Below are 47,835 nucleotides of genomic sequence, written 5' to 3'. Positions count from 1 at the left end.
TAATGGAGGGAATTAACAATCGAATTAAGCTGATTAAACGGCAAGCTTATGGTTTTACGAATTTCACTAACTTTCGTGAACGGCTACTAGCTTGCTTCTCAAATTAGAAAAAATTATCACCGTCTTAACGGAAGAACCTAAATTATTGTCATTTCGATCGCTTCTTTAGGTCGAGGTAGGGTCGTTATTAACGCACCCTACATATGGTAAAAAACTGGTAATTTAAAGAACAACTGATTTATGCGATCGCTACCTTGAAAACTCGTTCTTATTCTCGTTCTTCTTACTCGCAGCTACTATCATACATCCGTCCCCAATGGCAAAATCTAGCTAAGGGTGGCGTGGGAATTTTGGGCTTTGTCATTGCTACCTTAGCCTTAATTCATCTAGCAGGAAGGTTAACCACACCGTTTGCTGAAGGTAACGTCGTTGCGATCGCGCAACTTTCTAGTTTATGTGCTGTTGTCTTTTTGATTAGAGGAATTGCTCAAGCGATCCAAGATATTTATATGGCAAAAGCAGCTTTAAAAGTTGCTTTTCATCTCAGAAAACAAGTTTACAGCCATCTACAAAAACTCAATCTTAGCTATTTTGAAACTGCGAAAGCAGGCGATTTATCTTATCGACTGACTGAAGATATCGATCGCATTGGAGAAGTCGTCAATAAAATTTTTCACGATTTTATTCCTTGTCTTTTGCAGTTGGTGGTAATTCCGATTTACATGTTATATCTCAATTGGCAACTGACAATCGCAATTATTTTAGTCGTGCCATTAATTGGTATTTTAATTACTTGGTTTGGGGAACGAGTTAGAAAGTTTTCGCTCAAAAGTCAAAATCGTATTTCAGATTTATCGGCAATTTTAACTGAAGTTTTTAGTGGCATTCGGATTATTCAAGCCTTTGCAGCGGAAGATAGAGAAATTGCTCGATTCAGTCATGAAGCCGAACGAACTTTACAAGCAAAATATTCTACAGAACGACTCAAAGCTATTCAAATTCCAGTAGTGGGATTTTTACAAGCTTTGAGTTTTCTATTTGTTTTCTTATTTGCAGCGTGGCAAATTTCTCAAAATAACTTGACTGTAGCCGGATTTTTTAGCTATTTAGCAGCAGCAGTATCGATTATCGATCCGATTAGTCATACAACTAATAATTATAACGAGTTTAAACAAGCAGAGGCTTCTGTCGATCGCGTGTTTGAATTATTGGCAATTCAACCGACAGTAGAAGAAAAGCCTCAGGCGATCGCTCTGCCTTTAGTCAGCGGTAAAGTAGAATATCGTCAGATCGGTTTTGCCTATAAACTAGGACAACCAATACTAGAAAACTTAAATTTAATTGCTCAACCAGGAGAAAGAATTGCTTTAGTTGGTGCTTCTGGGGCGGGCAAAACAACCTTAGTTAACTTACTCCCCCGCTTTTACGATCCGCAGTCAGGAAAAGTTTTAATTGATGAAATTGATGTGCGCGACGTGCAATTGAAAAGTCTGCGACGACAAATAGGGATTGTTCCCCAAGAAACAGTTTTATTTTCGGGTGCGATCGCAGAAAATATTGCTTTTGGACAGGCTAGCTACAATTTAGTAGATGTAGAATCAGCAGCCAAAATTGCCAACGCTCATCAATTTATTATGCAATTACCTGATGGTTATTACACTCAAGTAGGAGAAAGAGGCGTAAATTTATCGGGAGGACAAAGACAAAGAATTGCGATCGCTCGTGCGGTTTTACTCGATCCGCGTATTCTGATCTTAGATGAAGCTACCTCTGCCTTAGATTCAGAATCGGAAGCTTTAGTACAAGAAGCTTTGGAACGATTGATGCAAAATCGCACCGTATTTATTATCGCCCATCGCTTAACTACAGTACGCCGTGCCGATCGTATTTTGGTAATGGAAAAAGGACAAATTTTTGAATCAGGTACGCATGAAGAGTTGTTGGCATTAGAAGGACGGTATGCGCGGTTTTATGCTCAGCAGTTTAGTTAAACTACAAATATATTAAGATACTTCATTGACTTTCAGAACTGGATGTTTTTTTATTACTCATACGCTCTTGCCAGCGGCTAATAACTTCAGAAGTTAAACTCTCTTCTGGCTCAACAAATTCTCGTTCAGCCATTACTACTTCAATTTCAGCAGCTGAAGCTTGTCCTAAACTCTGTAATAGAGTATTAAAAAATTCTTTTTGGCGATCGCGAGTTGTTTCAGAAAGAGCCTCAACCGTGTAAGCTGATGTTACCTGACGAGTCAGGGCATAAACAATGTACTGATTTAAAGAAACACCTTCGCTTTGGGCTAAACGCACTAATTGGTGATGCAACATTTCTGGTAGACGTATTGTTAACCTACTCATTTCTAACTCCTGACAAAATCAAAACATATCTAGCTTGCTAGAGCAATAACAACCTCTAAAGGTGTCATCACTTGCAATCCCAGTAATTCTTTTGCAGTTTTAAAATCTCGTATATTTGATGTAATAACAATGGCACTTGCATTCATAGCACAATCGATGATGTGTTCGTCTCCTGGATCGGGTGAAGTAGGTCGCCACGAGTAATAAATGGTTGTAAAATCTGCTTGAGATAGCAAGGTTCCTAAAACGGGTTTAATGCTTTGCCAACGAGTTTCTGAAAGCATACGAGATAGGACATCTGCATATTCATAAGCTAGAGCATTTGAGACATAGACTCGAAATAAATCAGCTAACCAAGCATCAATAATTAAACTAGCAGCATTACCCCTTTGAGTTAATCCTGCAAAGACAACATTTGTATCACTAACTACTCGTAACATGAAATATCTAAAATACAGCACTACTATAGCACCATACTTAGTGTCATTATTTTTAGAGATTCAAGGTTCTGGTGAAATCAAACTTTGACAATCTGAGTACGGCTGAACGTTGCTACTCAGAGTGTTTCCAAAAAACTGAGCAAGTCTGCCATTTCCTTCTCGCTAGGCTGAAATTTTGGCATTGGTGGCGTATCCCCACTAATCACCTGATGAATCAGACTGTAGCCGGATTTTCGTTTGGAAACTCCTTGCAGGCTAGGACCAACATTACCTTCTGCTTGAAAGCCATGACAACCAGCACAGTTCATCTGGAAGATCGCGTTACCTTGAACGGAGTCGCCAGGTAAAGATAAAACGCCCTTAATATAAGGATCGGCGGGACTGAGTAGGTAAGCGCCCACAATCGCCATTGCGATCGCCAATAACAGCGCTAGAGCGATCGTCGCGAACCGCTGGAGCGAATTTTGACTGAGGACGTGCTGGTTATCCAAAAGGTTTCACTAAAAGTCAAATTGACAAATCTTTTCTATATCCTACACATAGCTTAAAAGTTCTTGACCTTATCGGCAAGCAAATAGCGCTAATTTATACCCATTAAATTTTTGTTAAAATCGACTGGCATTCAGTCAGCTAAAGAGTTTTAAGTCAGCCCCCTACATACAACTAAACAGAGGTATGATTAAAGACGTGCAGAAAAACTTAATCTAAGCAAACATATTACTACATCTGACATTCAGGAGATTTGACGTGGTTGAACCCTTACTCGATGGCATGGTACTAGGTCTAATTTTTGTTACCCTGGCAGGGCTGTTTTTCAAAGCTTACGAGCAATTCAAGCGCGGTAAAAAGCTGGGAATTGACTAAGAATATGTAGAGGCGTTAAATATAACGTCTCTACATCTGTTTTGTATAGAAAGTTAAAGTTGTGTTGCCATAGATTTTTTGGCGACAAATTTCTAAACCAGGTAAAGCTTGGGGTTGCCAAAGAGCCGGATCGTATTCTACAGCGAGTTCTCCCTCTGGATGCAAGAGATGATAGCGAGCGATCGCCTCTAAGATTGGCTGATACAATCCACTGGCATAGGGTGGATCGAAGTAGATGCGATCGAATTGCTGTCCGGCTAAAGTTTTCAACCGCTTCAATACGTCACCGCGCAATACTTGAAACTGTTGTTCTGGTTTGGCTATTTTCTGCCAGTTCTGTTGAATAATGGTGCAAGCACGGCTGGATTGTTCGATCCCGATTACATAATTAGCGCCTCTGCATAACGCTTCCGCACCCATCGATCCAGTTCCAGCACATAGATCTAACCAGCGACAATCGGTAATTTTTCCCTGCCAAATATTAAATACAGCCTCCCGCACTCTACCACTAGTAGGGCGAGTATCTCTACCTGAGAGGGATTTTAATTGGCGATTACCAGAGATTCTCATATTCATCGTCAGGTACGAAAACTTGTAGGGGCGGGTTTTATCGAACATCTGTGCGAACAAACCAAAGATTTCTTGGTTAAACCCGCCCCTACTAACACGCAACACCAACCTTTACCTGCGCCACGAAGTTAGATAAAATTTGTAAACCTGCTGTAGAAGACTTTTCGGGGTGAAATTGGACGGCTACGAGGTTATCTTGGGCGATCGCAGCTGTGACAACTTGTCTACCATGAGTGACTGTAGCGGCGCGGACTTCAGAATTGACGGGATCGACGTAGTAGGAATGAACGAAATAAACCCAGGGATTTAGTTGCAACTTTTGCCATAACGTGCATTCTGGTTGGGTAAATTGCAATTGGTTCCAACCCATGTGGGGAATTGTAATTCCTGGTTCGGAGGTGAAGCGGCGGACAGTACCAGCAATAATTCCCAACCCTGGCTCTTTACCTTCTTCGCTGCTTTCAAATAAAATTTGCAAACCAAGGCAGATTCCTAAAAATGGTATCCCACTGGCGATCGCCTGTTTGATCGGTGCTTCCAAACCCCGCGATCGCAAATGTCGCACGGCTGGATCGAATGAGCCAACTCCTGGCAGGACGATCGCATCTGCTTGTAGTATTTCTCTGGCGGAATCCGTAATTTTTGGGGTTGCGCCTGCATTTTCTAGTCCTTTACAGGCAGAGTGCAAGTTTCCCATGTCATAATCTACAACTGCGATCGTTGCCATATTTCATCCTCATTCCGGCACTCTCTTATTCTATTTCAAAGTGAGTAGTAGGTAGCGAGTGGGAAAGCAAGTCATGTATAATGCGGCGATCGCGGTGCTGAGGCTGTTGGTCAATGAGTGTACAATTTTTCCTAGCTTTACCAAGACTAAATTCACCTTTAGAGTTAGACATTCTTTGATGGCAAAAAAAATTCTACTAACTTCCTTTACAACTTGGCTACCTCACCAACAAACGAATTCTTCTGACGACCTATTAGAAAAAATATCTCAACTTAACTATACATTTGCTGTGCTCAACTTTTTGCGTCAGTTACCCGTCAACATTCAATTTGCCAGCAATATAGTGATGAAAAAAGCTCAGGTGTTAAAACCTAATTTCATTGTTTGTTGCGGTATGGCAGAACGCCGACAGTATTTGAGTATTGAGTCTAATGCAACTTGTAATGATAGAACTTTACAGACAAACATTGTTCTCGAAAAGTTAGTCGGGGAGAACAGCAGAGTCAAAATTAGTCACGATGCCGGAAAGTTTGTTTGCGAAGGACTGTATTATTCAATTTTAGAGTGGATTCAACGTCACCAGTTGCCAGTAAATTGTGTTTTTGTTCACGTCCCGATATTGACTGAACAAAATTTAAATTTAGTTTTAAATGATTTTGAATTCATTTTGCAACGACTGGGTAATTATTTAGATGAAACCAGCCTTTAAATATGTCTTGTGGAGCTTCGGATTAATTAGTGCCACTATTATTGGCTATATTAGCTTTACCCTGTGGCAGATCCTGAGTATCGGCACGGCTTATCAAGCAAAACAATTTTGTTCGGGCGTGTTTGTCTCTCAACGCACTCCAGAATCTATTTTCGAGCGAGATGTTTTGGCTGAGATTGCAGGTTTATCAACCTTAGAACAGTCAATTGTCAAGTCAATTCAAGTGAAGATCGATCGCCCGCAGCAATCTGTCACCGCAAGTATTTTTGGTTGGGCAAAAAATCAAGCAATCTTTCGTCCTGGACTTGGTTGTACTTTGGTTATCGATCGCTCTGAAACAGAATTGCGATCGCAGACTCAGCAACTCAACTTAACTCCACGACAAGATCGACGTTGGTTGCAAGGAAAGACAAACCAAATTCCGGCTGAAATTAACCAAAAACGACTTACAGCAGCTATGAACTGGATTTTCAGTTCCCAGCATAACTCTAGGGCTGTCGTCATTGTCTACAAAGGCGAGATTGTGGCAGAACGTTACGCCCCAGGTTTTTCGGCGCAAATGCCGTTGTTGGGATGGTCGATGACTAAGAGTGTGATGAATGCACTTGTAGGCATTTTAGTTAAGGAAGGCAAGCTATCGCTAACAGATAAAAATCTCATGCCAGAGTGGAACAATCCAGGCGATCGCCGCAGTCAAATTACACTCGATCGAATGCTTCGCATGAGTAGCGGTTTGAAGTTTGACGAGAACGAAGGCAACCCTCTGGGTAATCTAATTCAAATGCTATTCGCTCAGAGTAACGTAGCTGCTTACGCTGCAAGTCAACCTTTAGAAGCCGATCCAGGTAGTAAATGGCAGTATGCCAGCGGCACGACCAACATTATCTCTCGGATTGTGCGCCGCGCAATCGGTAACGATGCCGATTATCTGACTTTTCCCCGTCGCGCCTTATTCAATCCCCTGGGAATGTCTAGTGCTGTCATCGAACCAGATGCATCGGGAACGTTTATCGGTTCGGCTTTCATGTATGCTACAGCAAGGGATTGGGCGCGGTTTGGTTTGCTTTATTTACAAGATGGCATGTGGGAAGGGCAACGCATTCTACCCGCAGGCTGGGTGAAGTACAGTCGTACGCCAGCTCCAGCAGCACCCAAGAAAGATTATGCCGCTCATTTTCGGTTGATGAATGTTTCTACACCATCTGGACGTAGCGAAATTATGACCGCTCAAGGATTTCAAGATCAGTACACTGCGATTATTCCTTCACACCAACTCGTTATCGTTCATCTTGGCAGGAATAAAAACAGAACGCGCCAAGAATTTATTCCTCGCGTCTTAGCGGCTTTTACCCGTTAGTCTGGTTGGTTTTGCAGGAAATATTTGTTGGAGTCAGAGATACTTTGTGAACCCGCCTCTACAACTTTTGACTTTGAACTTTTGACTTTTGACTTGCTTATGCTGCCTTTGTTGCCAATTTTCCCCATTGCTCAAACCACTCCCCCACCACAAGAAATCGTACAACCGCGAATTGTACGTCCTTTAACTGGTAGTTTGAATACAGTGCCAGTATTTAATAGTAATAGTCCCGAAAAAGTACAGGCAGAAGGAATCTTACTTTCCACTTTTCCGCCTGGTGGGAAACAAACTAAATCCGCTCATCTGAATTTTCCTTTTAGGGGTAGATTCGATCTGTTTGCTCATCACGTTTTTCAACCGACTACACCGGACGATCTGCGATCGCTCTATTTAGGAATCATCTTACACAATCCTGGCAAGCAAGCGGTACGGGTAGATATTTTGCAAGCAGCCAGTTATCTCAGCCAACCGGATGCACCGTTTGCAGAATTACCACCTGTAGCTGAAAATAATTTGGGTACGATATTTGCGGGACCAGGCGATCGCGTCATGAATGAGATTTTGCGCGGACAGCGACAGTCGAGTTTTCCGCCGCAACTGATTATTCCCCCCGGACAAAGCCAGATGTTATTCAATTTGCCGATTCCGGTACAGGGTTTAGAACCGCCAATCAACGGACGGTCTACATTCATGCGCTTGCGGAGTAGTGGAACGGTTTATGCTGCAAGTTTGGCAATGTACGCGCCGACCGATGCTAACGGACAAGAGCGATCGCCTACTCTAGAAGAATGGCAGCAAATGTTAGAGCGTGGGAATTTAGCTGGACCCCGCGATAAAACTCCTACACCACCAGAACAAACGAGCGGTAAAGTGGTTTACGGTCGCGTTGCTGGGGTGGCGCAGGGTTCCCAATGGCGATCGCAATTGATAGATAGTTCGGGTGCTTCTACTTTAAGTATCCCGTCGCCAGGTGAAGCTTTTTCCTATGGTTTGAGTATGTTGAACCAAGGGACGTTGGGAACGAGTCAAATTCAAAGTGCGCCAATGCTGATTCGTTACCCAGATACAGCTTATCGCGCCCACGGTAACTATGGAATTCAATATAGTTTGAGTTTGCCGCTACAAAACAATAGCGATCGCGACCGAACTGTCACCGTATCTCTAGAAACACCGCTGAAGGAAGATAAACTCAGTCAAGGCGGGTTGCGTTTTTTTAGTTCGCCAGCAAAACAAGTCTTCTTTCGCGGTACGGTAAGGCTGCGTTACAACGACGACCAAAACTTACCTCGGACGAAGTACGTGCATTTAGTCCAGACGAGGGGACAGCAGGGAGAACCATTAGTCACTTTACAGATGAAACCAGGCGATCGCCGTTTGATACAATTAGACTTTCTTTACCCGCCAGATGCAACCCCTCCGCAGGTTTTAACGATTGGGACACAATAGAAATATGTATTGTAGAGACGTTCCATGTAATGTCTCTACACATGTCATAGACGCAAACGAGATTTGTAATCTTATTTTTTTAAACCAAAACCCGTTTTCTTCTTACTACCACCCTTGTTTTTAGTACTAGATTTGTTCACTTCTACAAAAGCTTCTTCAAACAGATTGTGTAAGTGAATGGGAACACTAGCAATTTCAGGCAATTCGGGTTCTATCGGTTTATTATATTCTTGCAATAGCGGTTCTAAATCCCTATCAATTTTGAACTGGGGACGTTCTAAGAACGTTTGCAAGATTTTTTCTAATTGCTTGGGATATTGTTGTGCTAATTTCTTCCATATAAAAGTATTGATAGATGCATTTTCTAAATAGTATTTGATTAACTTGTCTGCACCTTCTTGCGATCGCCAATCCTCAGCTTCTAATAACTCTACGAACTTAGTATATGTAGGTAGAAACATTTGTCCCCAGCGAGGATGAGAAATCGCCGTCACCTGTTCGGCTTTTTTCAGATCTGCTGGTAATTCTACTTTTGGTGCTACCATTTTAGTCTTGCTTTTATCAGCAAGAAGCTGAGAAATTGCTTGCGAGTCTGCGCCTGCTTCCTTGGCGGCTGCTGCGATTTCCTCATCTCCCACTCCCGCTTCTTCAGCCAGTTCCGATAAGCTTTTAGATTCGTCAACTCCGGCTGCTTTGAGGCGTTGTTGAGTTAGTATTTCTTGAAATTCAGCGACTTTTTTATTGAGCTGATAACCAGGCATCGTCACTTCTTCATTTCCAAAGAAATCTATGAATTCTTCGTGATAGTTAGCCACAGATTGCCAAGCTTCAGCTAATAAATCTGGAGCATCGCTGTAAAGATATTTTCTATAGTTATCTTTAAAATTACCAATTGCTACGGCTAGTTTGGGTTTTCCCAATTTACCCATCAGCGTGTAAGCACAAGAAAATGTCCAATAGTCATCGGTAACGGGTGCGATGCGAGTCAGTAAGATTTCTCCCTCTTTCCATCGAGACATTTCTTGTAATGTTTTCTCGTTGTTTGGCTTCACAGTGTAGGGTTTTGCTGTCAGCCAGTTCATAAATTCCAAACCATCAGGAAGAATTTTAGTAATAGTAAATAAGCCGATAAAACTACGCTTCCAACTATTTAGCAATTGGCGATCGCTCTTAGTCAACTCAGGTTGGTTTTCGATAAATAAGTCTATAGGTGTTTTGTCACCAACCTGTCCTTCAGTAATAAATGTATCGATGACTATTTCTTGTTGAACCGCATCATAGCGATCTTTACGCGCATTGGCAGCAGCATAAGCCTCTAAAGCCTCAGCGAGTTCTCCTTCTGCATCGAGGACGAAATCAGTTAAGTCTTGTTTGAGTTGGCGCGATCGCTCTAGAATTGCTTCTACCATGAGGTTTGTTGTGGGGTGTAGGGTGTAGGGTGTGGGGTGTAGGGTGTGGGGTGTAGTGGATTGTTAACTGGTCACTGGTTACTGGTTACTGGTCACTGACAACTGCTCCCTACTCTTGTTCTTCTAGTCTTTTGATCATCCAATGGGACTGAATTTGATAGCCTAGTTTGTGGTATAGATCTAAGGCTGGGGTATTAGATTGAAAGACTTGTAGACCAATTTGTCGATCGCCTTTTGTCCGCGCCCAATCTTCAAGATATCTCATCAATGCTTTACCGATACCCCGTCGTCTGTATTCGGGTTTGACGTAGAGTAAGAATATATATGTATGGCGATCGCCCTTGACTTGATCTACGGCATTTCCTACCCACAAGCAAGCGACTTTGAGGAGTGAGGAGTGAGGAGTGAGGAGTGAGGGAATTGTCGATTTTGAATGTGCGGATTTTAGATCGTGGAATTGTGATTCTTCCTCAGCCCCCTCAGCTTCCTCAGCTTTCTTCTCCCTCGCTCCTTCAACTTCTACCCACCACAATGGCGTATCCCTGGAAAAGTATCGCTCGACGGTGCGGCGGAGATGAGCAAAGTTTTGTTTGGGAAAAATTTCTTGGTAACTCTGCTGCATGAATTGGATCAGCAGAGATCGATCCTGGTTAGTGCCAGAATGGATTGAGTAGCCTGGTAGTAGCTGTTGAGTCACTTCAAACTAGGCAAGGGGCGATAACTTCGTTCAGCTTCGCTAACGCATCCGATCCGCTGGCGATCGCGTTTGTAAAATTAACTTGGGCATTATCTAGTTGGGGACTGACTTCTTCGGTAGGTGCGGGTGCAGCCATATCAGCCGGAATGAATATACGGGCGCTGACTGCAACTAAAGCAATTAAAAATACGAGTACGACTAATACCGGGGCGATGTATTGACGAAAGATAGCCATTTTGGTAGTTGGTAGTTGGTAGTTGGTAATTGGTAGTTAGTGGTTAGTGGTTGCCAGTTACCCATTACCCATTACCATTCCATCCTACAACTGTTGCCAGTCTTCTTCATCGAGTCCTGGTCTGGGTAATATATACTTCGAGTTCCAAGGGGCAACGATAGGTAAAAGTAACAGTCCTGGTATGGCAGCAACTATTGTCAGTAAAAAGAAGGTTGCCCAACCCGTTGCCTTGGCAATTTCACCAGCAGGTCCAGCTAAAATATCTCTACTCATTGCCATTAAACTCGAAAATAAGGCAAATTGAGTTGTGGTAAAGCGGCGATCGCACAGGCTCATTAAGTAGGCAACAGTTACGACTGTGACTAAGCCAGCACAGAAATTTTCGATGTTAATTGCTATGACAAGTAACGAGCTATTTTTTCCCGCGATCGCTAGGGCGTAATACCCTAAATTACTCATCAGTTGCAGAATTCCAAATCCCCACAAGGCACGATTTATGCCAATTTTGGTTAAAATTACGCCACCGATTAATACTCCTACAGTTGTGGCTAAAAACCCCATTCCCCCTTGAATTGCGCCAATTGCGCTTTTACTAAAACCTAAATCTACTAAAAATGGATTTGCCATATTTCCCACTAAGGCATCTCCTAACTTATAAAGCAAGATAAATAATAGAATTAGAATTCCTGCCCCAATTCCTTGACGCTGAAAAAATTCTTGGAAGGGTAAATAAACTGCCTCTTGTAATGTTTGTGGCGATCGCTCTGTGGCTATTTCCCTAGCTTTTGTTGGTAGTAAAAATGATGTAGCTAACCAGGCAACAATGAGGGCTGCAACTATCCAATAGAATATCGGTAAAGGTAGATAACCCATCCCTACTGCTAAGAGGAGTCCTGAAATTAATAAGCCACCTCCAATTAAAAATACTAAATCTTTAACCGTAGGAGGCGATCGCTCCTCTAAAATATCGCCTTCTGGTTGGGGCGACCAAAAAGTTGTAAATAGTCCAAGACCCATCAAAGCAGCCATTAACAAATAAACGACTTGCCAAGGTAAATAATCAGCTAAAACTAAAGCTAAAAAACTCGTGACTAACAAAGCCATGCGATAGCCAAGTACCCAAACAGATGCACCAGTTTCTAATTCTTGTGGCTTCAGTACATCAGTTCGATAAGCATCGCCGACGATATCTTGAGTCGCGCTGAAAAAAGAAACAATTAAAGCAGTAACTGCTAATAAGTTTAATACTCGTACATCTTGGGCAGGTTGTTGTAACGATAAAGCTGCGATCGCCACAATTAACCCAATTTGAGTTATCGCCAACCACCCCCGCCTACGCCCCAAAAAAGGGGGTACAAACCGATCCAACACAGGCGACCACAAAAATTTTAAAGAATAGGGTAAAGCCACCAAGCTGAACCAGCCAATAACCCCTAAATCGATATTTGCCTCCTTCATCCAGATTTGCAAAGTTCGACTCGTTAAAAACAATGGCAAACCCGAAGCAAAACCCAGCAGTAGCAAAGCCGCCATCTTGCGACTTTGAAAAACTTGTAGCAGCGATCGCATTGCTGTCACTTTCAAAGACTCCCATCAGATACAACAGCATTAAATCAGCGATCGCTTTTCCACCAATTCCTTAATTAAATCTTTAGAATCTTCCACAAAAACCTTTAGCGCTCTTCTTTGCGCCTACTCTGCGAGAAGCCGCTTTGCGTCTAACGCTTCGCTTCGCCTAGCCTGCGGCAACTCTTCGAGTACGGTTGGTGCGACTTTGCGCGACATTATTTTTAGCAAACCCACTCCTACATCGCAATCGTCTCCTTCGTCTGAGCCGATCGCCGTGCTGCGTCTGCAACTTTCAGAGCATACAAACTTTCATTTGGAGACACGTACAAAGGCGCACCCATATGTAAATGGTCTAATACCATACCTGTATCTTTAGCAAATAATCCACGTCGAGAACCAATGTCAATTTTTGTTGTTTCCTCTGCTTGAATTAAAACGCCATCATCCTTATCAAAAATTAAACCACCTCGGTCAGCGTGAACCTCAAATTTGCGCTCGTTTTGCCACAAAGTTTCCCCTTTACCATAACTAACTTCGGCAATCGCTCCGCTAGTAAATCGAATTTGTGCCGTACACAAACACGCTTGAAAAAATGACTCGGGATCTGTACCCCAATAACGATTTTGACAACTAATAGTCTCAACCGTACCGAATAAATCTGTAAGGCGATGGATTCTCGATAGCGCTCCACATAGAGGAAAGCCAAACATCTCTTGATTGTAAGTCCAACGTCGAGGCGCGGGGCGTTGGGGATTCATCGTGCTGTAACGGGCGTAGAACGGGCTACCAACTTGTGGTAAATACTGTTTTAAGACTTGGTGTAAGCCACCGATTAACTCAATATGTTCGACGTGCAATAACCGATTTTGAGTTTTAGCTAGAGCAATAATTTCCTCTGCTTCCGCTACATCCAAAGCCAAAGGATATTCTACAACGACGTGCTTGTGGTTTTGTAAAGCAGCTTTGGCGATCGCTCCATGATCTGAGTTAATCGTACAGATAACAACGAGATCGATATCTTCCCGTGCTACCAACTGTTGCCAAGAATCAACCGCTTGGGCTTGATACGTCTGACTAAAGGTTGCTGTCTTTTCAGGAGTATGCCCAGTAATTGCAACGACACGCGATCGCTCGTCTCGTCCAAAAGATTCTGCTCTTAACTTCGCTGCATAGCCAGTACCTACTATTCCGATCTGAATTTGGTCATCGAGCATTGTGAAGATTGGTGTGTGGTAAGGGATAAGAAGAAAAGTTTTGATTTTTAACTTTTGACTTTTGACTTTTAACTTGTTTATGATGTTCCGAAACGGCTAGTAGGCGCTGAAGTTATGCTCTGCTGCCTCAATCCCAACTGCCAAAATCCAGTTAACCCTGACGATCGGGAATATTGCTTCAGTTGTGGCACAAAGCTCGTTCCGAGTTTGGGCGATCGCTTCCGTCCAGTTTACCCCCTAGCGGGTGGTGGCTTGAGTCAAATATTTCTCGCTCAAGATCGAGATGCACGAGAATCTTACGTGGTACAACAATTGACGTTGCCTAGAGCTAATAACTACCATCTCGTCTCGAATATTTTTCACTCTCTAGCGAAAAAATTAGCACAAATCGGTGAAAACGATCGGATTCCTACTCTGTCGGCTTCTTTTACCCAAGGAAATTATTTTTATTTAGTTCAACCAGCAATTTCGGGGCAAACCTTAAGACAAGAATTAGTTCAGCAAGGGACATTTAGCGAGCAACAAATTTGGGATGTCTTGGGTCAAATATTGCCCTTACTCTATTTCATCCACAAGCGCCGGATCGTTCACGGAAATATAAACTTAGAAAGTATTATCCGCCGTAATAGTGATGACAGGTTGATGTTAATTAACTTCGATCTGACCAAACAGCTATTTCATCCAAACAATTTACATCCAAACAACTCATTTGATGATGACTCCGCATTACAAACAAATCTCGATTTCTACGATTTAAGTGTAGCTTGTCTGCATTTATTATCTGGAGTTCATCCCTATTTTTCTTGGCTTCAAGGCGATCGCGACTGGAGCGCGAATTGGCAACGCCACCCGTTATTACAAGCAGTTAGTCAGGAACTCGCGCAGGCGATCGATAGGTTACTACAAAAAAAACCTCAGCAAAACTATCTTGCAGTAGCGCGATCGCCTCAGCCGATTGCACCTGCACTGATAACTCCGTTAACCGCAGTAGAAACCGCAGCTTTAGTATCCCTGCAGGCAAACACCTCAGCCACATCGCCTCAACCCACAGTCATAACTCCATCAGCAAAACCATCTAAACGGAGTCGGCTTTTAGGTGGCTGCTTTCTGCTGTTACTGGCACTAGTAGCATATTTGTATTACTGGCAACAACAGCAAGTCAATACAATAACAGGGCATACAGATGAAGTGAATAGTGTTGCTTTTACTCCTGACGGTAAAAAGTTTGCTACTGGTAGCGACGATCGCACTGTCAAAATCTGGGATGCAAATAGCTGGCGAGAAATTCGCTCGCTTGAGGAACATTTAGACTGGGTTTATTCTGTGGCGATCGGTAATGACAATCAAACCCTTGTCAGTGGCAGTAAAGACAATACCGTAAAAGTCTGGAATCTCAACACTGGGCGAGAAATCAAAACTCTACGCGGGCATAAAAGCTATGTCAATTACGTTGCCATTAGCCCAGACGGACAAAAGATTGCCAGTGCAAGTTATGACAAGACGGCTAAAATTTGGGATCTGAAGACAGGGAAAAATATCACCCTTACAGGGCATACTGCGGAAGTTCTCACCGTTGCCATCAGCCCCAACGGACAGAAGCTAGTCACTGGGAGTGGCGATAAGACTATGAAAATTTGGGATTTAAACAATAATCCAGTCAAAGAATTGCGCACCCTCAGAGGACACAAAGGTGCGGTTTGGTCTGTTGCCATTAGTCCAGATAGCCAGCAACTTTACAGCGTCAGCGACGGCACGACGATCGCAGTTTGGAATCTTAACACTGGTAGAGCAATTCGGACGATCGCAGGTCATACTGCCGATATCAATCTCGTTGCTGTGAGTCCAGATGGGCAAACAATTGCTACGTGTAGTGACGATCGGACAATAAAGTTGTGGAACATCATTTCAGGCGCAGAACTCGCCACGTTTAAAGGGCATACAGCAGCAGTTTGGGCTGTGGCATTCAGCCCTGATGGGCGCAAGTTGGTAAGTACGAGTGAGGACAAAACAGTTAAGGTGTGGCGCGTACCGCTATGACTTGTGACTTGTGACTTGTCCCCGTCCTTGACAGCTCGTCATTTGACAAGGAGTCCATTTTTTTTAGTATATTTTCAGTATATTTTGGGTATTTCTACCCTAGAAATAACTAGCCAGGGAAGATAAACCAAAGGAGAAGAAACTTTCCTCAATTTTCTGGATACAAGTGATAAAGATTCTCAATTATCTTGCAGCAAACTTTGAATGACTTTATACTCTCTTGTAAGGTAATTCTCGTTCTTCTGAACTCCACTCAGGTACAAATCCACCTACTTACATTCTGAAAATAGATATTAAAATCGCCAATAATGCCGTCTACCATACCTAAACTTTGAAATTTACACTTGGAACTGCTTATGTCATCCCCCTTGCCCACAATTACCATAGCTGAGAATTTATCTCAGCAGACTTTCAAGCGCCATGACTCAATTCCCCTAAAATCGGAAATGCTGTTGCATATCGAGCGGGGAGCTGTTCGCACTGTCACTTGGAATGAGGAGGGAACAGTAATGACACTGGGGTATTGGGGTACAGGTGATGTTGTCGGTCAGCCTTTGTCGAATATCCAACCTTATCAAGTTGAGTGCATTACAAGTGTAGAAGTCAGCTACGTCCCCTCGTACCAAAGAGAACGGGTGTTGACAGCAATTTGCCAGCACGTACAACAAGCGGAGGAACTACTAAGTATTATTCGCCAAACCAACGCTCGCGATCGCCTGCTACAAATGCTACTGTGGTTAGCGCGTAAGTTTGCCCGTCCTGTGGAACGCGGACGGTTAATTGACTTGCGCCTGACTCATCAAGAGATCGCAGAATTTATTGGTATGACTCGCGTATCCGTGACGCGCCTGCTATCTCAGCTCGAACAAGAAGGTATTATCGATCGCCCCCGCCGCCATTTCATTGTCTTATTAGATCGTCAAAGTAAGTTTGCTTGATATAAGTAGGGTGGGCATTGCCCACCTCACAAACTCCTACTTTTCAACAACAGTTCTGATAAAATTAAGGCAATATTCCAAGCATCGTCTCCACCGCGATGATGCGTGCCTTCGAGGGGAAAATTGAGCTTTTCTAATGCTTCTTATCTTGGCATTGTCTAGAGATGAAACCTATGGTTTGAAACACGCGCTGTTCTGGTTCTGGAGGTAAGCTAGCGGCTGCTTTTCGATCTTCATCTGCACCTTTTTTGTCACCAATGCGATCGCGTGCTACGGCTCTTTTAGAATAAGTTGTAGCAGCCGATTTTGGATCGAGTTGAATAGCTGTTGTATAATCGGCGATCGCACCTCGATAATCTTTCACAGCAAAACGAGCCTCAGCTCTACCGTAATAATTAAAAGCAGAGAAAATTGTCTCGTTGCCAAACTTAATTGCTTGCGTATAATCTGCGATCGCTCCTTCATAGTCTCCCTGCTTAGCCTTTACCAAACCTCGTTGGTATAAAGTTTCAGCGTCCGTAGAAACGGGTTTTTTAGAGTTTTTAAAAATCGATCGAGCAATATTGAGATAAGTTTTAGCAGCAGTCTTCTCTTGAGTAGAAGGTAATGGAGCGCTATTCAAGGGTAATCTTTGCCCAAAAGCGATCGCGGCTATTGCCACAGAGGCGATCGCGTGAAATACTAGAGTCATTACTGAATTTAAAAGTATAAATTATTACTATTATGACATCGTGTGTTAGAAAGGATGATGGGAGATATTCATGACAGTTGATACCGACAGCAGAGAAGCGTCTTTATACATTGCTGTGATTCTATTTGAATCATCGTCAAGTGCGCCAAACGATCGACCTTTATACGAAGAGTGTTTTATACTCATCCAAGCTAATTCTTTAGAGGAAGCTAGGGAAAAAGCTTTGCTTTACAGCCGCCAACAAGAATGCAGCTATCAAAATCAGGACAATGACACTATTACTTGGACTTGCAAGCAGATAATTGATGTAAATTCGGTTTTATATGATGATTTTGACGACATTACAGAAATCTATGCCCGACATTTTCGTAATTACGAAGCCTATTGTCAATTCGAGCCATTTTTATCGAGTGAAGAACTTTAACCATTGACTTTTTAGCTGAGATCTCGATCCCCCCCAACCCCCTTAAAAAAGGGGGAACTTTTACCTCTATTCAAATTGGATAGCCAAGCGCGACAATTTACGGAAGCATCTCTAAAAAAAGAGAAACTAGTAGCCCCCTTTTTAAGGGGGTTGGGGGATCGAGATCTCAGATTTCAGGTGCAAAACTCCTGTCGAAATTGTTCTACCACCCGATCCAAACCTACGGAATGAGCGGCTTTAAATAAAATGCGATCGCCTGCTTTCACTCCTCCTTTCAACCGTTCGACTAATTCCGCATGGGTAGCACAACGCTCTACAGGTATACCCACTGCACTCTGCGCGATCGCTTCTGCATCCGTACTGTCTACCAAAACCAGCAGTAAATCTAAATTCAACTGCCGTGCCATTGCCCCGACTTTTTGATGTAATTCTCGCGATCGCTCTCCCAATTCTTTCATTGCACCCAACACCGCGATGTGTCGCTTTCCTGGTGTCTGCGCTAATAGTTGTAACGCTGCTAGCATAGCTTCTGGTGCAGCATTGTAACTTTCATCTAAGATTACCACATCATTTGCTAATTCATAACGTTGCGATCGCCCTGATGGCATATCGACAGTTAAACCTGCTTTCAGCGCCGACCGATCGATTTGTAACACTTGAGCTACTGCCAGAGCTGCCAAGAAATTGAGGGCGTTGTGTCGTCCTTGTAAGGGTAAAGGCAACTCTAATTCTCCTACTCGTAGGGTTTGAGAATCGAGTAATTCTCCTTGAATGTCTCCCCCTTCTAAACCGTAAGTAATAGTTTTTCCCTGCCATACGGTGTTGGCAGTAGAAATTAAGCGAGAATTATCGTAGTTGAGAATTGCCACGCTATCTTGAGGCATTTCAGCTAATAATTCGCATTTTGCCCGGGCGATCGCCTCTTCAGAACCCAAGCGTTCGATATGTGCCGTGCCGACATTAGTAATGACACCAATAGTAGGACGAGCAATTTGAGTTAATAAGGCAATTTCACCTTTTCCTCGCATCGCCATTTCAATGACGGCAAAATCATGCTCGGCATCTAGTCCCAATAATGTTTTGGGTACGCCGATTTCGTTGTTGAAATTTGCATGGGTTTTGAGGACGTTGCCCTGAGTTCCCAAGACAGCTGCAATTAACTCCTTAGTGGTGGTTTTACCGACAGAACCAGTCACACCAATAACGGGCATATGAAACTGACTGCGCCACCAAGAGGCAATTTGTTGATACGCCTGGAGGGTATCTCGTACCTGCAATATAGGTAAATCCCCTTGATAGTGTCCGTCAACAATTGCTGCGATCGCACCTTTTTCAACTGCCGTTGCGACAAATCCATGTCCGTCGAACTTTTCCCCTCGCAAAGCCACAAATATATCTCCAGGCTTGAGGCTGCGCGTATCGGTGTTAATTCTCGTACAAGTTGAAGCTAAAGCATTGTCAGAAAGATGCTGTGGCTTAGCAGCCAATAGAGCAATGAGTCGATCGAGAGTGACTTGAAAAGACATGTTGGAGAAGTCAGAAGTTGGAAACCGGAAGTCGTCAGTCGGTAAAGGTTATAGAGGGTGTAGGCAAATTTTGACTTTTAGCTTTTGGCTTTTGACTTCTTTCCTAACCCTTACCCCTTACTCTTCACTAAAGCTGCTTTTGCATTGTGATTTAATAACAGTTTGCCATCGGCATCAATGCTAAAGTCTACACCAGGAATAAATTTTTGGTTAATTAACTGCTTGTAAAACGCTAAATTGGTAATTTTTCTAATTTCCTGCATGAGATCGGCAGGAATCATCTGTTCTATAGTCCAGAAAACTGCATCGACATCAAACCAGAGGATACGCTCAATACCGACAAGCAACAAACCAGCTAATTCTTCGTTGGTCAGCTTAGTTCTCAAATCGCTAATGATATCGCTACCAATCTCTGAATTACGAGTCATCATGACTCTAGCGATTCTGGCAATTTCTGTTTCCAATTGTAAAGGGTTGCGATCGAGCATTTGACTTCCTGGGATATAGAGCTGAAGCTAAACCGAGCAAAAACGTGCTGATGGTTTTGCTAAGTATATCCAAATTAGGAGACAAATAGACCCTAAGATAGATGATTAATTTGTGTAGCTGCGAAATTTAGTTGTCCAAGCTTCAACGAACATTGATGCGGTACATTTTAGGAGTGACTCCTGTTTGTTGCCGAAACCATTTGCCTAAATGACTGTGACTGCTGAAACCACACTGCAAAGCAATGTCCATAATGGATAGTTTGGTTTGTATGAGTAACTGCTTTGCCTGTTCCACCCGCTGCTGAAGCACGTATTGGTGAGGGGTAACTTGTATCGATCGCTTGAAGAGGCGGCTGAAGTGAAATGGACTCATACCGAGTAATTGAGCTAAATCGGATAAGGTAATGTCGTCAGCCAGATGAGCATTAATGTAGTCCGCGACTTTTAGCAGTTGGCGATCGCTCAATCCCCCGTCATATACGGCTATACTACGTTCGACAGCCACGTAGTTTCTAAGCAAATGCACGGCTAATACATTTGTCAGCGACTCAACATAAAGTTTTCCTGCCAGTCCTCCAGTCTTGAGTTCGGCAAGCAGCATCATGCTAGTTTGTTCGACCTGAGGATTTCGAGCGCGGAACTCAGGCAACAGTTCAACGCGATCTGGATCGAGTTCGAGCGTATCTCGGGCAACCTGTTGGAAAAACTGAGACGCTAGCTGAATTCTTAAAATTCTGTCTTCGTCATTTCCCTGACAGATTAGCACGGCTTCAGCAGGCGTAATAGAAATATCGCCTTGGCTGAAAAGACCGCTATGACGACGATCTCCAAGTGTTAGTGACAGACGGGACGGACGACGATTTAAAGATACACAAAGGGTATGACTAGTTAAATTTTGATAGGTTTCTTGCCCTGGAGGATATCGAAATTCCTCAACCAAAATATTCTGCCAACCATACGCTTGACTGGAATAAATCGGTGGATAAAGATCGGTGTTAAGCTGAACCGTCTGCGCCAGTGGTATCTCTAAACCTTGCATCTAGTTACCCAATCTCTTACACCTTCAATTATCGGTCACTGGTCACAACTGATAACTGATAACTGATTCAAAGTCGCCGCAAGATTGTGATAGTCGCGCAAGGTTTGAGTAGTCCAGAATTTTCGACTTGGCTAAATTGTAGGGTACGAGCAACTACTACAGCAATAAAGCATTGGGAGATAACCTGATGGCACGTATTCTACACGTCGATTCCAGTCCGAGGGGAGAGCGGTCGCATTCTCGCAGATTCACAAGAGAATTCGTTGAGGCTTGGAAGCAACATCATCCAGACGATATTGTTACCTATCGCGATGTCGGGCGCAATCCCGTTCCCCATGTTGACGAACCGTGGATTGCAGCTGCTTTTACACCACCAGAGCAACGAACTCCTGAATTACAGGAAGCGATTCATATTAGCGATCGCCTAGTGGACGAATTCTTAGCCGCCGATCTCTATATCATTGGTATTCCCATGTATAATTTCAGCGTTCCCAGCACGCTCAAGGCTTACATTGACCAAATTGTGAGGATTGGACGAACATTTGCGTTTGAACCAGAGGATGCTGCAAATCCCTACAAACCACTAGTACTAGGTAAGAAAATGTTTATCGTCACGGCGCGAGGTGATTCTGGCTTTGGAATTGGCGATCGCAACGAAAAGCTGAATTATCAAGACCCTTATTTAAGAACGATCTTTGGGTTTATTGGCATTACCGACATCAGCTTTATTTCTATCGAGAATGATGAGTTTGGTGGCACGAGTTTGGCTCAATCGATCGCCAACGCTCAAGCAAAAATCGCCGAGTTAGTTGCAGCATAGAAGCGTGTAGGAACTTATAAAAGCTTTTGGGTAAAAAAGACTGTTAATTCTGGCGATCGAGTCTAAGCCTTTTTGTAAGTGTCTGAGCCGATCCCAACTCGATCGCATCAGACGAATACCATACACCCATTACACCCCTGCTGGGAAGAGATTATCTTGACTTGAGGAATGGATGATGCTCTTTTTCAATTGATTCGATAACTGCTAATCCAATGACAGAAGCCGATAAAAGCAGTACTACAGAAACCAGATAAGCGTTGACAAAAATGCGTAAGGCTGTATCGAACAAAATGTACGTAGTCATTTTTACTTGCTTTGGCTCAACTTAGGAGTTGATGCGATTGACTTTTCTATTTACCCATCTGTCTGGGTGAGAGTTCCACCGAGAGATTACTGTAATTAATTTTCTTTTTAGATACCACTTCTGTGATTGTACGGAGGGAAGCTGACAGTGACTAGTTAATTCCGACTCCCGACTCCCTAAAAAACACACCGTTCGATTGTAGCTACCACAGATTGAGACAGGGCAGGGAGATCGTATCCTCCTTCTAGACCAAAAACAATTCGATGGGTAATCTTAAGACAAAATTCCGTAAATAATCCGTAATCTTGCGGTTGCAGGTACATTTCAGCTAAGGGATCGGCGGCATTAGCATCATATCCAGCACTGACGATCAGTAGATCGGGTTGAAACTGAGTTAAAAATGGCATCACTTGAGTTTCAAACACTGGTTGGTAATCGGCGATCGTGCTACCTGGAGGAAGAGGTAGATTCAGGACGTTGTTATATGCACCCGTTTCTGCGGCTGCACCAGTGCCAGGATAGCAGGGAGACTGATGTAGGGAGCAAAAAGCGATTTGGGGGTGGTTCTCAACGATCGCCTGAGTCCCGTTACCGTGGTGTACGTCCCAATCCAAAATTGCCACGCGGTTGATGTTGGGCTGTTCTAAGGCATAATGGGCAGCGATCGCCGCATTGGAAAATAAACAAAAGCCCATGCCGCGATCGCTTTCGGCGTGGTGTCCAGGCGGACGAGAGAGAACAAAAGCAGGATTATTTGTTGCTAGCGTGTAATCGATCCCATCTAACCAGGCGTTGACTGCTAATAGTGCCACATCGTAGCTGCGGGGAGATACAGGAGTATCGAGATCCAAATAACCACCACCTTGTGTAGCGAGTTCTCGAACAGATTGGATGTGATGGGGTGAATGGACTTTTTTCAACCACGCGATCGCCCTTTGAGAGTCTGTCACAGGCGATCGCCATTCTAGTTGGTGAGCAAAGCTAGTATGTTGTAAAGCAGACGCGATCGCGCTGATGCGTTCTGGTTTTTCTGGATGAAATCGTCCCGTTTTGTGTTCGAGAAACTCGTCAGAATAGATGACAGCCAGCATATCTATAGCAATCCTTATTGATTCATCAGATTAGCGCGTTGTGGTTGTCATTTGTAAGTGGCTAGTAGCTAGTAGCTAGTGGCTAGTCTTTTTTCTAGTCGCTAACCACTAGTCACTTTCTTCCCTCGGCATAATGTCATCGCGCAAATCTTCGCCACTGTTCAACATTTCCGGCGACACGGCTTGATTTGCCCGCAGTTCTTCAGGACTGAGTTGCTTCATTTGGTCGTGTACGGAAGGTGGATGTTTAATCTTGTCCAGTACCTCTGGATCGAGTTGCGATGGATCTCCTGGGGGATTTTGCTTTTCTGCTTGATTTGGAGCCGTTTCACTGCTCATATCTAATTCTCACCTCTACACGCCCCAGCTTAAAAGCGATCGCCTTTAGGCACACACTATCTTGAGGCTTAAATTCAGTAGGAAGTGGTGCGTGGTGCGTGAAAATACAAATGACCAATGACCAATGACCAACCAACCAATCCCTAGCAAAATATGATAAAATTTTGATATAATTTACAGCTTTTTGGCAGCTAAACCGAAGATTTAGCAACATCTTGGGCATTATCTGCTGAAAATCGACAAATTTGGAGTTTTTTGCAAAGATATGACCATCATTCCAACCGATCTGCGGAACGAAATGTCGCGGTCTTACCTGGAATACGCCATGAGCGTAATTGTAGGTAGGGCGCTACCAGATGCCAGGGATGGTCTGAAACCCGTGCATCGCCGAATTCTTTACGCCATGCATGAGTTGGGATTAACGGCAGACCGTCCGTTCCGTAAATGCGCCCGTGTTGTGGGGGAGGTACTAGGTAAATATCATCCCCACGGCGATACGGCTGTGTATGATGCCTTGGTACGGATGGCGCAGGATTTCTCCATGCGATCGCCCCTGATTGCAGGGCATGGTAACTTTGGCTCGGTAGATAACGACCCCCCAGCGGCAATGCGTTACACCGAATGTCGCTTGCAGGCATTAACTGAAAATGCTTTGTTGCAGGACATTGAAGCCGAAACTGTAGACTTTATCGACAACTTCGACGGTTCCCAGCAGGAACCGATTGTTTTACCTGCGAGAATTCCTCAACTGTTGCTCAACGGGTCTTCGGGAATTGCCGTGGGGATGGCGACAAATATTCCGCCGCATAACTTGGGCGAGTTGATCGACGGTGTAGTGGCGCTGATCCACAATCCAGAAATTAGCGATCGCCAGTTGATGCAATATATCCCTGGTCCCGACTTCCCTACGGGTGGAAAAATCTTGGGAACGTCGGGGATTCACGAAGCGTTTACCACCGGTCGCGGTTCGATTACGATGCGCGGCGTAGCGGAGATCGAAACGGTCGAACAGCGAGGACGACCGGAACGGGAAGCAATTATTATTACTCAACTGCCTTACCAAACTAACAAGGCAGCCTTAATTGAAAAAATTGCCGAACTCGTTAACGACAAGCGGATTGAAGGCATTGCCGATATTCGGGATGAAAGCGATCGCGATGGGATGAGAATCGTGATCGAACTCAAGCGCGATGCCTATCCCCGCGTCGTCCTCAACAACCTTTACAAGCAAACTCCGCTTCAAGCTAACTTTGGTGCGAATATGCTGGCGTTGGTCAACAACGAACCCCAGCTATTGACTTTAAAACAGTTTCTTCACGTCTTCTTGGAGTTCCGCGTCGAGTCGATTACCCGTCGCACTCGCTACGAACTGAGGAAAGCTGAAGAACGGGATCATATCCTGCAAGGGTTACTGATTGCCTTACTCAACCTAGACGAGATCATTGCTGCAATCCGCAGTGCTGCCGATACAACTACGGCAAAACAGCAATTAATCGACACTCATGGACTGTCGGAACCTCAAGCCGATGCAATTTTACAAATGCAGTTGCGACGACTGACGGCACTAGAAGCAGAGAAAATTCGTCAAGAACACGAAGATTTACAAGTCCAGATTGCCGATTTAAAAGACATTTTGGCACGACGGGAACGGATTTTAGAAATCATCGAAACCGAAATCACCCAAATTAGGCAAGCCCACGCCACACCTCGCCGCACGGAAATCGAACCTGCTGAAGGGGAATTTGATGCGATTGACTTAATCGCCAACGAGAAAGCAGTCATTCTGTTGACGGAACAAGGCTACATCAAGCGGATGCCCTTAGATACCTTTGAAGCTCAAAGTCGGGCAACGCGGGGTAAATCGGGGACGCGAATGAAAGAGGATGATGGTGTCGATCACTTCCTCACCTGCTGCGACCACGACAGCGTTTTATTCTTCAGCGATCGCGGTGTGGTCTACTCCCTCAAAGCCTACCAAATTCCCGTAGGATCGCGTACCAGTCGGGGCGTGCCAATCGTGCAAATGCTGCCGATCCCCAAAGAAGAGAGAATCACTTCCATCGTCCCAGTCAGCGAATTTAGCAGCGATGAATATCTGGTGATGCTAACTAAAGGCGGTTACATCAAGAAAACCGAACTCGCAGCTTTCACCAATATTCGGGCAAACGGACTGATTGCAATCTCCTTAGAAGAGGGCGATCAATTGCGTTGGGTGCGTAGGGCGCGAGTCGAAGATAGTATTATCATTGGTTCTCGCTTCGGCATGGCAATTCATTTCAGAACCAGCCACGAACAATTGCGTCCTTTGGGTAGAGCTACCCGTGGCGTAAAAGCCATGAAACTGAGAGAGGGAGACGAACTGATTGGCATGGATATCATTGCCAGTGCCGTACTCGCTGCTTCGCACATGGAAGAAGCCGATCCCGCTGAAGCCGAAGTCGAAGAAACCGAAATCGTCGAAACCGAAACCGAGGAAAATGGCGAAATAGCGAATGCTGGCGAGGGTCCTTGGGTTTTAATTGTGACAATGGCAGGCTATGGCAAGCGCGTTCCCGTCTCCCAATTCAAGTTGTACAATCGCGCTACCAAAGGCAAAATTGCGACGAAATTCAAGCAAAATCGCAAATTTAAAGACAAACTAGCAGCCTTGATGGTGGTGAATGCAGGCGATGAATTGATGTTAATCACGACTCGCGGCATTATCATTCGTCAATCCACCGATGCCATCCCCCGCCAATCTCGCAGTGCGACAGGCGTAAGAGTACAACGCTTGGACGAAGACGATGCGATCGCGGCTGTAGCTCTAGTTCCATCTGATGTCAGCGATGAAGCGGCTGCGTGTTAAGAGGGGCGAGGAGCGAGGAGTGAGGAGTGAGGAGAATCTAACCTCTCGTTTTTCGCTCCTCATCGCTCTTACAAGCGGGATATTCATGGGGCTTACCGTTGCCCCCGTAGGAGCTTGGTATCTCGCTTGGGTTGCCCTAGCCCCCTTATGGGTGTTAGTGGTTACAACCTCTAAACACTCGCTCCTCGCTCCTCGCTCCTTACCCCTCCTTTGGGGCATTGGCTATCACGGTGTTGCTCTGTTCTGGATTACAGGCATTCATCCCATGACCTGGATGGGCGTACCGTGGCTGAGTAGTCTGGCGATCGCCCTTTTCTGCTGGATCTTCATCACCCTATGGGGAGCTGCTCTAGTGGTTGCCTGGGGTGTTGGCATGAAAGCGCTCCTAAACTGGAAAATACTCCCCTTAAAATCCTTATTCCCCAACGCAAAAACATCAAAAACACTTAGCGCCTTTGCGTCTTTGCGTGACAAAATTCCCCTTAACCTTGTCCGCCTCCTCCTCGGTGTTACCCTTTGGTGCGGCTTAGAAAGCTTGTGGAGTGCTGGACCCTTGTGGTGGTCTTCGCTTTCCTACACCCAAAGCCCCCACAACCTACCCATTCTTCATCTCGGACAACTGTCTGGCGCGAGTGCTGTTACGGCTGCGATCGTAGCTGTGAATGGATTATTTGCCGAAGCTTGGATGGTAGTATTCGGGAGTCGGGAGTCGGGAGTCGGGAGTCGGAAGATATTTGCCTTCTGCCTTCTGCCTCCTGTCTTCTGCTTTCTAGTTCACCTTTTGGGCTATAGCTTGTACAGCCTTCCCCTAGCTCAAACTCCAGATACAGCACTTCAAGTGGGGATCGTCCAGGGTAACGTCCCCAATACAATCAAACTTTATCCCGAAGGTTTTCGGAAGGCGATCGAAGGTTATACGACTGGCTACCAAACTTTAGCAGATCGGGGAGTCGATGCAGTTTTAACTCCAGAAGGAGCTTTACCTTTTCGCTGGCATGACGTTCAACGGACTTCTTTTTACTCAGCGGTTAAAGAAAGAGGCGTAGTTGCTTGGTTGGGATTGTTTGGCGACAAAGAAGGAGGCTACACGAACAGTATTTTCACTCTACTGAGTAACGGACAGATTTTCAGTCGCTACGACAAATCAAAATTAGTACCGATTGGCGAGTATGTCCCGTTTCAAGAAATTTTAGGTGGGATTGTTTCTCGACTTTCACCTCTTGACGAGCATCAACTAGCAGGTGCGCCAAATCAGTTATTCGATACTCCTTTCGGTCGAGCGATTGTCGGAATTTGTTACGAATCTGCTTTTCCCGAACGATTTCGCTATCAAGCCGCTGCTGGAGGGCAGTTTATCCTCAGTCCCTCTAACGATGCCCATTACAGTGCTGCAATGCCAGCTCAGCACCACGCTTTAGATATTATGCGGGCGATCGAAACTGACAGATGGGCTGTGCGTGCTGTCAATACCGGATATTCTGCTTTTGTCGATCCTCACGGTAAAACTGTTTGGATATCGGGACACAACACCTACGAAATTCATGCCGAAACTATTTATCGTCGCCAAACCAAGACTTTATACGTGCAATGGGGCGATTGGCTGACACCGATGTTGATGGTTGTAGCTGTTGTAGTTTGGATGATAGGGTTGCTCGGATGAATTATTTGAGAAATTTGAACGCGGATAGATCGTAGGTCAGAGTAAGGCTGCGATCGCCCTACTCCAGAGATAATTCAAATCCAAGTAAGAGGCGAGTGGAGAGCGATCGATTCTTACCCTAGCCCCTCATTTTCCTTCCCAAGGCTTAACCTGTACTTCTCCCTTGGGTGTAAAGGTAACTTGAAACTGCGCTAATGATTCAGGAGTAGGAGTAGCACCCGCAGTAGGCTGAGATAGTAGGCGAGGTAAGGGAGTTTGCTGGACTTGCCCGTTGGATACGTCGTTAGTCGCAACATAGCCTTTAATCGCTCCATTAGCAGCTACGCCAACGCGGTAAACTAAATCTTGACCGAGGGCTACGTTAGGCTTCCACGCCGGTCGGAGTTGGTCGGTGAGTTTTTGCTGTAATTGCACCAATTGCAACTGAGCGGTGATGGGTGGTGCGTTAGCAATGTTGGTAGATTGGGCGGATGGAGATGTGGGTTCTGTAGGACGGCGGACAGCTTCGGGAATGGGAATTAAGAAAAAGGCGATCGCGGCTAGGGCTAATCCCGATGCGCCTACGGTGGCGGGTACGGCTTGCTTGACTAGCTGCTGTCCCGATCGCACGTAGCGCCGCGAAACTGGAGCTAGTTGCAGCGTTAAATCTGGTAAGGTTTGAGTGTCGGCAAAAAACTGATCGATTGCCTCTACTAAGTCAAATAACTGTACTGTTGTCAGCTCGACTTCCTGCGTCGTACCTTCGATGTGGCTATTTGCCTCTGATTCTTTATGACTTTCTGGCTGGACGATCAAACGATGACGATCGCGATCGATTTTTTGCAGATGTACCAAGCTAGATTCTTTGTTGTGCGCTTCTGGGTGCGTGACGTGACTCAAACATTCTTGGGCGTAACCGCTAACAGCTGTAACCAAACTTTCAAAAAAATCTCTACCACCAGTCAAGGTTTGTTTTGCCTGGATCAGCTGACACTCAACATAGGTCAAAATTGTGAGTACGGGTCGCCCATCGAGAGATTGAGAATCGGTCGGGCGATCGCTCAATCCTTCTAAAACCAGAGTGCAATTGGGCAGGCTGTACTTGCGCTGAATCGTCGTCATTCTACTTCCCCATCAAACAAGCTAATCCATAATCGCTGCATTCCCGCCGTTCCCGTACAAAATAGCAATTGTTGCAGCAGTGTCAGTGCTAGTTCATCCAACTTTTCAGGGGAATTGTAAGCCAGTACCCCAGAACGACGAGGATTCATCCGACTGCGAAAATGCGATCGAAACCTTTCGAGATAATTAGATAGCCGGAGATTCCGATCGAGAGGAATTTGCTTGTCACGCATCTGTTGATATGTCAATAGCAACTGTCGAATCACAGCTGTCAACCTGCGGGCTAAATCGGCGGTGATAACGACGAGTGCTTTAGCTTCTAGCAAGCTGAGGTCGCGCCGAGCGTGCGATCGCCTCAACGGGTTCGTACAGCGCATTCGCCACAAGTTTACCCGATTTTTGACAATATCTTGTAGTTCTAGCTCCTGCGCTATTGCCAAGAATAATTCCGAACCACCAAGTTCTAGGGCTTCAATCGCCAGTAACATCAAATCAATTTGCAACCTCACCCTTTGAGGACACGCCCTTTCATCAACAGGTGGGTTAGGTAAACTTTCCAGCATCAGTGGGAGGGATGGGACGGTTGAACTATCTAACGGATTCGCGCTTGCGGAGACATTCATCTTAACCAAAAATATACGGGTAAATAACTAAAACCAGCCTTCACTAGATTGGCAAAATTGGCGACTGACTGTCTACTTTTAGCATAGAAGGGAGCAGGGAGCGCACGAGCAGGGAGCAGGGAAGAAGGGGACAAGGGGAAAATGACTGGTCATTGATAACTGATAACTGATAACTGACAACTGATAAGAGTTTTCCCTGATTCTCGCTCGAAATTAGCGATCGCACGTAACAATTTAAAACATCTGGAATTCTAGTGTACGATTTTTCAAAGTCTTCCTAAGTCTGCCAATATAGATAGTTGCCGTCTATACTCAGCCAGTCTCGCTGACAACATAATGGATCTCAAGTCCCTGATTCGCGATATTCCCGATTTTCCCAAGCCTGGTATTTTGTTTCGAGATATTACCACTTTGCTGCGCGATGCCGCAGGGCTGCGCCATGCCATAGATAGTCTGGCTGATAAGCTGGATGGTGCGGGGTTAAATGCTGAGTATATTGTAGGGATTGAGTCACGCGGCTTTATCATTGGTGCAGCTTTGGCTTATAAATTAGGCATTGGCTTCATTCCCGTGCGTAAACCTGGGAAGTTACCCTCTTTGGTTCACTCGGTTGAATACGAACTAGAGTATGGCATGGATAAGTTAGAAGTGCATCAAGATGCCTTACAGCCTGGTAGTCGAGTGTTGATTGTAGATGATTTAATTGCCACGGGGGGAACAGCCTGTGCGACGGCGAAGTTAGTACAGCAAATCGGCTGCGAGTTGGTGGGTTTTGGGTTTATTGTCGAGTTACAAGATTTAGCAGGACGGCAGAATTTACCCGACGTGCCAATTGTGACGCTGGTAGAGTATTAATGAGATTATCTTGTGACTTGTTACAAAGATCTTGACCAATCGATTATTTCCCTGTAAGAAATGATATCTCCCTACAGGTTATAGGCTGGCTAGGTAAAGAGCTTGAATTCCAAACTGGAAGAGTTGGGCAGCAGTTCTTTAATAAGCTGTGTGAATTAGCTAAAAATCTTTGGCAACCATTCATTTCAAGAGGCTTTCATGCGTGCGAACTTTGCCAGTTTCCGTTTTCTGAGCATCGCAGAAGAGGAATAAGTAATTTATTTATTCCTTTGAATGGCGTGATTTATGTAACACCTTCGTTATAAACTAGTACTGGAGTCATAATTATTTCTCAAAATCTGTCAATTAGTGATGCGATTGAATCTCTTATTCTAATTTGGGAAGCATCTGAAGTTGAAGAATGGATAAATCAGATTATGTCTATTCCTTTCTAATTGATTTGTGAATTGCTAATCAGATAGATGCAGGTCTTAGCTACCGAATATTAGCCCAAATTACTTGCTTCCGGTAAGTCAAATAATATCGTTGTCATGTAGTGTTCTGCCCACTCTACACCAAAGGCTTTTTCTAACACTCGACGAGTTTTGTCATTTTGCTGCTGTTTAGTACAGTAATATTGTTGTGCGGCAAAAATTTCGGCTTGTTGCGTACTAGAAACGGGTCGAGCAGCGATCGCCTGGGTACAATGTATTTCTAAAAATCCTCGCGCCATTGCCAAGAATTTCTCTTCTTCCTCTGGAGAACCAGGACGAATAAACGTGCAAAATGGTGAAAAGATATCTCCCCAAGCTGGAAGTTCGCGGGGTTGGGAAAAATTCGGATTTGGCAGGTTAGAAAGTGCAGCAGTATAGGCTGGGGATAGAGTTCGTTCTCGATTTAAAGGCGATAAATCTGCGATCGCAGCGCTAATTTGTCCCCTTCCTCCCACTAAGTCACAGCCAAACATGGGTAGAGCGTATTCTACGCGGGGAAACATGACGCAGTGCAGAATATCTAGACTCGTTCCCACTTTTGCTAATTCTAGGTGTAGTTTGCGAAATTGAGGTGTTTGGTAGCAACGATTTTCAATTGTCAGTTTCTCTCCCTCTAATCTGCCTTCAACATAGCCCAACTCTGCAGGAATGACGTAGGGTGAGAGTTCTAAATGGTTTTGCCAAACAGATTCGATCGCGTCGGCTAGTTGCCGAATTAGAGAGTGCTGTTGCGATCGCAGTGAAGGAGTAGAAGCAGGTGTCATGGAAAAATACTCAATACCGGACTGTGAATGCTGAATTTATCACTCACAACTCCTCATTCTATTACTCTATGTGGCTCGGAACTTAAAAGCCGATCGTATATCTGGCTGGAACAAACGTAAAGTTATCCAACGATAGATGCAGCTTCTCTCGAAGTTTCTGTAGCATAAACTACAGAAATGCAATTTTTTACAGATTGCCAATCGACTTTTCTGAGTAAAGAGGGCAAAGGCAGTGCAACTAAATTCTCACAAACAACACAAAACCGCCGATAGAACCCATTCGGACTGGTTGAACAAAATTTATGACAATTCATTAGAGCAATGTCAACGCAATGGTTGGGTCAAGTTGCGAGAACTTCCCAGTACTTACAGTCATGATGAAGCATTGCTCCTGTGCCAAGTGGGAAAAGACGAGTGGCTAGCTTGGGTTCCAGATCATGGGGAAGCGGTATTACGCACGCATCAATTTGAGGTGGATGGTAATTGGTGAGTTAAGCAAGAAATAAGAGGCAATAGGAAAATTTCCGACTTCCGACTCCCGTTCTTAACCCATTACCAAAAATCTGTCACCTCATAACCAAGTTGTGATAGCATTTGGCGCAGTAGGGGCAAGCTGAGACCAATTACATTTGAGTGACAGCCTTCAATTTTATCGACAAATAGACCTCCGCGCCCTTCTAAAGCAAAAGCACCAGCACACTTGAGGGGTTCTCCGGTAGCAACGTAGGTTCTAATAGCGCGATCGCTCATTTGAGCAAAATAAACTCGCGTGACTTGAGTGCGGACAAGTATTTGTTGTTGCGGCTGGTCGATAATAGCATGACCTGTATACAGTTCCCCTATTTGACCGCTCATTTGTTGCCAACGGGCGATCGCGACTTCTGTATTCTCCGGTTTACCATGTATTTCTCCATTTAACAGCAAGACAGAATCACAGCCCGCAATTAAAGCTGAATCAAATTGAGGTGCGATCGCTTCCGCTTTACAACGCGCTAGAGTTTCTACCAATTCAGTCGCATTCTCAGTTTGAATTTGAGACTCATCAAAATTGCTGACGCGAACAATTGGTTCGATGCCAACCATTTGTAACAAGCGCCGCCGCGCCGGAGAAGCGGAAGCCAAAACAAATTGTGGTAAACCCATGTCAGTTATCAGTTATCAGTTATCAGTTATCAGTTATCAGTTATCAGTCGACTTCTTAGATGATCCCATTCCACGGTAGGATTGACTGTGATTTAAGTATGAATGTGAATGGATTGTATATGAAGCACTATTGGTCACGTCTACTTGCCCTGGTTTTGGTAGTCGTTATTGGTTTAATGGGCTGCTCTAGTGGCGGTGGGCTTTCTGGAGATTATCGTCAAGATACCTTGGATGTGATAGGTGTATTGCGCAACGCAATCGAACTGCCGCAGGATGCACCGAACAAAGGCGAAGTCCAAGCAGAAGCCCGCAAAAAAATTAATGATTTCGCCGCTCGCTATCAGCGTAATGGTAGTTTGACAGGTTTAAGTTCTTTTACCACCATGCGCACCGCTTTAAATTCCCTGGCTGGTCACTACAGTTCTTATCCTAACCGTCCTCTACCAGCAAAACTTAAGCAACGCCTGGAATTAGAATTCAAACAAGTAGAGATGGCGGTTGCTCGGGGAAATTAAGCTTAGTTATTAGTGGCATATTTAAGAAATATGTATCTTTGCTGGTGGCAAGCAGGTTACTGCTTGCCAGTATTTTTTTACACAAACAAAGCAGGCGATCGCCTACCGGGAAACGGATAAAGGAAACATCAGTGGCAGGAATTCCGAATAATTACGAATTACACAGGACAAATTTCAAATTATTCTGAGTGATGGCAGCAACCAAAGGTCGAATACCAACGTCAAACTAAGTCGTAAGTTGTAAGTGGAAGAGTTATCTTCTGCACTCTAGAACATAAAGTCAGCAAGTTTAATCGTTTGTCAACTCTTTAAGGCTATTCATAATACTTTCTTAACTTCCGACTTCTGACTTCTGAATTCCTTTGTCCTATTTCTTGTTTTTAGGAATGTCCGATTGCAAATTAAGTCAATTAAAATTCTTGCAACTGCGCCTATTACAACGATACCTAGCGGCGATCGCCTTTACGAGTAGCTTATTGGTAATGAGCTTGGGGAACAATCCTGTAATAGCCCAAACAACTGCTTACTGTCAGGAATCAGAAGCAGTAAGGCAAGAGAAAGAAAGCTTACTTCAGAAAGCATTACAAGGTGACACAGAGGCGCAAAACCGCTATAAACAGCTAATAAACCAACAAGCACAGCAATTAGCAGAGTGCCGCGGTCGCACTCCGCCTCAACATCAAGCGATCTGGTTGCGCCTTTATCCCTGCGATACTCAGCCAGGGGTATTAGACAAGATTATGGATCGGATTGTCAGCCGAGGCTATAACTATGTTTACATCGAGACATTTGCGGATGGGCAAGTGCTATTACCCGCATCGGCTAACCCGACAGCATGGCCCGCGATGGTGCGTACCCCTGGCACGGAAAATACAGATTTACTCGCCGAAGCAATTCAAAAAGCCCACGAACGAGGCTTGAAAGTGTACGCTTGGATGTTTATGATGAACTTTGGCTATTCCTACGGGCAACGTAGCGATCGCCAATCGGTATTAGCTAGGAACTTTCAAGGCGATACGAGCTTAAATGTTGTAGATAACGCCAGTCAAGTATTTATCGATCCTTACAACGTCCAGGCAAAGCGCGACTTCTATCAGTTGGTGCAACAAGTGGTACGCCGCCGCCCTGACGGAGTCTTATTTGACTACGTGCGTTATCCACGCGGTTTGGGTGGTGCTTCTGTAGTCTCTAAAGTACAAGATTTATGGATTTATAGCGAAGCAGCCCGTCAAGCTTTAGAACAACGGGCTTTGAACAAAAAGGGGCGAGAACTGATTAAACGCTATGTTGCTAAGGGTGCATTGTCAGCCTCAGATGTTGATGAGGTCGATAAGCTTTATCCTGATGAAGGAGAACCACTTTGGCAAGGGCGCACTCCACCCACTCAAGAGGAGAAAAAAGTGTTACCGAGTGCTGCGGCGCGTCGTCCACTACTACAGTTGGAGTTGTGGCGGTTGAGTGTAGCCCATGCCCTACAAGGAATTCTCGATTTTGTCGCCTTGGCAGCTTCACCAGTACAACAACAGGGATTACAGACAGGGTTAGTGTTTTTTCCTGATGGCAACCAAGTTGTAGGTGAGGGGTATGATTCCCGCTTGCAGCCTTGGGATCGGTTTCCTACCAGTGCAGAATGGCATCCTATGTCTTATGCTGCTTGCGGTAATGCCGATTGCATTGCGGCTTTGGTGCAAAGAGTGTTTAAATACGCGCCACCTGAAGCTAAAATTATTCCGGCGATCGCTGGTACATGGGGACAGTCTATCAGCAATCGCCCCTCTCTCGAAGCTCAAATGAGCGCGATCGAGCGTGCTGCACCTCAAGTCAAAGGGATTAGCCATTTTGCTTTTTCTTGGCAAGAACCAGAAATTGAAAATTTGCGGAAGTCTTGTCGCTGGAAATAGCTATATCATCAGGTGGGCAATGCCCACCCTACACTTAAATTCATGCTATAAATTTAGTGCGAGTTGTTCGCAAATTGAATCAGAATAAGTGTAATTTTGAAATAATTGAAAAGCTTTTCGATCGAGTGCGGTTGAGAGTTTTGCACTTAGGTCTAGACGATTCATCCAGTGTAGGGTTTTCGATAAAGCTAAATGCTGTCGCATGGAGATATCAATTTCATCACTATTTAATTGAATAACGCAAATCTTTCCAGTAATACGATGATGAGCGATCGCATGGGTAAATTTTCCTGGTAGTTGAAGCGGTTGCCAACGATCGATTTTTGATAATTGATGAGCAATCGTCAAAGGAAAGCCAATCGTTTTGGCTAAAAAACCATCTGTTCTTTCTGCAATTGCAAAAGTATCGGTTTGTCGATGCCAAAAAATTAGCACGAATAATTCCGTATCTACTAAAACGCGGCGGGGTTTTTTAGGAGGACAAACTTCAATACAATTGTCAGCATGAGCCAAACATTGCATTTGTAAAGGACAAATATCGCAACGGGGTTTCGTTTTTCGGCAGATTGTTGCACCCAACTCCATCATCGCTTGATTGAAATCACCAGGACGATCGCTAGGAATGACTTGCGTGAGATAATCTTGGATACGAGATCGCCCTGCTGTACTCCACACATCTTGTAAGGCTAGCAAGCGACTCACCACCCGTGTGACGTTACCATCAATACAAGGAACTTTTTCGTTCAAGCAAATACTAGCGATCGCGGCAGCAGTATAATCGCCACAACCTGGAATTTGCAACCAGTCACGATAAGATTGGGGAAAACGACCGTTGAGGCGGTTGACGATAAAATCTGCACCTTTTCTCAAGTTTCTCGCTCGCGCGTAATATCCTAAGCCAGCCCAGAGTTGGTGTAGTGTCTCTTCATCGCAGTTGGCTAAATCGTCTACCGTAGGCAGTTGTTGAATAAATTGAGCAAATTTGGGTAAGACGACGGCTAGAGTTGTCTGTTGGCTCATCACCTCGCAGATCCAAGTGTGATAAATATTGACCTGCTGTCGCCACGGTAGCGGTCTACGATCGCGATCGTACCAAGCTAGGAGTTGTCTTACGCCTCGATCCATTAACACTTTTTTCACATAAGTTAGATAGATATTTACGTTGGCTTTACCTAAAACCTAAATTTAACGATTATTCTATGGTTATATACAGAAGATAACTAGTTGAAACTCTATAACTTAACCAGCATAGCGCCTGTAGAAGACAATTCTCCAGGCGCTATAGCCTCTATGCCCCTCTGCTCTCTTTTCCCTACTCCCTGCTCCCTGCTCCCTGATTAAAAGCCAGCAAAGTTGTATCCAACACCAATTTGAATACCTACTTCTGTATCATCTAAAAAGCCTACGTTCGCACCTACGTTAGCTGTAAATTGCTCGCCTATTGGTACATCTACACCAGCAGTTAACATTGGTCCTACATCGCTATCATCTCCCGTAGAAATACCCAAACCACCGCCGACATAGGGTGCAAAAATCGAACCAGCTTCCGAACCTGTATCGATTCCTGTAGGTTGTAAGTTAAAGTCGTAGGTCACGGGAATCAAGATGGTTGTATTGTCCCCAATGATGACTGACGGGCGTGCAGAGACAGCATTGGTTAATCCGATTTTACTGATAACGGTGAAGTTGGTGTCACCTAAAGCCGTACTACCGTCTATACCAATATTCGCCCCCACGCCTATGTAGCTAGAACCACCACGGGTAGACGATCCTGGTTCAATTGGATCTGGATTAGTTGCTGGTGGTTCTGTTGGGGTAGTTGGTTCTGTAGTAGGAGTCGTCGGATCTGTGGTAGGGGTAGTTGGTTCTGTAGTAGGAGTCGTCGGATCGGTAGTGGGGGTAGATGGTTGAGTGCTGGGATACGTTGGATCGGCTTGTGCGATCGTGTTAACTCTCGATCTATCCTTCAAAGCAGCAGCAGAAGTAGAAATTTTAGGGTTTGCAGTTTGCGCTGATGCTGGCAGTTCGCTTGCAACTGCTACAACAGTTGCAATACTAAACACAATGGCAGTCGAATGGAAAAATTTAACATTCATTTTTGTCATCCTCACATACAGTTTGCTTGTTTTGGAGTCTATTACACGAATTTCTGCACCAGATTTGGCACTCCCAGCAGAATTCTAATTGTCTTTTATTGGTAAACTTGCGCTTCGTATAGTTAGTCCTAAAGCTCGCATATCTACCTTAGGTTAGAAAAAATTAATTCTCAGAAGTTATGATTGATTTCTGCATTTTGTGGTTTTAGCTCAGAAAAATGATAAAAATTTATCGTTACGTCTATTTTTACCAAAAAACTTTCATTTTTGTTGGATTATGAGCAACTATATATCAAGAGTAGTAACAAGCAAAAATTAGAGTATCTCTAAAGATATACACAAAATAAAATCAACCTACTTAGGTTAGAAAATTTAATCTTGTAACTCTGATTATTTATCTAGCGTAAGATAGATAAATTTTTTTTTAGTTATATAGTTAAGAACAAGCGATCGCACTTTAAAAGTGCCTCTGAAATCGAAGATAGGCACAGGCGAACGCTAATAAATACTACAGGTGAAAATATAATTAAGTGACTAAGCTTTAAGCAGTCTATCTAGCAGAGAGTTAATCGAACGCTTGATTTGATGCCTGCGTTTCCAATTCTGGAAGGCTTTTTCATACTCCTCGCCTTGAATCTGTGACTTATTCCACACATCAAGACCCAAAAGAAAACTTAAAGATAATAAAATATAAAGTGACCAAGACAAACCCGCGCCACTGACTAGATCTAAAAGGATAAAAAAGATATTAACTAAACCATAGTTACCAAATCTTTTTTGTAACTTTTTCCGTCTATCCAGATTAAATTTCTGCCGTTCTTGACTATCAGATTGCTGAGTCAACCATTCTTGTTCTGCTAATTGCAGACATTCTGGGGAAATTTCTAATTCAGCGGCGATTTCTAATAATTGTTGGCGAGAAAATTCTCCTTCATAGGCTTGACGAGCGATCGCTATTTGGAGAATTTGTTGAATATCTTCTTGGTGATAAGTCCGCACTAACTTATTGTCAACCACTGTTTTCATCTCACCTACGCTTTCCCAGAAAATTTTGACTCAACCCAGATAGCTTCACTGTTTCTATGATAATTCGGAATTCAGTGAGTTGTGCGTTGGTTGATGAGTTGTTAGTGGCGTTTTAGCGAGGTGGCTGGTGACTGGTGTTTTTTCCTCTTTGCTAATCACCAGTCACCAACTACTATTTACTCTTGCGGTGGTTTTGGACGTTTTGTCGGTTTGGGAATGGGGGCTTTGGGTATGGGTTTTTGAGGCATGGGTGTAGAGCCATCAGTCTTACGGACGGGACGTGGGGTCTCGAATTTACCTCTACCTCCACCTTTGTTATATCCTCCTCCTCCCGATCGCGCGCCGAAGGGTTTTTTCATCGGTTTTCGGAAGGGTTTAGGCAAAGTAGCGATCGATGTACCTTCTTGTACGACGAGATTGTCAGCTTGTCTGAGGACGTGAAACTCCCAAAACTGACCTACAGCTTTTGTTTTCAGCACGCCCTGAAGATTGACTTTAAAAAACTTGGGTCGATCTGATTCTTTGCGTGGCGCTTGCTTGATTTTCACGACCAGCCGACTATCCCCTGCAGACTGAAAAACGACTTCACCGCGGACAGAAAAATAACCATCTTCGGCGTTGTCAATCGGTGCAGAATCCGCTTCTGATGGTGCTGCTTCGCTGGTGGGAGTTTCTTCTGGGGTTGGTTGCTTTGCTAGGGTTTCTGGTTCCCAAACTCCGACAATCTGAAGGTGCAATTGATTATCTTTTTGTCCCGTGCGCGGGTAAACCACCCACAGGTGTTCTGTCTCTAAATCTATGTGCTTTTTCACTAAGCTAATAATTCGTCCCAGCAGTACGGCTTGCAATTGAGTACCATCATGCGCCAGTAATGTTCCTTGCGTGAATTGTTCGGCGCTGGCTTGATAGCGACCGCGTACTAGACCAATGGCACGATACTGCATTGGTTCGCTTGGGGGTGGGATTGGCTGCTGGCGGCTTGCTTGGTTTTCCTCTGCTACAGTCTCGGTTGGAGGCTGTTGGGAATCGGAATCGGAAACTTGGGAAGACGGAATCAGGTCGGAATTCATAAAAACTCCTTAGCGGCGGAGACAAATCCCATTTGGGACTATTTTTATCCTGCTGCCCGCAAATTCGAGCGGCGGATAATTTAAGTTACGTTTTGTATGCTGTCGGCAAGCGTAGCTCATTGGCAAGAAGTAAACTAAGCGTGAGCGCAGCATAACATATCACTACAACCCCAATTGGTTGTGATGTTACCCTAGATCGGAAAATCGCTATTTTACAAAATCTGCACTCGTACAAGCAACTAGGTAAATTAACCCCTTTCGCTCGGCAATGAGCAATTAGCATTCTGATGTTAGCTTTTAAGATATGGAAGTAGAGTTCAAAGCGATATCGTGTCACAGCCATCCCGCAGTCGTTGGTTCATCAATCTCGTCTTGGCGCTAGGAGCCGTTTTCTTTATTGGGGCTTCGATGTTACCCCTGTTAGAGGGCATAGTTAAAGATAGTCAGCCAGCGCAGGAAGCTACGCCCACTGCTAGTCAGACAGCGCGATCGCAGTCTGACTCTCCACTGGTGAATCAGGCACAGGAGTACGAACTCGTTCTGAAACAGGAGCCAGATAACCAAGCAGCACTGAAGGGATTAGTAGAAGTTCGCGTCCGCCAGAGAGACTTTCAGGGTGCGATCGCACCTTTAGAAAAACTGATTGCTCTCAACCCTAATGAAGGTTTATATCACTTGGTATTGGGTCAAGTTTATGCTGCCCAGAAAAATAGCGATCGCGCCAATACTGCTTTTGACCGTGCGATGCAAATCGACCGGAAAGATTATCGTCCTGTTTTAGGCAAGGCACTGCTACTTAAAGAACAGGGTAAGTCAGAGCAAGCTAAGCCTTTGTTCGAGCAAGCTGCTGCCCTTGCACCTAGTTCCTCAGAAAAAGAGCAAATTAATAACTTGGCTAATCCTCAACCAACCCCTGCTCCCGCAGTTCCCCAGCAAGAACAAAAGTAAATTTTAATTATTCTTTACTTGCGATCGCAAAAATCAATTTATTTAGCTATGGTGGATTGACTTTCAATCCGCGATCGTGATATTTTTTATTTATATTAGAAATATTATTTCTTTTTTTTGAAACGTTTATATTTCGATTATTAAGAAAACCATCTTGGTTAAAGTAATAGTATCATCAGAAAAGTAAAAATACAAGATTTTTCCAGCTTAAATTTTTCTGCCAGTATTACACTCTTGTAAAGAGATTTAGTTAAACGCAGATAAAGGTAGCGCAGTTTACGCTCTACAAGTTTTTTAACGCTTGTTTTACATAAAGATTGTATTTGTGCAGCAGCCCAAGCTGGAGCAGCTACGAGGCTTACTTTTTTGACTTTTAGCTTTTGACTTTTGACTTACCGATCGGTAGCCAAACGGTAGTACATATGTATAAACTATTACATAGCATTCATTTGTACTAGCATGATAACAGAATCAAATATGAGTGACGTGCAGGAGCCGATAGTTACTGCTGCGCCAGAGATTAGGCAAATTATCGAGCGAGTCTGTCAACTAGAGAAAAATAGACTAGACCGAAAAAGCCAAGGTCATATTAATGACGATATTGTGAAAATTATCAAAGAAGAGGTGCAGTAATGAAGCTCACTTCTATCCAATTATGTAATTTTCGCTCTTTTTATGGGAAAACACCAGAAATACACTTAGCAACGGGAAGCGAACAAAACACGACAATTATTCATGGAAACAACGGTGCGGGAAAAACGAGCTTATTAAATGCCTTTACGTGGGTATTGTACGAGAGATTTAGTGCGGCGTTTGCTTCTGTCGAGCAATTGGTAAATAAACGCGCGATCGCCGAAGTACAATTAGGTGCAGCAGTAGAATGTTGGGTAGAAGTCAGTTGGGAACATGAAGGAAAACGTTACCGCACTAAGCGCAATTGTCGAGTCTATAAAAATGAATTAGATATAGATGCAGGTAAAAGCGAATTATTTATGTATGTATCTGGAGGTGATGGACGTTGGTATATTCCACCAGAACACCCAGAGGAAATTATTAATCAAATTCTTCCCAGTAGTTTGCACCAGTATTTCTTTTTCGACGGCGAACGCATCGAGCAAATTGTTCGTTCTGATAAAAGAACAGAAATTGCTGAAGCTACCAAAATGCTATTGGGAGTCGAAGTTTTAAATCGTGCGATTCGGCATTTAGGAGAAGCAAAGAAGACTCTAGACAACGAGTTAAAAGCAATTGGGGACGGCGAGACACAAAAGCTACTTAGGCAGCAGAGTAAAGTTGAGAAAGAAATAGAGCGAATCAAGTGTAGGCAAATAGAAATTGAGCAAGAATTAGAGTGTCAAGATACGCTGAAGAAAGAAACGAACTATTATCTACGGGAACTTAGCGCGGCGCAAGAATTACAAGAAAGACGGCAGGAATTAGAAGAACTGAAAAAGACGAATCAAGATAGTCTTAAACAAAGTCGAGAGATTTTAAAACGAGCGATTTCTACTAAAGGATATACAGTACTTTTATCAGAAACCACAGCTCAATTTCGAGCCATAGTTACCGATCTTAAACAGCGAGGAGAATTAAAAGCGGGGATTTCGCGGGAATTTATTAGCGATTTACTGAGTTCCCAACGTTGTATTTGCGGTGCAGATTTACATGAGGGAGATTTTGCTTGCGAAAGTGTGAAAAACTGGTTAGAAAGAGCAGGTTCTTCAACTGTAGAAGAGACAGCTATTCGCATGAGCGCACAAGTAGATGAAATTGATAAACAAGCACCTACCTTCTGGGAAGAAGTAGATAGAGAGCAAGCTAGAATTCAGCAATTCAGACAGACAATCTCACAGATAGAAACTGAATTAGATACGATTCAGGAACGATTGCGCAAAGATCCAAGTGAAGAAATTCGGAGTTTACAAAAACGCCTAGATGCAATTGAAGCAAAAATTAGAGAAATAATCCTAGAAGAGGGAGCGAATCAGCAGCAAATCGCTAATTTCCAAGCCGAAACTGAGAAGTTAGCCAAACAGATCGTTAAACAAAAGTATAATGAAGAAAGGCAAATTTTAGCTCAAAGACGAATTGCTGCTACCCAGGATGCAATCGAAAGATTGACAGAAGTGCGATCGCGACAAGAACAACAGTTTCGTTTGCAATTAGAAAAGCGAGTCCAAGAAATATTTTGCGAGATTTCTTTTACTCCTTATATTCCTAAAATTAGCGATCGCTACGAATTGATATTAGTAGAGAATACAATTGGGATAGAAATGCCTGTAGCTGCTTCTACAGGAGAAAATCAGATTCTCAGCCTTTCTTTTATTAGCAGTATTATTGATAGAGTGCGGGAATGGAGCGAAAAGAAAATGCTGATGGTTCCCGATACTAGTACTTTTCCAATCGTGATGGATTCACCTTTTGGTAGTTTGGATGAAATTTATCGCCGTCAAATTGCCAAAGTGATTCCTAAATTGGCAAACCAATTGATTGTTTTAGTGACAAAAACTCAGTGGCGAGGAGAAGTGGAAGCAGAAATGATAGGCAGAATTGGCAAGCAATACGTGCTGACATATTATTCATCCAAACCCGACTGTGAAGAAGATTCTATTAGTATCGGTAGCAGACGTTATCCTTTAGTTAGGCAGAGTCCGAACGAGTTTGAATATACCGTAGCAATAGAGGTGGAAGACAATGGCTAGTTCGTCTCCTACACAGAATTTTGTGGCAGATACTTGGGTGAAAGCTACCTGGGAAGAATTTATAGTAATAGCCGATAACCCAGATTATGAGAAAGCTAAGTTTTATTACGATCGCGGTTACATGAGGATTGAAATGCCACCGATTGGTTCTAGCCGCAGTCAGGATAATCATATCGCTGTTATTATCGTGAATCTTTATGCAAGTGTTAGACAAATTAGAATTAAAGGATTAGTTAATTGCAGTTTTCGTAGAGCAGGTATTAGAGAATTTCAACCAGACTTAGCATTTTATATTGGTACAGAATTTAGATTTCCACCGCGATCGAACTCACCAATTAATGTAGAAGAATTTCCACCACCTACTCTAGTAATAGAATTAGGCGCAACTTCTTTTAATGATGATATAGGACGCAAGCGATTAATTTACGAACGCGCAGGAGTCAGAGAATATTGGGTAGTTGACGTGAATGTTGGAGATATTATTGCATTTGAAATTTCTCAAGGAAGTAGTGGAGAAATTCAAGAATCAAGGGTATTACCTGGATTAGAAATTGCTCTAGTTAAAGAAGCATTACAACGCAGTCAAACTCAAGATGATGGCGAGATTACCCGTTGGCTGTTGCAAAGTTTTAGTCAAGGATAAAAGTATATGATTGCGAATCCAGATTACAAATATATGTCCTTCCAAGAATATTTGGAATGGGAAGAACATCAAGAATTCAAGTACGAATATCTTAATGGTGAAGTTTATGCCATGACTGGGGGTACTATCCCTCATAATATTGTCGCCGTTAATCTTACCACTACAATAAAAAATTATCTTCGAGGAGGTTCTTGTCGCGTTTACATGGCTGATGCAAAAGTTTGTGTATCTGAGGAAGGACCATGTTATTACCCAGATGTGGTGGTAAGTTGTGACGAACGAGACAGACAAGCAACTAAATTTCTTCAGTATCCTTGTTTAATTGTAGAAGTTCTTTCGCCTGGTACGGAAGCTTACGATCGCGGTGGAAAATTTACTCAATATCGTCGCATTCCAACTTTAAAAGAATACGTTTTAATTGATACGGAAAAAGTAAGTGTAGAGTGTTTTCGGTTAAACGATAGGGGTTTTTGGGAATTGCATCCTTACGAAATCGGGGATGAAGTGGAATTTACGAGTATCGATCTTCGTTTTCCTATTGCTTTAGTTTACGAAGATGTGCAATTTCCTAGTTAGCGATCGCATCTTATTATCAAAGTTGAGGATCGAGTTATGACAACAACACAATTGCGTTTGTGGACTGTGGATGAATATCATCGCATGATCGAAGCGGACATACTGACAACAGAAGATCGAGTCGAATTACTAGAAGGGCAAATTATTCAAATGAGTCCGCAACAACCTCCTCATGCTGCTACTACACAAAGAACATGGAAATATCTCTACCGCTTACTTCTAGATAAAGCAGATATTAGAGTGCAATTACCCATTACTTTACGTCCTAATTCTGAACCAGAACCCGATATTGCAGTTGTCCGCATTAACTCTCGCGAATACATTGACGCTCATCCTACAGCAGATGATGTTTTTTTATTAGTAGAAGTAGCAGATAGAAGTTTAAATAGCGATCGCACTTCAAAAGCATGCATTTACGCTCAAGCCAGAATTGCTGAATATTGGATTGTGGATGTGAATGCGCGACAGGTTTACGTTCTGCGAGAACCAGGCGAGGAAACTTATCAACAAGAGACAATTTTGAGTGAAGATGCTAAGTTGTCACCGTTAGCTTTTCCTGAAATTGAGGTGGAAGTGAGTCAAATGTTTTTGTAATTGGGGGTGCGATCGTTTTTTGGAGAATGAGCGAAACACATATAAATTGTTGAGTTAATCTAGCTAAGAAATAGGTATCCGTAGAATGGTAGAAACTGGTAGAATTAGAGTTGCTAAAGATAAAGCTGAATTAGTGAAAGCATTAACAGCAGCAGATGGTGAGACAGGTCCATTTCCGACCTATGCTGATGTCATTGTGTTTGCTGCTGCTTTGGGTGCAAAGCACAAAAAGCGCGTTCCTGTGGGAGAAGCCTCTAAAAAAGAACCAGCACCGATTCCTCAAGAACAATTTATAGTTAGAGGGTATGATGCAGTAATAAATTTAATTGCAATTACTGAAACTGAAGAATTAAAAATTTTGTCCTTGACTGAAAACAATACTACTGAGAACCGTAACTATATTTTTGAAGAATATATTAACGGGGGATTGGAAATATTACAGATAGAACTCCGAGGGGCAGTAGATTATACAGAAAGACTTCTATTGATTCTTATTTCTGAAGTAGTGAAGCAGAAAAAACAAGAAGAGGAATTCGATTTAAGCAAATTCCTCCCGCAAATGTAAGTATTATTTAATTTTAATAGATCATGTCCAACCCAGTTCCATTTTTACAATCTTAACTGCTGTTGATATACTACCTGCACCAAACGATATTTTATATGGTTTAGCTGGATTCTTCGGTTTTGGATCTAATCTAACAATGTTGTCTCTCCAAAGGTTGTTACTTCTTGACCAGTCAATTTCAGCTAATCTCAAAACCATAGCTTCGTTAAAGTGATTTTCTGACTTGTTGTAAGTGTGGTTCAGTAAACGACCTAATATTTCTAAACCATAACTTACACCTATAATGTAATCTTCTTTAAAATTAATAACTTCATCAGTTGTCAGATACTCAAACTTTTTCTCAGCAATTAGTTTTGTATCAGAACAAGTTGCAAAAAATAGATTAAAGGCTGTAGCCAAAGCCTCAGTAGCAGTTTCAACATCATAATCTATAATTTCATCATCAGGATTATCTACGAATGCACAGCTTACAGACCTTGCTATGTAGTTAGTTGTATAGATTAATTTATTTCTAATTCCAATAGATGCTTTAATTTTCTCAGTTTTTCCTTGAAACATCATTACTCGATCTAATAAGTTTTGAGTAATGCCATCTCTTCCTAAAAACTCTCCATAAGAAACTAAAAGAGATTTAGCTAAAGGGGCAGATTGAGCCATGTCTCGAAAATCTGTTTGACACTGACGATCGCTATCTTCTAAAACTAAAGTAATTGGAAATTCATCATTACCTATTAAATGCCGATCTGCGCTCAATATCAAATCTTGCATAGCACGAGTCCGATGTTGCCCATCTGTAATATCTAAGGCAACGTCATTTGGAATAGCTACTAAACAAACTCCTGCACCTAGCTCAATAATTGTAATTTTTTCTCTAGCTATGTTTGCAGTCAATGTACCTAAAACCCAAGGCTTGCCAATACGCGCACGATCTAGGACATACTTTTTAATTTCATCTGCATGACCTTTTACAACTGGGCGATTCTTACCTGAATTAGGGTCATTATCAGTAGCAGGTTTTGCTTGAAGAAGAACGGGCAAGTCTCCAGCAGGAACATTAATCTGCAGCATTTCCCGCTTCCCTTGATGAAAAATTAACCCTGGATAGCACCGATACTTACGGCGGTACTTTGAGTAGTATGATTCGAGTAGGGGATCGAGTGGCTGGCTTGATTCGGAATTGGGATTGTTAGTATTATCCTCTTGCATATTTACCACAAAGCATTTATACAGATTAGCTAAGGTCAGCTAATATAATATGCGATCGTTTGATATTGTGGCATCGGTGAAAACTACAGTGAAAAAAAAATAGATATCTGTGTTAACTTACAATCGGCGGAAGCCCTACTTCTTTGGGTTCGACAAACTGACCATCGAAACCTACAGTTTTATCTTCCACACTTCTCGCATCAGCCAAAGCCTTACGCAGTTCAGCCCGTTCCATCCGATCCTCAATTCCACCCAAAATATAAACTAGTAATTTTGCTGCCAAATCTTTCCCAGCAACTTGCACTCGCTTCTTATTTGGGTCATATAAAACCCCATACCAAAGAGACTGCGGATATTCCATGCTGCTAAATCCGCCTTCCAAGTCAAATTTTTTCAACTTCTTAAAAATCTCTTTCAATTTAAACCCTTTCTTGAAAACTAAAATTCCTAAAGCTTGTGCCAAAGCCACTTGACCGACTGGACGGAACAGCATATTCCCTTCACCCCCATCCTTTTCAAAATTGAACCGCCGCAAGCTAGGGGTGTCTTCGTCCTCCAACAATTTGTAACTGGGAAGCGTTGTCAAACAATCGAATAACTCCCAGAATTCAGAGATTCCTGCCTCAAGTTCCTTATTTTCTGGACGCATGGGAATCAAACCTTTTTCCCACGGTTTCCAATGCGGAAACTTCTGCCCTAAATAGCGTTCTGACATATCTTTGAGGGCTTGTAGCGTTGTCAGAACCGTTGACTTACTGGCGATTGTTGCACTATTCCAATTAATACGCGGCTTTCGGTTCAATCGCTGTTCCAATAGCGGATGACTCACGGCAATTTTTCTCGCCACAATCGAAAAGCCATCATCTTCATTCAACTGGGCTAACTGACCTTTCGTGAGGGGTGCAGCCATCAGATTGACATGGACAAAAATAGATCTTACCCTCCGCCTTGCTGCTTCGCGGGTTTCCCCAGCTACAACTGCACAAATGAACTCGATACCAATTTTTTCTTGAGGGATGTCTTGCAAGTTGTGAGGGACGAGATTATTCGCGGCTTGACTATGAGATTGCTCCAATAAATCGGCTAGTCTGATGTAAGTACCGTCAGGAGATTTGTCTTTGCGATAGCGTGGGAGTTGACCAGTTTTCAGCAACTCCATTAACCCCTGCGCCCCCATCAATCGATGTTGTCCATCCAGGGCGTATATGGTGACATCCGCCTCAGCAATATTTAGTAG

The 47,835-nt window shown here is 43.6% G+C and carries 50 protein-coding genes and 1 pseudogene; 23 read left to right on the top strand and 28 right to left on the bottom strand.

Features of this window, described 5'->3' with window-relative positions; genetic code table 11:
• Both ACRC32_RS20130 and ACRC32_RS20125 read left to right on the top strand, forming a co-directional pair.
• Positions 1–107: transposase (locus tag ACRC32_RS20130; protein ID WP_438553416.1), on the top strand; the 107-nt coding region annotated here is incomplete at its 5' end.
• A gap of 147 nt (positions 108–254) precedes the next feature.
• Complete coding sequence (locus ACRC32_RS20125) at positions 255–1,991, top strand: ABC transporter ATP-binding protein (protein ID WP_438555638.1); 1,737 nt, start codon at positions 255–257, stop codon at positions 1,989–1,991.
• A gap of 22 nt (positions 1,992–2,013) precedes the next feature.
• Here the strand turns inward: ACRC32_RS20125 and ACRC32_RS20120 are convergent, their stop codons facing one another.
• The 3 genes from ACRC32_RS20120 to ACRC32_RS20110 all read right to left on the bottom strand — a co-directional run bounded on the left by ACRC32_RS20120 (position 2,014) and on the right by ACRC32_RS20110 (position 3,289).
• On the bottom strand, positions 2,014–2,358 hold the full coding sequence (locus ACRC32_RS20120) for a YlcI/YnfO family protein (protein ID WP_438555637.1): 345 nt from the start codon (positions 2,356–2,358) through the stop codon (positions 2,014–2,016).
• Positions 2,359–2,387: 29 nt separating this feature from the next.
• Complete coding sequence (locus tag ACRC32_RS20115) at positions 2,388–2,798, bottom strand: PIN domain-containing protein (RefSeq protein ID WP_438555636.1); 411 nt, start codon at positions 2,796–2,798, stop codon at positions 2,388–2,390.
• Positions 2,799–2,914: 116 nt separating this feature from the next.
• Positions 2,915–3,289, bottom strand: coding sequence for a c-type cytochrome (locus ACRC32_RS20110; RefSeq protein ID WP_438555635.1), 375 nt, complete (start codon positions 3,287–3,289; stop codon positions 2,915–2,917).
• A 256-nt stretch (positions 3,290–3,545) separates the two neighbouring features.
• Here ACRC32_RS20110 and petG point away from each other — a divergent pair, with 256 nt between their 5' ends.
• The gene (gene petG, locus ACRC32_RS20105) at positions 3,546–3,662 is read left to right on the top strand and encodes a cytochrome b6-f complex subunit V (RefSeq protein ID WP_015154651.1); all 117 of its coding nucleotides are present in this window, start codon (positions 3,546–3,548) and stop codon (positions 3,660–3,662) included.
• Between the two features lie 30 nt (positions 3,663–3,692).
• Here the strand turns inward: petG and rsmD are convergent, their stop codons facing one another.
• Both rsmD and hisH read right to left on the bottom strand, forming a co-directional pair.
• Positions 3,693–4,238 carry a 16S rRNA (guanine(966)-N(2))-methyltransferase RsmD gene (rsmD, locus tag ACRC32_RS20100; protein WP_438555642.1) on the bottom strand — a complete coding sequence of 182 codons (546 nt, stop codon included), beginning with the start codon at positions 4,236–4,238 and terminating at the stop codon, positions 3,693–3,695.
• 85 nt (positions 4,239–4,323) lie between these two features.
• Positions 4,324–4,959, bottom strand: coding sequence for an imidazole glycerol phosphate synthase subunit HisH (gene hisH, locus ACRC32_RS20095; RefSeq protein ID WP_438555634.1), 636 nt, complete (start codon positions 4,957–4,959; stop codon positions 4,324–4,326).
• Positions 4,960–5,017: 58 nt separating this feature from the next.
• Here hisH and ACRC32_RS20090 point away from each other — a divergent pair, with 58 nt between their 5' ends.
• The 3 genes from ACRC32_RS20090 to ACRC32_RS20080 all read left to right on the top strand — a co-directional run bounded on the left by ACRC32_RS20090 (position 5,018) and on the right by ACRC32_RS20080 (position 8,471).
• A complete protein-coding gene (locus tag ACRC32_RS20090; RefSeq protein WP_438555633.1) occupies positions 5,018–5,668 on the top strand; it encodes a pyroglutamyl-peptidase I family protein in 651 nt (216 codons plus the stop codon).
• A complete protein-coding gene (locus tag ACRC32_RS20085) occupies positions 5,652–7,025 on the top strand; it encodes a serine hydrolase domain-containing protein (RefSeq protein ID WP_438555632.1) in 1,374 nt (457 codons plus the stop codon). Before ACRC32_RS20090 ends, ACRC32_RS20085 begins: the two co-directional genes overlap by 17 nt.
• Before the next feature lie 99 nt (positions 7,026–7,124).
• Positions 7,125–8,471 carry a DUF3370 domain-containing protein gene (locus tag ACRC32_RS20080; protein WP_438555641.1) on the top strand — a complete coding sequence of 449 codons (1,347 nt, stop codon included), beginning with the start codon at positions 7,125–7,127 and terminating at the stop codon, positions 8,469–8,471.
• A 71-nt stretch (positions 8,472–8,542) separates the two neighbouring features.
• Here ACRC32_RS20080 and ACRC32_RS20075 read toward each other — a convergent pair whose 3' ends face one another.
• From ACRC32_RS20075 to ACRC32_RS20055, 5 genes are all read right to left on the bottom strand, one after another.
• The gene (locus tag ACRC32_RS20075; protein WP_438555631.1) at positions 8,543–9,880 is read right to left on the bottom strand and encodes a hypothetical protein; all 1,338 of its coding nucleotides are present in this window, start codon (positions 9,878–9,880) and stop codon (positions 8,543–8,545) included.
• A gap of 109 nt (positions 9,881–9,989) precedes the next feature.
• Positions 9,990–10,577: a GNAT family N-acetyltransferase gene (locus ACRC32_RS20070; protein WP_438555630.1), complete on the bottom strand. Its 588-nt coding sequence runs from the start codon at positions 10,575–10,577 to the stop codon at positions 9,990–9,992.
• 1 nt (position 10,578) lies between these two features.
• The gene (locus tag ACRC32_RS20065; protein ID WP_438555629.1) at positions 10,579–10,812 is read right to left on the bottom strand and encodes a hypothetical protein; all 234 of its coding nucleotides are present in this window, start codon (positions 10,810–10,812) and stop codon (positions 10,579–10,581) included.
• An 84-nt stretch (positions 10,813–10,896) separates the two neighbouring features.
• The gene (locus tag ACRC32_RS20060) at positions 10,897–12,390 is read right to left on the bottom strand and encodes an AmpG family muropeptide MFS transporter (RefSeq protein WP_438555640.1); all 1,494 of its coding nucleotides are present in this window, start codon (positions 12,388–12,390) and stop codon (positions 10,897–10,899) included.
• Between the two features lie 227 nt (positions 12,391–12,617).
• Entirely contained in the window at positions 12,618–13,595 is a 978-nt protein-coding gene (locus ACRC32_RS20055) for a Gfo/Idh/MocA family protein (RefSeq protein WP_438555628.1), read from the bottom strand.
• 114 nt (positions 13,596–13,709) lie between these two features.
• Between ACRC32_RS20055 and ACRC32_RS20050 the strand changes: the two genes are divergently transcribed.
• Positions 13,710–15,632: a protein kinase domain-containing protein gene (locus ACRC32_RS20050; RefSeq protein WP_438555627.1), complete on the top strand. Its 1,923-nt coding sequence runs from the start codon at positions 13,710–13,712 to the stop codon at positions 15,630–15,632.
• Between the two features lie 356 nt (positions 15,633–15,988).
• Positions 15,989–16,570, top strand: a complete 582-nt coding sequence (locus tag ACRC32_RS20045; RefSeq protein ID WP_438555626.1) for a Crp/Fnr family transcriptional regulator — start codon at positions 15,989–15,991, stop codon at positions 16,568–16,570.
• Positions 16,571–16,596: 26 nt separating this feature from the next.
• On the opposite strand, the pseudogene ACRC32_RS20040 reads toward ACRC32_RS20045, so the two are convergent.
• Positions 16,597–16,713, bottom strand: a pseudogene (locus ACRC32_RS20040) (DNA polymerase III); the annotation flags it as partial.
• Positions 16,704–17,261, bottom strand: coding sequence for a tetratricopeptide repeat protein (locus tag ACRC32_RS20035; protein WP_438555625.1), 558 nt, complete (start codon positions 17,259–17,261; stop codon positions 16,704–16,706). The gene ACRC32_RS20035 and the pseudogene ACRC32_RS20040, both read right to left, overlap by 10 nt.
• Before the next feature lie 70 nt (positions 17,262–17,331).
• On the opposite strand from ACRC32_RS20035, the gene ACRC32_RS20030 reads away from it, so the two are divergent.
• Positions 17,332–17,685 carry a DUF4288 domain-containing protein gene (locus tag ACRC32_RS20030; protein ID WP_438555624.1) on the top strand — a complete coding sequence of 118 codons (354 nt, stop codon included), beginning with the start codon at positions 17,332–17,334 and terminating at the stop codon, positions 17,683–17,685.
• A gap of 173 nt (positions 17,686–17,858) precedes the next feature.
• On the opposite strand, the gene ACRC32_RS20025 is transcribed toward ACRC32_RS20030, so the two are convergent.
• From ACRC32_RS20025 to ACRC32_RS20015, 3 genes are all read right to left on the bottom strand, one after another.
• The gene (locus tag ACRC32_RS20025) at positions 17,859–19,211 is read right to left on the bottom strand and encodes a UDP-N-acetylmuramoyl-tripeptide--D-alanyl-D-alanine ligase (protein ID WP_438555623.1); all 1,353 of its coding nucleotides are present in this window, start codon (positions 19,209–19,211) and stop codon (positions 17,859–17,861) included.
• Positions 19,212–19,321: 110 nt separating this feature from the next.
• Positions 19,322–19,699 (bottom strand): hypothetical protein, encoded by a 378-nt coding sequence (locus ACRC32_RS20020; protein ID WP_317108755.1) that lies wholly within the window; start codon positions 19,697–19,699, stop codon positions 19,322–19,324.
• Positions 19,700–19,841: 142 nt separating this feature from the next.
• Positions 19,842–20,738: a helix-turn-helix domain-containing protein gene (locus ACRC32_RS20015; RefSeq protein WP_438555622.1), complete on the bottom strand. Its 897-nt coding sequence runs from the start codon at positions 20,736–20,738 to the stop codon at positions 19,842–19,844.
• 187 nt (positions 20,739–20,925) lie between these two features.
• Between ACRC32_RS20015 and ACRC32_RS20010 the strand changes: the two genes are divergently transcribed.
• Positions 20,926–21,558 carry an FMN-dependent NADH-azoreductase gene (locus ACRC32_RS20010; protein ID WP_438555621.1) on the top strand — a complete coding sequence of 211 codons (633 nt, stop codon included), beginning with the start codon at positions 20,926–20,928 and terminating at the stop codon, positions 21,556–21,558.
• Between the two features lie 151 nt (positions 21,559–21,709).
• Here ACRC32_RS20010 and ACRC32_RS20005 read toward each other — a convergent pair whose 3' ends face one another.
• From ACRC32_RS20005 to ACRC32_RS19995, 3 genes are all read right to left on the bottom strand, one after another.
• On the bottom strand, positions 21,710–21,862 hold the full coding sequence (locus ACRC32_RS20005) for a hypothetical protein (protein WP_438555620.1): 153 nt from the start codon (positions 21,860–21,862) through the stop codon (positions 21,710–21,712).
• Between the two features lie 176 nt (positions 21,863–22,038).
• Complete coding sequence (locus ACRC32_RS20000; protein WP_438555619.1) at positions 22,039–22,953, bottom strand: histone deacetylase family protein; 915 nt, start codon at positions 22,951–22,953, stop codon at positions 22,039–22,041.
• Positions 22,954–23,061: 108 nt separating this feature from the next.
• Positions 23,062–23,292 (bottom strand): hypothetical protein, encoded by a 231-nt coding sequence (locus tag ACRC32_RS19995; RefSeq protein WP_438555618.1) that lies wholly within the window; start codon positions 23,290–23,292, stop codon positions 23,062–23,064.
• Between the two features lie 265 nt (positions 23,293–23,557).
• Here ACRC32_RS19995 and gyrA point away from each other — a divergent pair, with 265 nt between their 5' ends.
• Positions 23,558–26,137, top strand: coding sequence for a DNA topoisomerase (ATP-hydrolyzing) subunit A (gene gyrA / locus ACRC32_RS19990; RefSeq protein WP_438555617.1), 2,580 nt, complete (start codon positions 23,558–23,560; stop codon positions 26,135–26,137).
• 85 nt (positions 26,138–26,222) lie between these two features.
• The gene (gene lnt / locus ACRC32_RS19985; protein ID WP_438555616.1) at positions 26,223–27,797 is read left to right on the top strand and encodes an apolipoprotein N-acyltransferase; all 1,575 of its coding nucleotides are present in this window, start codon (positions 26,223–26,225) and stop codon (positions 27,795–27,797) included.
• A gap of 126 nt (positions 27,798–27,923) precedes the next feature.
• Here the strand turns inward: lnt and ACRC32_RS19980 are convergent, their stop codons facing one another.
• Both ACRC32_RS19980 and ACRC32_RS19975 read right to left on the bottom strand, forming a co-directional pair.
• Positions 27,924–28,898 carry a DUF4335 domain-containing protein gene (locus tag ACRC32_RS19980; protein ID WP_438555615.1) on the bottom strand — a complete coding sequence of 325 codons (975 nt, stop codon included), beginning with the start codon at positions 28,896–28,898 and terminating at the stop codon, positions 27,924–27,926.
• Positions 28,895–29,521, bottom strand: a complete 627-nt coding sequence (locus ACRC32_RS19975) for a DUF3038 domain-containing protein (protein WP_438555614.1) — start codon at positions 29,519–29,521, stop codon at positions 28,895–28,897. Before ACRC32_RS19975 ends, ACRC32_RS19980 begins: the two co-directional genes overlap by 4 nt.
• A gap of 336 nt (positions 29,522–29,857) precedes the next feature.
• Between ACRC32_RS19975 and ACRC32_RS19970 the strand changes: the two genes are divergently transcribed.
• The gene (locus ACRC32_RS19970) at positions 29,858–30,376 is read left to right on the top strand and encodes an adenine phosphoribosyltransferase (RefSeq protein ID WP_438555613.1); all 519 of its coding nucleotides are present in this window, start codon (positions 29,858–29,860) and stop codon (positions 30,374–30,376) included.
• A 484-nt stretch (positions 30,377–30,860) separates the two neighbouring features.
• Here the strand turns inward: ACRC32_RS19970 and ACRC32_RS19965 are convergent, their stop codons facing one another.
• A complete protein-coding gene (locus tag ACRC32_RS19965; RefSeq protein WP_438555612.1) occupies positions 30,861–31,613 on the bottom strand; it encodes a phycocyanobilin:ferredoxin oxidoreductase in 753 nt (250 codons plus the stop codon).
• A 232-nt stretch (positions 31,614–31,845) separates the two neighbouring features.
• On the opposite strand from ACRC32_RS19965, the gene ACRC32_RS19960 reads away from it, so the two are divergent.
• Positions 31,846–32,103 (top strand): hypothetical protein, encoded by a 258-nt coding sequence (locus tag ACRC32_RS19960; protein ID WP_039714049.1) that lies wholly within the window; start codon positions 31,846–31,848, stop codon positions 32,101–32,103.
• 62 nt (positions 32,104–32,165) lie between these two features.
• On the opposite strand, the gene ACRC32_RS19955 is transcribed toward ACRC32_RS19960, so the two are convergent.
• On the bottom strand, positions 32,166–32,756 hold the full coding sequence (locus tag ACRC32_RS19955; protein ID WP_438555611.1) for a Maf family protein: 591 nt from the start codon (positions 32,754–32,756) through the stop codon (positions 32,166–32,168).
• A gap of 119 nt (positions 32,757–32,875) precedes the next feature.
• On the opposite strand from ACRC32_RS19955, the gene psb27 reads away from it, so the two are divergent.
• Together psb27 and ACRC32_RS19945 are read left to right on the top strand one after the other, a co-directional pair.
• Positions 32,876–33,271 carry a photosystem II protein Psb27 gene (gene psb27, locus ACRC32_RS19950; protein WP_438555610.1) on the top strand — a complete coding sequence of 132 codons (396 nt, stop codon included), beginning with the start codon at positions 32,876–32,878 and terminating at the stop codon, positions 33,269–33,271.
• Between the two features lie 386 nt (positions 33,272–33,657).
• Positions 33,658–35,172, top strand: a complete 1,515-nt coding sequence (locus tag ACRC32_RS19945; protein ID WP_438555609.1) for a family 10 glycosylhydrolase — start codon at positions 33,658–33,660, stop codon at positions 35,170–35,172.
• 45 nt (positions 35,173–35,217) lie between these two features.
• Here ACRC32_RS19945 and ACRC32_RS19940 read toward each other — a convergent pair whose 3' ends face one another.
• The 4 genes from ACRC32_RS19940 to ACRC32_RS19925 all read right to left on the bottom strand — a co-directional run bounded on the left by ACRC32_RS19940 (position 35,218) and on the right by ACRC32_RS19925 (position 39,364).
• Positions 35,218–36,312 (bottom strand): A/G-specific adenine glycosylase, encoded by a 1,095-nt coding sequence (locus ACRC32_RS19940; protein ID WP_438555608.1) that lies wholly within the window; start codon positions 36,310–36,312, stop codon positions 35,218–35,220.
• 197 nt (positions 36,313–36,509) lie between these two features.
• Positions 36,510–37,268, bottom strand: coding sequence for a hypothetical protein (locus ACRC32_RS19935; RefSeq protein WP_438555607.1), 759 nt, complete (start codon positions 37,266–37,268; stop codon positions 36,510–36,512).
• Positions 37,269–37,802: 534 nt separating this feature from the next.
• On the bottom strand, positions 37,803–38,294 hold the full coding sequence (locus ACRC32_RS19930; protein ID WP_438555606.1) for a 2TM domain-containing protein: 492 nt from the start codon (positions 38,292–38,294) through the stop codon (positions 37,803–37,805).
• A gap of 176 nt (positions 38,295–38,470) precedes the next feature.
• Positions 38,471–39,364: a hypothetical protein gene (locus ACRC32_RS19925; RefSeq protein ID WP_438555605.1), complete on the bottom strand. Its 894-nt coding sequence runs from the start codon at positions 39,362–39,364 to the stop codon at positions 38,471–38,473.
• A gap of 330 nt (positions 39,365–39,694) precedes the next feature.
• On the opposite strand from ACRC32_RS19925, the gene ACRC32_RS19920 reads away from it, so the two are divergent.
• The 7 genes from ACRC32_RS19920 (at position 39,695) to ACRC32_RS19890 (ending at position 45,392) form a co-directional block, all read left to right on the top strand.
• On the top strand, positions 39,695–40,312 hold the full coding sequence (locus tag ACRC32_RS19920) for a tetratricopeptide repeat protein (protein WP_438555604.1): 618 nt from the start codon (positions 39,695–39,697) through the stop codon (positions 40,310–40,312).
• A gap of 459 nt (positions 40,313–40,771) precedes the next feature.
• Positions 40,772–40,945, top strand: a complete 174-nt coding sequence (locus tag ACRC32_RS19915) for a hypothetical protein (RefSeq protein WP_015154691.1) — start codon at positions 40,772–40,774, stop codon at positions 40,943–40,945.
• Positions 40,945–43,014 (top strand): AAA family ATPase, encoded by a 2,070-nt coding sequence (locus ACRC32_RS19910; protein WP_438555603.1) that lies wholly within the window; start codon positions 40,945–40,947, stop codon positions 43,012–43,014. Before ACRC32_RS19915 ends, ACRC32_RS19910 begins: the two co-directional genes overlap by 1 nt.
• Entirely contained in the window at positions 43,007–43,657 is a 651-nt protein-coding gene (locus ACRC32_RS19905) for a Uma2 family endonuclease (RefSeq protein ID WP_438555602.1), read from the top strand. The genes ACRC32_RS19910 and ACRC32_RS19905 overlap by 8 nt, the downstream gene beginning before the upstream one ends.
• Before the next feature lie 6 nt (positions 43,658–43,663).
• Entirely contained in the window at positions 43,664–44,233 is a 570-nt protein-coding gene (locus ACRC32_RS19900) for a Uma2 family endonuclease (RefSeq protein WP_438555601.1), read from the top strand.
• Between the two features lie 36 nt (positions 44,234–44,269).
• Positions 44,270–44,827 (top strand): Uma2 family endonuclease, encoded by a 558-nt coding sequence (locus ACRC32_RS19895; protein ID WP_438555600.1) that lies wholly within the window; start codon positions 44,270–44,272, stop codon positions 44,825–44,827.
• 85 nt (positions 44,828–44,912) lie between these two features.
• Positions 44,913–45,392 (top strand): DNA phosphorothioation-associated protein 4, encoded by a 480-nt coding sequence (locus tag ACRC32_RS19890; protein WP_438555599.1) that lies wholly within the window; start codon positions 44,913–44,915, stop codon positions 45,390–45,392.
• 21 nt (positions 45,393–45,413) lie between these two features.
• Here the strand turns inward: ACRC32_RS19890 and ACRC32_RS19885 are convergent, their stop codons facing one another.
• Together ACRC32_RS19885 and ACRC32_RS19880 are read right to left on the bottom strand one after the other, a co-directional pair.
• Positions 45,414–46,598, bottom strand: a complete 1,185-nt coding sequence (locus tag ACRC32_RS19885) for a DNA sulfur modification protein DndB (RefSeq protein WP_438555639.1) — start codon at positions 46,596–46,598, stop codon at positions 45,414–45,416.
• Between the two features lie 112 nt (positions 46,599–46,710).
• The coding region (locus ACRC32_RS19880; RefSeq protein WP_438555598.1) for a DGQHR domain-containing protein at positions 46,711–47,835 on the bottom strand (1,125 nt) is incomplete at its 5' end.

The sequence above is a fragment of the Chroococcidiopsis sp. genome, assembly GCF_051657925.1.
In the GTDB taxonomy this organism is placed as follows: domain Bacteria; phylum Cyanobacteriota; class Cyanobacteriia; order Cyanobacteriales; family Chroococcidiopsidaceae; genus Chroococcidiopsis.
This window is presented reverse-complemented; position numbering and strand designations above follow the sequence as displayed.

What these genes read in the sequence shown, in the direction of transcription:
- ACRC32_RS20120 (WP_438555637.1), bottom strand. Translation starts at nt 2,358, where the DNA reads ATGAGTAGGTTAACAATACGTCTACCAGAAATGTTGCATCACCAATTA.
- ACRC32_RS20115 (WP_438555636.1), bottom strand. Translation starts at nt 2,798, where the DNA reads ATGTTACGAGTAGTTAGTGATACAAATGTTGTCTTTGCAGGATTAACT.
- rsmD (WP_438555642.1), bottom strand. Translation starts at nt 4,238, where the DNA reads ATGAATATGAGAATCTCTGGTAATCGCCAATTAAAATCCCTCTCAGGT.
- hisH (WP_438555634.1), bottom strand. Translation starts at nt 4,959, where the DNA reads ATGGCAACGATCGCAGTTGTAGATTATGACATGGGAAACTTGCACTCT.
- ACRC32_RS20085 (WP_438555632.1), top strand. Translation starts at nt 5,652, where the DNA reads ATGAAACCAGCCTTTAAATATGTCTTGTGGAGCTTCGGATTAATTAGT.
- ACRC32_RS20080 (WP_438555641.1), top strand. Translation starts at nt 7,125, where the DNA reads ATGCTGCCTTTGTTGCCAATTTTCCCCATTGCTCAAACCACTCCCCCA.
- ACRC32_RS20075 (WP_438555631.1), bottom strand. Translation starts at nt 9,880, where the DNA reads ATGGTAGAAGCAATTCTAGAGCGATCGCGCCAACTCAAACAAGACTTA.
- ACRC32_RS20065 (WP_438555629.1), bottom strand. Translation starts at nt 10,812, where the DNA reads ATGGCTATCTTTCGTCAATACATCGCCCCGGTATTAGTCGTACTCGTA.
- ACRC32_RS20055 (WP_438555628.1), bottom strand. Translation starts at nt 13,595, where the DNA reads ATGCTCGATGACCAAATTCAGATCGGAATAGTAGGTACTGGCTATGCA.
- ACRC32_RS20050 (WP_438555627.1), top strand. Translation starts at nt 13,710, where the DNA reads ATGCTCTGCTGCCTCAATCCCAACTGCCAAAATCCAGTTAACCCTGAC.
- ACRC32_RS20045 (WP_438555626.1), top strand. Translation starts at nt 15,989, where the DNA reads ATGTCATCCCCCTTGCCCACAATTACCATAGCTGAGAATTTATCTCAG.
- ACRC32_RS20035 (WP_438555625.1), bottom strand. Translation starts at nt 17,261, where the DNA reads ATGACTCTAGTATTTCACGCGATCGCCTCTGTGGCAATAGCCGCGATC.
- ACRC32_RS20030 (WP_438555624.1), top strand. Translation starts at nt 17,332, where the DNA reads ATGACAGTTGATACCGACAGCAGAGAAGCGTCTTTATACATTGCTGTG.
- ACRC32_RS20025 (WP_438555623.1), bottom strand. Translation starts at nt 19,211, where the DNA reads ATGTCTTTTCAAGTCACTCTCGATCGACTCATTGCTCTATTGGCTGCT.
- ACRC32_RS20020 (WP_317108755.1), bottom strand. Translation starts at nt 19,699, where the DNA reads ATGCTCGATCGCAACCCTTTACAATTGGAAACAGAAATTGCCAGAATC.
- ACRC32_RS20015 (WP_438555622.1), bottom strand. Translation starts at nt 20,738, where the DNA reads ATGCAAGGTTTAGAGATACCACTGGCGCAGACGGTTCAGCTTAACACC.
- ACRC32_RS20010 (WP_438555621.1), top strand. Translation starts at nt 20,926, where the DNA reads ATGGCACGTATTCTACACGTCGATTCCAGTCCGAGGGGAGAGCGGTCG.
- ACRC32_RS20005 (WP_438555620.1), bottom strand. Translation starts at nt 21,862, where the DNA reads ATGACTACGTACATTTTGTTCGATACAGCCTTACGCATTTTTGTCAAC.
- ACRC32_RS20000 (WP_438555619.1), bottom strand. Translation starts at nt 22,953, where the DNA reads ATGCTGGCTGTCATCTATTCTGACGAGTTTCTCGAACACAAAACGGGA.
- ACRC32_RS19995 (WP_438555618.1), bottom strand. Translation starts at nt 23,292, where the DNA reads ATGAGCAGTGAAACGGCTCCAAATCAAGCAGAAAAGCAAAATCCCCCA.
- gyrA (WP_438555617.1), top strand. Translation starts at nt 23,558, where the DNA reads ATGACCATCATTCCAACCGATCTGCGGAACGAAATGTCGCGGTCTTAC.
- lnt (WP_438555616.1), top strand. Translation starts at nt 26,223, where the DNA reads ATGGGGCTTACCGTTGCCCCCGTAGGAGCTTGGTATCTCGCTTGGGTT.
- ACRC32_RS19980 (WP_438555615.1), bottom strand. Translation starts at nt 28,898, where the DNA reads ATGACGACGATTCAGCGCAAGTACAGCCTGCCCAATTGCACTCTGGTT.
- ACRC32_RS19975 (WP_438555614.1), bottom strand. Translation starts at nt 29,521, where the DNA reads ATGAATGTCTCCGCAAGCGCGAATCCGTTAGATAGTTCAACCGTCCCA.
- ACRC32_RS19970 (WP_438555613.1), top strand. Translation starts at nt 29,858, where the DNA reads ATGGATCTCAAGTCCCTGATTCGCGATATTCCCGATTTTCCCAAGCCT.
- ACRC32_RS19965 (WP_438555612.1), bottom strand. Translation starts at nt 31,613, where the DNA reads ATGACACCTGCTTCTACTCCTTCACTGCGATCGCAACAGCACTCTCTA.
- ACRC32_RS19955 (WP_438555611.1), bottom strand. Translation starts at nt 32,756, where the DNA reads ATGGGTTTACCACAATTTGTTTTGGCTTCCGCTTCTCCGGCGCGGCGG.
- psb27 (WP_438555610.1), top strand. Translation starts at nt 32,876, where the DNA reads ATGAAGCACTATTGGTCACGTCTACTTGCCCTGGTTTTGGTAGTCGTT.
- ACRC32_RS19945 (WP_438555609.1), top strand. Translation starts at nt 33,658, where the DNA reads ATGTCCGATTGCAAATTAAGTCAATTAAAATTCTTGCAACTGCGCCTA.
- ACRC32_RS19935 (WP_438555607.1), bottom strand. Translation starts at nt 37,268, where the DNA reads ATGAATGTTAAATTTTTCCATTCGACTGCCATTGTGTTTAGTATTGCA.
- ACRC32_RS19930 (WP_438555606.1), bottom strand. Translation starts at nt 38,294, where the DNA reads ATGAAAACAGTGGTTGACAATAAGTTAGTGCGGACTTATCACCAAGAA.
- ACRC32_RS19925 (WP_438555605.1), bottom strand. Translation starts at nt 39,364, where the DNA reads ATGAATTCCGACCTGATTCCGTCTTCCCAAGTTTCCGATTCCGATTCC.
- ACRC32_RS19915 (WP_015154691.1), top strand. Translation starts at nt 40,772, where the DNA reads ATGATAACAGAATCAAATATGAGTGACGTGCAGGAGCCGATAGTTACT.
- ACRC32_RS19910 (WP_438555603.1), top strand. Translation starts at nt 40,945, where the DNA reads ATGAAGCTCACTTCTATCCAATTATGTAATTTTCGCTCTTTTTATGGG.
- ACRC32_RS19905 (WP_438555602.1), top strand. Translation starts at nt 43,007, where the DNA reads ATGGCTAGTTCGTCTCCTACACAGAATTTTGTGGCAGATACTTGGGTG.
- ACRC32_RS19900 (WP_438555601.1), top strand. Translation starts at nt 43,664, where the DNA reads ATGATTGCGAATCCAGATTACAAATATATGTCCTTCCAAGAATATTTG.
- ACRC32_RS19895 (WP_438555600.1), top strand. Translation starts at nt 44,270, where the DNA reads ATGACAACAACACAATTGCGTTTGTGGACTGTGGATGAATATCATCGC.
- ACRC32_RS19890 (WP_438555599.1), top strand. Translation starts at nt 44,913, where the DNA reads ATGGTAGAAACTGGTAGAATTAGAGTTGCTAAAGATAAAGCTGAATTA.
- ACRC32_RS19885 (WP_438555639.1), bottom strand. Translation starts at nt 46,598, where the DNA reads ATGCAAGAGGATAATACTAACAATCCCAATTCCGAATCAAGCCAGCCA.